The sequence below is a fragment of the Chryseobacterium pennipullorum genome, assembly GCF_003384725.1.
In the GTDB taxonomy this organism is placed as follows: domain Bacteria; phylum Bacteroidota; class Bacteroidia; order Flavobacteriales; family Weeksellaceae; genus Chryseobacterium; species Chryseobacterium pennipullorum.
The window spans coordinates 1-57,671 of the sequence record NZ_QNVV01000020.1 but is presented as its reverse complement, the minus strand read 5'-3'; the positions used below and the strand labels follow the sequence as shown (position 1 = coordinate 57,671).

At 38.2% G+C, this 57,671-nt stretch carries 57 protein-coding genes and 1 pseudogene (1 of these 58 running past the window's edge); 44 read left to right on the top strand and 14 right to left on the bottom strand.

Translation table 11 applies throughout. The features are described from left to right. From DRF67_RS17990 to DRF67_RS17950, 9 genes are all read left to right on the top strand, one after another. Positions 1-380, top strand: partial view of a type I polyketide synthase gene (locus DRF67_RS17990; RefSeq protein WP_115929687.1) — the final stretch only. The gene continues 3,886 nt to the left of window position 1, outside the view; only the last 380 of its 4,266 coding nucleotides appear in the window; the start codon falls outside the window, past its left edge; its stop codon occupies positions 378-380. Continuing rightward, positions 368-667 carry an acyl carrier protein gene (locus tag DRF67_RS17985; protein WP_002977699.1) on the top strand — a complete coding sequence of 100 codons (300 nt, stop codon included), beginning with the start codon at positions 368-370 and terminating at the stop codon, positions 665-667. The genes DRF67_RS17990 and DRF67_RS17985 overlap by 13 nt, the downstream gene beginning before the upstream one ends. After that, the gene (locus tag DRF67_RS17980) at positions 658-1,440 is read left to right on the top strand and encodes an alpha/beta fold hydrolase (protein ID WP_115929686.1); all 783 of its coding nucleotides are present in this window, start codon (positions 658-660) and stop codon (positions 1,438-1,440) included. The genes DRF67_RS17985 and DRF67_RS17980 overlap by 10 nt, the downstream gene beginning before the upstream one ends. After that, positions 1,433-3,835 carry a glycosyltransferase gene (locus DRF67_RS17975; protein WP_115929685.1) on the top strand — a complete coding sequence of 801 codons (2,403 nt, stop codon included), beginning with the start codon at positions 1,433-1,435 and terminating at the stop codon, positions 3,833-3,835. Before DRF67_RS17980 ends, DRF67_RS17975 begins: the two co-directional genes overlap by 8 nt. A gap of 3 nt (positions 3,836-3,838) precedes the next feature. After that, positions 3,839-5,110 (top strand): condensation domain-containing protein, encoded by a 1,272-nt coding sequence (locus DRF67_RS17970; protein ID WP_115929684.1) that lies wholly within the window; start codon positions 3,839-3,841, stop codon positions 5,108-5,110. After that, entirely contained in the window at positions 5,107-6,357 is a 1,251-nt protein-coding gene (locus DRF67_RS17965) for a condensation domain-containing protein (RefSeq protein ID WP_115929683.1), read from the top strand. Before DRF67_RS17970 ends, DRF67_RS17965 begins: the two co-directional genes overlap by 4 nt. After that, a complete protein-coding gene (locus DRF67_RS17960; RefSeq protein WP_115929682.1) occupies positions 6,354-6,902 on the top strand; it encodes a hypothetical protein in 549 nt (182 codons plus the stop codon). Before DRF67_RS17965 ends, DRF67_RS17960 begins: the two co-directional genes overlap by 4 nt. Before the next feature lie 130 nt (positions 6,903-7,032). Continuing rightward, positions 7,033-8,601, top strand: coding sequence for a type I restriction-modification system subunit M (locus DRF67_RS17955; protein ID WP_115929681.1), 1,569 nt, complete (start codon positions 7,033-7,035; stop codon positions 8,599-8,601). A gap of 55 nt (positions 8,602-8,656) precedes the next feature. Then, complete coding sequence (locus tag DRF67_RS17950) at positions 8,657-9,868, top strand: restriction endonuclease subunit S (RefSeq protein ID WP_228435844.1); 1,212 nt, start codon at positions 8,657-8,659, stop codon at positions 9,866-9,868. 58 nt (positions 9,869-9,926) lie between these two features. Here DRF67_RS17950 and DRF67_RS22020 read toward each other — a convergent pair. Next, positions 9,927-11,084, bottom strand: a pseudogene (locus DRF67_RS22020) (restriction endonuclease subunit S); the annotation flags it as partial. A 150-nt stretch (positions 11,085-11,234) separates the two neighbouring features. On the opposite strand from DRF67_RS22020, the gene DRF67_RS17940 reads away from it, so the two are divergent. Both DRF67_RS17940 and DRF67_RS17935 read left to right on the top strand, forming a co-directional pair. Further along, the gene (locus DRF67_RS17940; protein WP_115929679.1) at positions 11,235-12,161 is read left to right on the top strand and encodes a tyrosine-type recombinase/integrase; all 927 of its coding nucleotides are present in this window, start codon (positions 11,235-11,237) and stop codon (positions 12,159-12,161) included. Positions 12,162-12,263: 102 nt separating this feature from the next. After that, positions 12,264-15,128, top strand: coding sequence for a type I restriction endonuclease subunit R (locus DRF67_RS17935; RefSeq protein ID WP_115929678.1), 2,865 nt, complete (start codon positions 12,264-12,266; stop codon positions 15,126-15,128). Positions 15,129-15,174: 46 nt separating this feature from the next. Here the strand turns inward: DRF67_RS17935 and DRF67_RS17930 are convergent, their stop codons facing one another. Then, positions 15,175-15,540 carry a helix-turn-helix domain-containing protein gene (locus DRF67_RS17930; RefSeq protein ID WP_115929677.1) on the bottom strand — a complete coding sequence of 122 codons (366 nt, stop codon included), beginning with the start codon at positions 15,538-15,540 and terminating at the stop codon, positions 15,175-15,177. Positions 15,541-15,769: 229 nt separating this feature from the next. On the opposite strand from DRF67_RS17930, the gene DRF67_RS17925 reads away from it, so the two are divergent. From DRF67_RS17925 to DRF67_RS17890, 8 genes are all read left to right on the top strand, one after another. Next, positions 15,770-16,939, top strand: coding sequence for a PDDEXK-like family protein (locus DRF67_RS17925; RefSeq protein WP_115929676.1), 1,170 nt, complete (start codon positions 15,770-15,772; stop codon positions 16,937-16,939). A gap of 150 nt (positions 16,940-17,089) precedes the next feature. After that, complete coding sequence (locus DRF67_RS17920) at positions 17,090-17,938, top strand: GIY-YIG nuclease family protein (protein WP_115929675.1); 849 nt, start codon at positions 17,090-17,092, stop codon at positions 17,936-17,938. A 111-nt stretch (positions 17,939-18,049) separates the two neighbouring features. After that, on the top strand, positions 18,050-18,814 hold the full coding sequence (locus tag DRF67_RS17915) for a Rossmann-fold NAD(P)-binding domain-containing protein (RefSeq protein ID WP_115929674.1): 765 nt from the start codon (positions 18,050-18,052) through the stop codon (positions 18,812-18,814). Between the two features lie 116 nt (positions 18,815-18,930). Then, positions 18,931-20,064, top strand: coding sequence for a 1-acyl-sn-glycerol-3-phosphate acyltransferase (locus tag DRF67_RS17910; protein WP_115929673.1), 1,134 nt, complete (start codon positions 18,931-18,933; stop codon positions 20,062-20,064). A 599-nt stretch (positions 20,065-20,663) separates the two neighbouring features. Next, complete coding sequence (locus DRF67_RS17905; protein ID WP_115929672.1) at positions 20,664-21,692, top strand: hypothetical protein; 1,029 nt, start codon at positions 20,664-20,666, stop codon at positions 21,690-21,692. 3 nt (positions 21,693-21,695) lie between these two features. After that, the gene (locus DRF67_RS17900) at positions 21,696-22,622 is read left to right on the top strand and encodes a hypothetical protein (protein WP_115929671.1); all 927 of its coding nucleotides are present in this window, start codon (positions 21,696-21,698) and stop codon (positions 22,620-22,622) included. After that, on the top strand, positions 22,622-23,860 hold the full coding sequence (locus DRF67_RS17895; RefSeq protein ID WP_115929670.1) for a hypothetical protein: 1,239 nt from the start codon (positions 22,622-22,624) through the stop codon (positions 23,858-23,860). The genes DRF67_RS17900 and DRF67_RS17895 overlap by 1 nt, the downstream gene beginning before the upstream one ends. A 121-nt stretch (positions 23,861-23,981) precedes the next feature. After that, positions 23,982-24,527 (top strand): hypothetical protein, encoded by a 546-nt coding sequence (locus DRF67_RS17890; RefSeq protein ID WP_115929669.1) that lies wholly within the window; start codon positions 23,982-23,984, stop codon positions 24,525-24,527. Positions 24,528-24,620: 93 nt separating this feature from the next. Here the strand turns inward: DRF67_RS17890 and DRF67_RS17885 are convergent, their stop codons facing one another. Further along, positions 24,621-25,505 carry a GLPGLI family protein gene (locus tag DRF67_RS17885; protein ID WP_115929668.1) on the bottom strand — a complete coding sequence of 295 codons (885 nt, stop codon included), beginning with the start codon at positions 25,503-25,505 and terminating at the stop codon, positions 24,621-24,623. A gap of 59 nt (positions 25,506-25,564) precedes the next feature. On the opposite strand from DRF67_RS17885, the gene DRF67_RS17880 reads away from it, so the two are divergent. The 4 genes from DRF67_RS17880 (at position 25,565) to DRF67_RS17865 (ending at position 29,931) form a co-directional block, all read left to right on the top strand. Next, positions 25,565-25,756 (top strand): class I lanthipeptide, encoded by a 192-nt coding sequence (locus DRF67_RS17880; protein WP_123912775.1) that lies wholly within the window; start codon positions 25,565-25,567, stop codon positions 25,754-25,756. Between the two features lie 64 nt (positions 25,757-25,820). Next, positions 25,821-26,921 carry a lanthionine synthetase C family protein gene (locus DRF67_RS17875; protein WP_115929666.1) on the top strand — a complete coding sequence of 367 codons (1,101 nt, stop codon included), beginning with the start codon at positions 25,821-25,823 and terminating at the stop codon, positions 26,919-26,921. Continuing rightward, a complete protein-coding gene (locus DRF67_RS17870) occupies positions 26,918-29,050 on the top strand; it encodes a lantibiotic dehydratase family protein (RefSeq protein WP_165851829.1) in 2,133 nt (710 codons plus the stop codon). The genes DRF67_RS17875 and DRF67_RS17870 overlap by 4 nt, the downstream gene beginning before the upstream one ends. Beyond that, positions 29,047-29,931, top strand: coding sequence for a thiopeptide-type bacteriocin biosynthesis protein (locus DRF67_RS17865; protein WP_115929664.1), 885 nt, complete (start codon positions 29,047-29,049; stop codon positions 29,929-29,931). The genes DRF67_RS17870 and DRF67_RS17865 overlap by 4 nt, the downstream gene beginning before the upstream one ends. 188 nt (positions 29,932-30,119) lie before the next feature. Here the strand turns inward: DRF67_RS17865 and DRF67_RS17860 are convergent, their stop codons facing one another. Next, a complete protein-coding gene (locus DRF67_RS17860) occupies positions 30,120-31,610 on the bottom strand; it encodes a serine hydrolase domain-containing protein (protein WP_115929663.1) in 1,491 nt (496 codons plus the stop codon). An 87-nt stretch (positions 31,611-31,697) separates the two neighbouring features. Continuing rightward, positions 31,698-32,276 (bottom strand): helix-turn-helix domain-containing protein, encoded by a 579-nt coding sequence (locus DRF67_RS17855; RefSeq protein WP_115929662.1) that lies wholly within the window; start codon positions 32,274-32,276, stop codon positions 31,698-31,700. Between the two features lie 307 nt (positions 32,277-32,583). On the opposite strand from DRF67_RS17855, the gene DRF67_RS17850 reads away from it, so the two are divergent. The 11 genes from DRF67_RS17850 to DRF67_RS17800 all read left to right on the top strand — a co-directional run bounded on the left by DRF67_RS17850 (position 32,584) and on the right by DRF67_RS17800 (position 38,814). Continuing rightward, positions 32,584-33,498, top strand: coding sequence for a CPBP family intramembrane glutamic endopeptidase (locus DRF67_RS17850; RefSeq protein ID WP_115929661.1), 915 nt, complete (start codon positions 32,584-32,586; stop codon positions 33,496-33,498). A gap of 398 nt (positions 33,499-33,896) precedes the next feature. Then, positions 33,897-34,112 carry a RebB family R body protein gene (locus DRF67_RS17845; RefSeq protein ID WP_115929660.1) on the top strand — a complete coding sequence of 72 codons (216 nt, stop codon included), beginning with the start codon at positions 33,897-33,899 and terminating at the stop codon, positions 34,110-34,112. Between the two features lie 18 nt (positions 34,113-34,130). Further along, a complete protein-coding gene (locus DRF67_RS17840; RefSeq protein WP_115929659.1) occupies positions 34,131-34,760 on the top strand; it encodes a hypothetical protein in 630 nt (209 codons plus the stop codon). Beyond that, positions 34,757-35,569 (top strand): hypothetical protein, encoded by an 813-nt coding sequence (locus DRF67_RS17835; RefSeq protein WP_115929658.1) that lies wholly within the window; start codon positions 34,757-34,759, stop codon positions 35,567-35,569. The genes DRF67_RS17840 and DRF67_RS17835 overlap by 4 nt, the downstream gene beginning before the upstream one ends. 42 nt (positions 35,570-35,611) lie before the next feature. After that, positions 35,612-35,983 carry a hypothetical protein gene (locus DRF67_RS17830; RefSeq protein WP_123912774.1) on the top strand — a complete coding sequence of 124 codons (372 nt, stop codon included), beginning with the start codon at positions 35,612-35,614 and terminating at the stop codon, positions 35,981-35,983. Positions 35,984-36,011: 28 nt separating this feature from the next. Then, positions 36,012-36,263 carry a hypothetical protein gene (locus DRF67_RS17825; protein WP_115929656.1) on the top strand — a complete coding sequence of 84 codons (252 nt, stop codon included), beginning with the start codon at positions 36,012-36,014 and terminating at the stop codon, positions 36,261-36,263. Between the two features lie 263 nt (positions 36,264-36,526). Continuing rightward, on the top strand, positions 36,527-36,793 hold the full coding sequence (locus DRF67_RS17820; RefSeq protein WP_115929655.1) for a RebB family R body protein: 267 nt from the start codon (positions 36,527-36,529) through the stop codon (positions 36,791-36,793). A 73-nt stretch (positions 36,794-36,866) separates the two neighbouring features. After that, positions 36,867-37,133 carry a RebB family R body protein gene (locus DRF67_RS17815; protein ID WP_054509886.1) on the top strand — a complete coding sequence of 89 codons (267 nt, stop codon included), beginning with the start codon at positions 36,867-36,869 and terminating at the stop codon, positions 37,131-37,133. A 100-nt stretch (positions 37,134-37,233) separates the two neighbouring features. After that, the gene (locus tag DRF67_RS17810) at positions 37,234-37,500 is read left to right on the top strand and encodes a RebB family R body protein (protein ID WP_115929654.1); all 267 of its coding nucleotides are present in this window, start codon (positions 37,234-37,236) and stop codon (positions 37,498-37,500) included. A 90-nt stretch (positions 37,501-37,590) separates the two neighbouring features. Next, positions 37,591-37,857 (top strand): RebB family R body protein, encoded by a 267-nt coding sequence (locus tag DRF67_RS17805; protein ID WP_115929653.1) that lies wholly within the window; start codon positions 37,591-37,593, stop codon positions 37,855-37,857. Between the two features lie 96 nt (positions 37,858-37,953). Next, a complete protein-coding gene (locus tag DRF67_RS17800; protein ID WP_123912773.1) occupies positions 37,954-38,814 on the top strand; it encodes a hypothetical protein in 861 nt (286 codons plus the stop codon). Between the two features lies 1 nt (position 38,815). Here DRF67_RS17800 and DRF67_RS17795 read toward each other — a convergent pair whose 3' ends face one another. From DRF67_RS17795 to DRF67_RS17780, 4 genes are read right to left on the bottom strand one after another with little or no spacing between them, the layout of a single operon-like run. Then, a complete protein-coding gene (locus DRF67_RS17795) occupies positions 38,816-39,484 on the bottom strand; it encodes a response regulator transcription factor (protein ID WP_115929651.1) in 669 nt (222 codons plus the stop codon). Positions 39,485-39,495: 11 nt separating this feature from the next. Beyond that, positions 39,496-40,254, bottom strand: coding sequence for a sensor histidine kinase (locus tag DRF67_RS17790; protein WP_115929650.1), 759 nt, complete (start codon positions 40,252-40,254; stop codon positions 39,496-39,498). Further along, positions 40,224-40,889 carry a hypothetical protein gene (locus tag DRF67_RS17785; RefSeq protein WP_115929649.1) on the bottom strand — a complete coding sequence of 222 codons (666 nt, stop codon included), beginning with the start codon at positions 40,887-40,889 and terminating at the stop codon, positions 40,224-40,226. The genes DRF67_RS17790 and DRF67_RS17785 overlap by 31 nt, the downstream gene beginning before the upstream one ends. Next, positions 40,855-41,574, bottom strand: a complete 720-nt coding sequence (locus DRF67_RS17780) for a hypothetical protein (RefSeq protein ID WP_115929648.1) — start codon at positions 41,572-41,574, stop codon at positions 40,855-40,857. The genes DRF67_RS17785 and DRF67_RS17780 overlap by 35 nt, the downstream gene beginning before the upstream one ends. A 156-nt stretch (positions 41,575-41,730) precedes the next feature. Between DRF67_RS17780 and DRF67_RS17775 the strand changes: the two genes are divergently transcribed. The 3 genes from DRF67_RS17775 to DRF67_RS17765 all read left to right on the top strand — a co-directional run bounded on the left by DRF67_RS17775 (position 41,731) and on the right by DRF67_RS17765 (position 44,228). Beyond that, a complete protein-coding gene (locus DRF67_RS17775) occupies positions 41,731-42,366 on the top strand; it encodes a LysE family translocator (protein WP_115929647.1) in 636 nt (211 codons plus the stop codon). Positions 42,367-42,428: 62 nt separating this feature from the next. Beyond that, a complete protein-coding gene (locus DRF67_RS17770) occupies positions 42,429-43,295 on the top strand; it encodes a helix-turn-helix domain-containing protein (protein ID WP_115929646.1) in 867 nt (288 codons plus the stop codon). A gap of 210 nt (positions 43,296-43,505) precedes the next feature. After that, entirely contained in the window at positions 43,506-44,228 is a 723-nt protein-coding gene (locus DRF67_RS17765) for a siderophore-interacting protein (RefSeq protein WP_115929645.1), read from the top strand. A gap of 144 nt (positions 44,229-44,372) precedes the next feature. Here the strand turns inward: DRF67_RS17765 and DRF67_RS17760 are convergent, their stop codons facing one another. From DRF67_RS17760 to DRF67_RS17745, 4 genes are all read right to left on the bottom strand, one after another. Then, positions 44,373-44,951: an NAD(P)H-dependent oxidoreductase gene (locus DRF67_RS17760; RefSeq protein ID WP_115929644.1), complete on the bottom strand. Its 579-nt coding sequence runs from the start codon at positions 44,949-44,951 to the stop codon at positions 44,373-44,375. Continuing rightward, a complete protein-coding gene (locus tag DRF67_RS17755) occupies positions 44,948-45,970 on the bottom strand; it encodes a saccharopine dehydrogenase family protein (RefSeq protein ID WP_115929643.1) in 1,023 nt (340 codons plus the stop codon). The genes DRF67_RS17760 and DRF67_RS17755 overlap by 4 nt, the downstream gene beginning before the upstream one ends. A 53-nt stretch (positions 45,971-46,023) precedes the next feature. Further along, entirely contained in the window at positions 46,024-46,590 is a 567-nt protein-coding gene (locus DRF67_RS17750) for a Crp/Fnr family transcriptional regulator (protein WP_115929642.1), read from the bottom strand. Positions 46,591-46,900: 310 nt separating this feature from the next. Continuing rightward, positions 46,901-48,670 carry an aminopeptidase P family protein gene (locus DRF67_RS17745; RefSeq protein WP_115929717.1) on the bottom strand — a complete coding sequence of 590 codons (1,770 nt, stop codon included), beginning with the start codon at positions 48,668-48,670 and terminating at the stop codon, positions 46,901-46,903. 338 nt (positions 48,671-49,008) lie between these two features. Between DRF67_RS17745 and DRF67_RS17740 the strand changes: the two genes are divergently transcribed. The 6 genes from DRF67_RS17740 to DRF67_RS17715 all read left to right on the top strand — a co-directional run bounded on the left by DRF67_RS17740 (position 49,009) and on the right by DRF67_RS17715 (position 53,669). Next, positions 49,009-49,446, top strand: coding sequence for a DUF6526 family protein (locus DRF67_RS17740; RefSeq protein ID WP_115929641.1), 438 nt, complete (start codon positions 49,009-49,011; stop codon positions 49,444-49,446). A gap of 28 nt (positions 49,447-49,474) precedes the next feature. Then, positions 49,475-49,642, top strand: coding sequence for a phosphatidate cytidylyltransferase (locus tag DRF67_RS17735; protein WP_115929640.1), 168 nt, complete (start codon positions 49,475-49,477; stop codon positions 49,640-49,642). 9 nt (positions 49,643-49,651) lie between these two features. Continuing rightward, positions 49,652-50,758, top strand: a complete 1,107-nt coding sequence (locus tag DRF67_RS17730; RefSeq protein WP_115929639.1) for a DNA topoisomerase IB — start codon at positions 49,652-49,654, stop codon at positions 50,756-50,758. Between the two features lie 335 nt (positions 50,759-51,093). Continuing rightward, entirely contained in the window at positions 51,094-52,719 is a 1,626-nt protein-coding gene (pruA, locus tag DRF67_RS17725; protein WP_115929638.1) for an L-glutamate gamma-semialdehyde dehydrogenase, read from the top strand. 312 nt (positions 52,720-53,031) lie between these two features. Beyond that, entirely contained in the window at positions 53,032-53,253 is a 222-nt protein-coding gene (locus DRF67_RS17720) for a cytochrome C551 (protein WP_115929637.1), read from the top strand. 206 nt (positions 53,254-53,459) lie between these two features. Next, positions 53,460-53,669 carry a hypothetical protein gene (locus DRF67_RS17715; protein WP_115929716.1) on the top strand — a complete coding sequence of 70 codons (210 nt, stop codon included), beginning with the start codon at positions 53,460-53,462 and terminating at the stop codon, positions 53,667-53,669. Positions 53,670-54,091: 422 nt separating this feature from the next. On the opposite strand, the gene DRF67_RS17710 is transcribed toward DRF67_RS17715, so the two are convergent. Continuing rightward, positions 54,092-55,696: an AraC family transcriptional regulator gene (locus tag DRF67_RS17710; RefSeq protein WP_165851828.1), complete on the bottom strand. Its 1,605-nt coding sequence runs from the start codon at positions 55,694-55,696 to the stop codon at positions 54,092-54,094. Between the two features lie 299 nt (positions 55,697-55,995). Between DRF67_RS17710 and DRF67_RS17705 the strand changes: the two genes are divergently transcribed. Then, positions 55,996-57,156, top strand: coding sequence for a thioredoxin family protein (locus tag DRF67_RS17705; RefSeq protein ID WP_115929635.1), 1,161 nt, complete (start codon positions 55,996-55,998; stop codon positions 57,154-57,156). Positions 57,157-57,671 lie beyond the last annotated feature (515 nt).

Genomic DNA, 57,671 nt, shown 5'->3' with positions numbered 1-57,671 from the left:
GGAAACCTTACCTCATCAGTGATTTCACAGAAGACATTCATATTTCACTTGCTCACAAAGGAAAAGAAGCTGTGGGGATTGCGAGATATGGCAAATCTGTAGGAATCGATATGGAACTCATGGAAGAACGCAGTGAAGGATTCTATGACCTGGTATTTACAGACCATGAATTAGCCTTATTAAAAGGAAAAGACCAGGCAGAATGGACCACCCGTTTCTGGGTAGCCAAAGAAGCCTACGGAAAATTTTTAGGAACCGGATTGAAAGGAAATCCAAAAGCCTTCGAAGTCGAACTTATAAAAGATGATCACTTGTGGATCAACAACATTGAAATCAAAACTATTAAACATAAAAATTATATTATCGGATGGACACTGTAAACGCAACATTAAAAATGAACCACGAAGAACTTTTTACTTTATTAAAAGGTTTTATTACTGAAGTGATAGGTGCTGAATTTGTAGAGGAGATGGACATTACTCCGGAAAGTTCATTCACCAAAGATCTTGAAATGGACAGCATCGAGATTGTCTCTTTCTCTGAAAAGATCAAGGCGCATTTTGGCGATCAGATCGACTTTACAGGTTGGTTATCTTCTATGGATCTTGACCAGCTTATTAATCTTGACCTTAGTATGATCATCAATTATATCTACGAATGCCAATAATCACTGTCAATAATAAACAAGTTCATATACAGGAACTCAATAAGGGAGCCGAACAAACCGTGGTCTTAATCCACGGTATGTTCAGTAACCTGTCCATTTATTATTTTAATATTGCCCCTATTCTGGCAAAACATTTCCATGTGGTGATGTACGATCTGAAAAGTCACGGGATGAGTGAACGCTTTTTGGATGGGTACGACCTTGAAAACATGTCATCCGATCTGATTGGTTTAATAGATCACCTTCAACTGGAAAAAGTACATCTTACAGGCTATAGCTTCGGTGGTCTTATTGCTTTGAAAACAGCATTGAAATATCCTGAACGCGTTAATCAGCTGGTTGTGATGGAAGCTCCGGATCCTCAGGACGAAAAAGCCCGTAACATCATTGATGAGTACAGCAAGGAATTCCTTGAGCATTATGTAGCCAATTTTACAGATACTACCAAAGTGCAGATGGGCAAAAGACAAATGGAAAAGAACCATCGTATGTATGAGTTTCTGTTTAATCAAACCAGCATCAAAGCAGATATGATTAAGGAAAAACATTTCCTTGGTGAAGCCGATTTCAATCAATTGAAAGCTTCCACTTTATTGCTTTATGGTGCTGATTCCAACTGCAAACCTACAGGAGAGTGGCTGCAGTCTCAAATCGGTTCATCCGAACTTGAATTAATCTCCGGCGATCACAATATTCCAATTCAGGAACCTCAGCTCATCGCAGAGACGATCGCTCAGTTTTTATCTAATATTTTAACGAAGAACCATGGCTAAATTTGCATTTATAGTTCCACCCTTGACAGGACATATCAATCCTACCCTAAGCATCGGTGCTACTCTGTTGGAAAGAGGGCACGAAGTAGCCTGGATCAGCCTTGACCCGACTTTAGAGGCTAAACTTCCAGAGGGCGGAAAATTATTACTGATCCAATACGATCAGACCGACGCAGAAAAAAAAGAAAGCGAACAATATCTTGATATTATTTCCAAAAAAGTAGTGTACGGAATCGACAGCGTGAAGTTCCTTTACGAGGAAGTTCTTATTCCGCTGAACAGACATTGCTATAATGGAATTGTTGCTTTATTAAAGACATATCAACCCGATTTAATCATCGGTGACCATCAATTATTTGCTGCTCCGGTGGCAGCAAAAGCATTAGGAATTCCTTGTGCAACTTCCGTTACCGCTCCGGCTGCCATTAAAATCATGAATGAGCTGCCAAAAGTACACGAATGGGAAGTCAATCAGATCATTGATCTCCAGAAAGAATTAGGTTTCAATGAGGAACGTTCTCTGGCCACTTCAGATCTTTTAACCCTTGTTTTAACCTCGAATTATTTCTTTGGAGAAATGGAAGATCTGGAACCTCAATATCAATTCACGGGACCCGTTCTTACCGAACGTCGTATCTCTTGTGAATTCGATTGGGACCGATTAAAAAGTGCTACCAACAAAAAGATTTTAGTAAGTATCGGAACTACTTTCGATCACGATCATAAAAAAGCATTCTTCCAAAAGGTAGTGGATGCTTTTAAAGAGGAAGATTTAACCGTTGTTGTAGTTTCTGACCCACAGCTTTTCGAGCAATGGCCGGATAACTTTATGGTATATCAGCAGGTTCCTCAACTGGATCTGTTACCTCATCTTGATGGGGTGGTTTGTCATGGCGGTCACAATACCGTTTCCGAAACCTTATCCAACGGGATTCCTTTGGTCGTAATTCCTATTGCGTATGACCAGTCGCACGTTGCAGGACGTGTGGTGCGTACGGAAGCAGGTGAACGACTTAATTTTAACAGATTTAAAGCCAATCATCTGAGAGAGGCAGTACAACAAATATTAAATAACCCGGGCTACCGTGAGGCAGCTCAAAAAGTAGGACAATCTTTCATGGAAGCAGGAGGAGCATCTACAGCAGCTAATTTATTGGAAGGAGCCATCATAAAGGCTTCCAAACCAAAAAAACCATCTAAATTTTTATTCGTTGTTCCGCCGTTTTTCGGACATGTGAGCCCTACATTAAGTGTGGGAGCCAGTCTGATTGCCCGTGGCCATGAAGTAAAATGGTTCGGAATTACGCCTTTAGACAGCAAACATATTCCGGAAGGTGGTTCTTATTTCTATCCTGAAGAGGATCTTGTTCCGTATCAGGAAGAAATTGCCCGTATTTTAAAAAGACAGGATGACGGACCTGCATGTTCAGGACCTGAAGTGATGAAATTAGCACTGGAAGAAACGTATGTTCCTTTCGCCAAAATGATGATGCCGGGATTAACCCGATTAACAGAAAGCTGGATGCCTGATGTAATCGTGAACGACTGTATCACTTTCGGAGGTGCGCTTTTCGCTCACAAACATAATATTCCTTGCGTAACAACCACCCCTGTTCCACCGGACGTGATGGGAGATACTGAAAAAAGTGCTCCTAAAATCTGGGAGTGGCAGCAAAACCTCATCAAAGACCTGCAAAAAGAAGTAGGCATTCATGAGGAAGGTATTTACATCCATTCACATAAACTGAATATGGTATTTACATCACAAGCCTTTGCCGGTTTTGATACTGTACCCTCTCACATGAAATTTGTAGGCCCTGTAAAAGGCCGTCCGAACGATGCTCCATTTGACTGGGATAAATTAAATGCTTCTACCACGCCAAAGATCTTCGTATCATTGGGAACGTTGTTGGTAGACATCAGAAAGGCTTTCTTTGAAAAGATCATCGCTGCATTTAAAAATCAGCCGGTAACGGTGATTGCCGCTACTCCACCGGAAATTTTTGAAGAATGGCCGGAGAACTTTATCGTGAACAGCTTCGTGCCTCAATCTGCAGTGATGCAAAGGATGGATATGGTCATTTGCCACGGTGGTTTCAATACCGTAAATGATACTTTCCGTAATGGTTTACCGATGTTAATCACTCCTATTGCTTATGACCATTTTCATATTGCGAAATTAATTGAGCAGGCGGGCTGTGGAATCAGCATCCGATACAAGAGACTCCGTGTAGAAGCTCTTTGTGAAACCGTTTTTGAATTACTGGAAAATCCTAAATACAGAGCTGCTGCTCAGGAGGTTCAAAATACGTTTAATCTTGCCGGAGGTAATGATAAAGCGGTAGAATTGCTTGAAAACTTTGTACAGGAACATTCCACATTAGCTTCCGTATAATTTATGAAAAGAAGATTGTTATTTGGCGAACGAATGTTACTGGGAGACGGAACAGAACCGTTTAATGCGGTGATTCCTTTCAGACTCAGAGGTACCTTTGCATTAAAGGATATCCAGCAGGCTTTGGCTCAGATCCAGCAAAAACATCCGTGGTTAAGAGCGCTTATTGCTCACGATGATAAAAATATCCCCTGGTTTGATGTTCCTGAAAACCCGATCTCCATTCCGGTACGTATTATTGTCAGACAAGGAGAAGATCAGTGGCAGGAAGAATCCAGAAGGGAATGGAATACTTTATTCGATCCTAAAAAATTACCTCTTATCCGGTTTGTCTGGATCAAGGGGGAAGACGTTTCTGAGATGCTTTTTGCGTTCCACCATTGTTTATGCGATGGTGGTTCTGCAATGGCTTTTCTCTATGAGTTTTTAAAGGTTTTGGATAATCCAAAGGCTGATATCGGGATAGAAAGCCCCATTTTAGGTATTGAGGACGTGGTTCCGGCGAATATTTTAAACAGCAGAAAGCAAAAATTAAAGGCCAGATTCATCGGAAGATTAGCGGCTACAGCCATTAAGGTTATTCCTACCGGCAAAAAATCTATTGACCGCCAAAATGACTATTTAATCAGTTGGAAAATAGATGAAACCGTAAGCCAGCAGCTGATTTCCTATTGCAAAGCCAATGGGGCTACCGTGAACACGTTCTTAAGTGCTGCTTTGCTTCAGGCTTTCAAGAAAGTAAAAGGAACCGGAGCTTTCAATAAGGTCTCCTGCCCTGTAGATATCAGACGTTTTGCTACCCAGATCAAAAACGATCACATTTTTGCTTTTGGATTGATGATCGTAGTTTCTGCCAATGAAAAGCTGAGCTTTATAGAGAATTTACATGCGATGCAGGCTTCTGTAGAACGTAAAACTTCTAAGCTTGACCCTTATATTACCATGATGGTGATGGAATCCGGTCATGATGCGTTGAATAATTTCACCAAGCTTCTAAAGAACGGAAAATCCTCTAATGATTGTATGTTTTCCAATCTGGGACGCATTCAGATACCTCATGAGTATAAAGAATTTTCGGTAGATACTATTTTCAGTCCGTCCGTGATTGGTCCGCTGGGAAACACAACTACACTGGTAGTTTCTACGTACCGTGGAAAAATGGATTTTTCATTTGTAGGAAGTGAAGGCTATTTACCTTATACCGATGCTCTGGCTATCCGTGATGAAGTCATGAAAATCATTAAAACCCAACTGGAATATATTGCTGTATCATGATCAAAAGAAAACTAATGATGGTGGAAAGGATCATGTATGTAGATCCCGAAACGCCCGTAAACTGTGTATTTGCAGCCAAAATAAAAGGAGAAATTCCGGAGCAGAATTTTAAAACTGCTCTGGAAAAAATCCAGCAGAAACATGCATTACTAAGAGTGGTTATAGACTCTAAAACTGAGAAATATCCTTTTTTTATAGAAGAAAAAGAGATTGCTCCTATCCCACTCCGCATCGTAGAAAGAAAAACAGACCAGGACTGGCTGGCAGAATCCCAAAAAGAATGGAAAATCTTATTTGAGGAAGAAAAAACACCGCTTGCCCGTGTAGTATGGGTAAGAGGACAGGGTGTTTCTGAAGTATTTTGGGCCATCCCGCACTGCATTTCAGACGGGACCACCGGAGTGACCTTAATGAAGGAACTTCTTCAGCTTTTAGACAACCCAGCTTTAGAATTAGAACCTTACGAGCCTTTCACTTCCGTAGATGAATTTCTCCCTTCCAACTTTAACGTAAAAAGTAAAAAATTCAAAGCCAAACTTTATCTGACCTTTGCCAGGTTCTTCTTTATGCTACAACAGAAAAGCAAAAAGAGAAACCTTGGACAAGATTATGTTCTTCACCAAAAACTGGATCCGGCAACCACCACCCAAATCGCTGAAAAATGTAAAGCCAATGGAGTTTCTGTACATGCTTTGCTTTGTTCGGCCTTCATGCAGGCATTCCAGGAAGTGAAAGGGAAAGACGCCAAAGGAAAAGTAATCAGTCCGGTGGATGTTCGTCATTTTATTCCGGAAATCAAAGAAGATCATTTATTTGCTTTTGCTCCAACGGTTGACCTTGCGATTAAAAAAGGAAGTTCCGATCTGTTGAACAATGCCAAGCAGATTAAAGAAGACCTTGTTCAGAAAATAGGAAAAATGGAAGCCCGCGAACTACTGTGGATGGGTGAACAGATGCATCCGATTGTTGACCGTATGATTTCCATGCTAAAATCCAGCAACGGCGGTCATGATGTGACCTTATCCAATATGGGCAGAATCAACATACCGAATGATTATAAAAACTTCAGTGTAGAAACTATCTTTAGTCCAACCGTGGCATTTCCCTGGTTGAACTCAAACACTTTGGTGACAAGTACGTACAACCATCAGATGGATTTTATATTTTTGTCCAACGAAGACTTCCTTCCCAAAGCGGAAGCCGCCAAAATAAAAGAGAAAGCCATAGCGCTAATGACCACCTCATGAAATTGAAATTTAAGCCGAAGCCGCCTAAAAAGCTCAAAAAAACTACCCTTAAACGCTTTCTCATAAAGCGTACGATTTACTATGTCCTTCCGAATGTATTTTTCAATTTCATCATTGCCTATGCCAGCTTCAAAGAATTAGGCTACACCCATTTTTTCTCCGGTGAACAAAACCTCGCCCGCCTTACCTTACCTATGGCTCTATTTCTCCCCGTTGTCCTCACCATAGACATCATCAAAAGGGTAACAGATGCCGCTGAACAAGGAGCCATTGAGTTTACCGTAGATGAACAGTTGAATATTAAAAAATTGATGACCAAGCTGAGTATTCTGCATGGGGTTATTACCTGTTCTTTGGTGTTAGCTATGCTTTTTGTAGGACAGTATAATTTTTCTAAGGATTATAGGCTAGATGCTACAGCGATGGCTGTTGTTGTGGGGATATTGGCAGGAATATTGTCTGTGGTGTTTGTGTATTTGCCGGTGTGGAGGTTGAGGAGGTGGATGTGTAGGAGGAATCAGATAGTCATAGCAGAAGAATATTAAAACGTAACAACCATTCATTTATACTACAATACGTTACAGTTAAGACATCAATATTATATAAAATTTTCAGTTCTATCCTTTCTTTTTAATCTAAAATAAAATATCTTTAAATTTTTAAATTAAGGATAAAATGTCAGAAGAACAGAAACGTCAGTTGCAGCAGCAACTTTGGAATATAGCTAATACTTTACGTGGTAAAATGGATGCTGATGAATTCAGAGATTATATTTTAGGATTTATTTTTTATAAGTATCTTTCTGAGAAAATTCATTTTACAGCAAGCAAAATCTTATTAGACTCTGGAGAAGATATTGATTATAATGATGTTGATGAAAACTCTGAATCTGGAAAAGAAATTGTTGAAGCTATTTATGAAGAAGTTGTTGAGGATTTAGGTTATTTTCTAAAACCTTCTGAACTTTTTAGTAATATTGCTAAAAAAGGACATCAGAAGCAGGAAGGAAAATCTAATTTCATCTTAGCTGAACTTTCAAAAATCCTTAATAATATTGAGCAATCTACTCTGGGAACTAATAGTGAAGATGACTTTGAAGGATTGTTTGATGATTTAGATCTTACTTCAGCAAAATTAGGGAGAACAGAAGACGAAAAGAACACATTGATTTCAAAAGTCTTATATCATCTTGATGATATTGATTTCAATTTATCTGATACTAATGCAGATGTTCTGGGAGATGCCTATGAATATTTAATTGCACAGTTTGCCAGCGGTGCTGGAAAAAAAGCTGGTGAGTTCTATACCCCGCAACAAGTTTCTACTATTCTTGCAAGAATAGTTACCAGTAGAAAATCACAATTAAAATCTGTTTACGATCCTACCTGTGGTAGTGGATCCTTACTTTTACGTGTTGCTCGTGAGGCAAAAGTAAGTGACTTTTATGGTCAGGAAATGAACCGTACTACTTACAACCTTGCAAGAATGAATATGATTCTGCATGGTGTTAATTATAGCAACTTTGATATCAGACAGGAAGACACATTAGAAAAGCCTCAACATCTTGACAAAACCTTTGATGCTATTGTTGCTAACCCTCCTTTTTCTGCAAAATGGAGTGCGAATGAACTTCATCTTTTAGATGAAAGATTTTCACAATACGGAAAACTAGCACCATCTTCAAAAGCAGACTTTGCTTTTATACAACATATGATTCATCATTTGGATGAGAATGGAATTATGGCAGTTGTTATGCCTCATGGAGTTCTGTTCCGAGGAGCAGCAGAATTAGTTATCCGAAAATATCTGATTAAAGAAAAAAATTATTTAGATGCTGTTATTGGCCTACCTGCCAATATTTTCTTTGGCACAAGTATTCCAACTTGTATTTTAATCTTTAAGAAATGTCGTGAAGCTGACGAAGATATTCTGTTTATGGATGCCAGTAAAGAATTTGAAAAACAGAAAAATCAAAATGTACTCCTCAATGAACATATTGACAAAATTGTTCACACCTATCAAAATCGTACAGTAATTGAAAAATTCAGTCATAAAGCTACCTTACAAGAAGTTGCTGATAATGATTACAACTTGAATATTCCTCGCTATGTTGATACTTTCGAGGAAGAAGAGGAAATTGATATTCAAGCGGTAATGACTGAAATTAAACAGCTTGAAGCAAAACGTTCTCAATTGGATACCGAAATTGAAGTCTATTTAAAAGAATTAGGCTTAGTAAGCTAATTTTTATTTTTTATTAAATCCTTAATGTTTATAGCTATAACAATAGATGACTGAGATGACAAAAGAAAATAAAAGTGTGAAGAATTTTCCTACTAAGTTACCAAAACTGAGATTTCCGGGATTTAAGGAGAGTTGGGAGCTAAAAAAGTTGGGAGAATTATTGGAATTTAAAAATGGTATTAACGCTTCTAAAGAGCAATACGGTTCTGGTATTAAGTTTATTAATGTATTAGATATTTTATCTAATGACTTTATTACGTACGAAAATATAGTTGGCAAAGTAAATGTAGATGAGAAAACCATAGAGAAATTTTTAGTAAGTTATGGAGATGTACTTTTTCAAAGGAGTTCGGAAACTAGAGAAGAAGTTGGAACAGCTAATGTCTATTTAGATAAAAATAAGAATGCAACATTTGGAGGTTTTGTAATTAGAGGAAGAAAAATTGGAGATTATAATCCTATTTTTTTTAATAAGCTTCTCAAAACCAATTCAGCGAGAGAAAATATAACTTCTAAATCTGGAGGAAGTACAAGGTTTAATGTTGGCCAAGAAATACTTAGTTCAGTAAATTTATATTTTCCAAATCTTTTTGAACAAGATAAAATTGCTTCATTTTTATCAATTATAGATGAAAGAATCCAAACCCAAAAGAAAATAATTGAGGGTTTACAAGCCTTAATGAAAGGGAATCTTGAAAGAGTATTTTATCAAAAACTAAGATTTAAAAACAAACAAGGAAATTATTTTTCTGATTGGAAAACAATAAAATTAGATGAGATTTGTGACATAAAAAAAGGAGAACAATTAAATAAAGAGGATTTGACAGAGACTGGTAATTATCCCTGTTTAAATGGTGGAATGAGTTTTTCAGGATATACTGATAAGTTTAATTCTAATGAAAATACAATTACAATAAGTGAAGGAGGGAACTCCTGTGGTTTTGTAAGCTTTATGAAATCTAAGTTTTGGTTAGGTGGTCATTGTTATAAAATTATCTTAAAAAAAGATATATCTACAGATTTTTTCTTCTATTTGCTTAAGTTTTATGAACGAGAGATAATGAATTTAAGAGTGGGTTCAGGACTACCAAATATTCAACAAAAAGATTTAAAAAATCTACAATTATTAGTTTCACAGGATATTGAAGAACAAACCAAAATTGCCAATTTTTTATCTTCTATTCAAGAAAAAATAGAAATAGAAAAACAAATTTTAGAGAAATTAGAACTTCAGAAAAAGTTTCTTTTGTCTAATTTGTTTGTTTAAGGAGATAGCCTTGTCAAGGTTTAAAGCCTTGACAAGGCTGGATTGAAAAGCTAGTCTTTTAAACAAAAAGATTTTGCAATAAATACTTTTTTTGATTTTCGTATTGGGTTAGTAACTCGTTTTCTAAATTTATTTTTTCATCAAGAGATAACAAAAATTTATAAATCTTTTTTTGCTCTTCTTCATTCATCGGTAATAAAATACTTGTACCGTTCAAAAAAGTTTCGTTGTTAATATTCATTGTATTTTTTGCTCCTTTTTGAACCAATGGATTTAAATAATTAAAAGTATTTACTGATGAATTAAAATATTCGTGAAGTAGATATCCTAAAGCATAAGTTTTAGGAGTAAAAACACAATATAAAGGAGAAACTACACCTATTCTTCCTGTTCGATTTTGCTTAATAATTCCAAGAGGAAAATCAGAAGTAGGACTTTTAGTGTAAACTAAATCACCTGGATAAACTAATTTGTAATGTAAAATCTCTTTTGCTGAAAAGGCACGTCCCAAATGTTCAATCTGATTAATAACTCCTTTATGTTTTGCTACAGAAAATACTTCGTTATATTTATTATCAGGGTTTTTATGTAAATGTTCTTCTGATATTTCAGCTAATTTTTTTCGTTCCCAATTCTGCGTTTCATTATCAGTTTTAAACTTAATCTTATTTTCAAATAGCTTTTTAACTATCGAAATCTTTTGTAATGATAAACCCTCAATTATTTTCTTTTGGGTTTGGATTCTTTCTTCAATCCTTTCAAAGAATGAAGAAATTTTTTCTTGTTCAATTATAGGAGGAAGACATATTTTCTTTGATTTTATTTCTGAAGATGAAATTCCTTTAATAGAAGTTCCTTGCACTTCATTAGCTGCTTTTTTCATCACTTTAGAAAGCTGAAAAGCTAAATAAAGTTGATTACATTTAAGTTCAGATATATTTGTAAAATCCTGACTTGTACATACATCATTTAACGACAAAGCTACTTTTCCAACTCCAACTCTAGAGACAATTAATACGGAAGGTGCTTTACATAACTTTGTAGACGACTTTTCAATTGCATCCTGAGTAATAAATCTACTAACATTTATTTTAAGTATATTATCTTCTTCTAAATTAGAAGAAGATATCCAAGGAATGTTTCCATTCCAAAACTTCTCGTTAGATGAACTAGGAGTTCCTCCTCCTGAGAAAGTTCCCAAATTACTCAAAACTTCCTCTTCCCACTCTCCTTCAAACCCCGGAAATCGTAAATTAGGAAAATAAAAGTTCCTTTATGTAAAAGATTTGAAATTTTAAATCCTAAGTTACAAAGTAATTTTATCCTTAATGTTAACTTTCAGTTTAATTTAAAAATCAAAAAATTTATGACAAGAAAGAAAACATTAGCAGAAATCGCTGAACTTTGGAAGAATGATAAAAAGCTGTACGTAAAAAAATCAACCTTTTCGGCTTATGTATTGTTGCTGGAAAATCATCTACTCCCTGTATTTAAAGACTATTTTGAAATTGAAGATGAAGATGTACAAAAGTTTGTGTTTCAAAAACTGGAACAGGGACTAAGCCAGAAAAGTATTAAAGACATTCTCATTGTACTGAAAATGGTATTGAAATTTGGAGCAAAGAATAAATGGATTGAATTCATCAATTTTGATGTACAATACCCTACGGTTCGGGAAACGCATACAATAGAGGTATTGAGCAGAACACATCAGAAAAAAGTAATGAGTTATATTCAGGAGCATTTTACTTTTAGAAATTTAGGTGTTTACATCTGTCTTTGTTCTGGAATGCGAATTGGTGAAATATGTGCACTTACCTGGCAAGATATTGATACAGACAATGGGATTATTAATATCCGTAAAACCATCCAAAGGATTTATGTCATTGAAGAAGGAGAACGTAGGACTGAACTTCTTATTGATACCCCAAAAACAAAAAACTCAATTCGTGAAATTCCAATCACCAGAGATCTTTTGAGAATGCTAAAACCTTTTAAAAAAATTGTTAATCCTGCATTTTATGTTTTAACTAATGATTCTAAACCTACAGAGCCAAGAACCTACCGAAGCTACTATAAAAATCTGATGCGATATTTGGAAATTCCTGATATTAAATTTCACGGATTACGACATAGTTTCGCAACAAGGTGTATTGAAAGTAAGTGTGATTATAAAACAGTAAGTGTTTTGTTGGGGCATTCTAATATCAGTACTACATTGAATCTGTATGTTCATCCTAATCTGGAACAGAAGAAAAAAGCAATTGATCAGATGTTTAAAGCACTTAAATAATTTCAATTATCATACAATATTTCTTACATTTGGGAAAACTATTAACAGCCTTGTCAGAGTTTAAAGCTCTGACAAGGCTTTAACTAAACTCATAACCCCAAAATGTCAAGTCAGCCAGAATATATTTTAGAACAAAAATTAGTTGAACAACTACAGCAACTGGGTCACAAAAAAGTCAAAATCTGCAATGAGGTTGATCTAATTAAAAATCTAAAAACTCAACTCGAAATTCATAATAAAAAGACATTTTCTGATAAAGAGTTTGAAAAAATACTAAATCATCTTTCTAAAGGAAATGTTTTCGAGAAAGCAAAAATTCTTCGGGATAAATTTCACTTTACAAAGGATGACGGAAGTTCAGAATGGATTGAGTTTATCAGTCAGGACCACTGGTGCCAGAATCAGTTTCAGGTAACCAATCAAATTGCCCAGGAAGGAAATTATAAGAATAGATATGATGTAACAATTCTAATTAACGGGCTTCCTTTGGTTCAGGTTGAATTAAAACGGCGTGGTCTTGAATTAAAAGAAGCTTTTAATCAAATCAACCGTTATCATCATCAATCATTTAATTCTGGAAACGGACTGTTTAATTATGTTCAGCTATTCATTATCAGTAATGGAGTTAACACAAAATATTATTCTAATAATGCTAAACAGACTTTTAAACAAACCTTTTATTGGTCAGATGATCAAAACAACAATATAACACAGCTGGATCATTTTGCACCAGCATTTTTAGAGCCTTGTCACATTGCTAAAATGATTACCAAGTATATTGTTTTAAATGAAACCAACAAGATACTAATGGTTCTAAGGCCTTACCAATATTATGCAGTGGAAAAAATTGTTGACCGAGTAAGAAATACGGACAAGAATGGTTTTATTTGGCATACTACAGGTTCAGGAAAAACATTAACTTCTTTTAAAGCTAGTCAGATTCTGAAAGAAATTCCGAAAGTGGAAAAAGTAGTATTTGTAGTGGACAGAAAAGATCTGGATTATCAGACACAAAAAGAATTTGATGCTTTTGAAAAAGGAAGCGTTGATGCTACTGAAAATACGGCTCATTTAGTGAAACAACTTTCTGACAACACCAAACTCATTGTTACAACTTTACAAAAACTCAATACTGCTATTACCAAAGAAAAACATGGTAAAAAAATTGAAAAACTAAAAGACAAAAAAGTTGTTTTTATTTTTGATGAGTGCCACAGAAGTCAGTTTGGAGATACGCATCAGAATATCAAAAAGTACTTTAAGAATTCTCAAATGATTGGGTTTACAGGAACTCCGATTTCTGAAGTTAATTCAATTGGGAAAATAGACGGAGCTCCGGCAACCACTAATAGACTATTCGAAGATTGTCTGCATAAATATGTAATTACAGATGCAATTCGGGATGATAATGTTTTAAAGTTTTCTGTAGAATATGTTGGTAGATATAAGGAAAAAGAAGGGAGTAACACTTACATTGATACTGATGTTGAAGCAATAGATACTCAGGAGCTTCTTGAAAGCCCGAGACGGCTTGAAAAAATTGCAGATTATCTCATTGCAGAATACGGAAGAAAAACACATAGCAGTACTTTCAATGCTATGTTTTGTGTAAGTAGTATTGATGTTTTACAAAAGTATTATGACCTTTTCCAAAAGAAAAAAGAAGAAGGTAAACATCAATTGAAAATTGCAACAATTTTCAGCTATGGAACTAATGAAGAATCCAAAGATGCAAATGGAATCTATGAAGAACCTGATTTTGCAATGGTTGCAGAGCCTCAGGCTCAATATGGAGATTCTCATAGCAGAAACATATTGGAAAGATATATTGGTCATTATAATGAAATGTTTGATACAAATTTTTCTACAAAAGACTCCCAAACTTTTTACAATTATTATAATGATATCGCCAAAAGAGTTCGTAGCAAAGAGGTTGATTTAATTATTGTCGTTAATATGTTCTTAACGGGATTCGATAGCCCTCAACTAAATACTTTATTTGTCGATAAGAATTTAAAATATCATGGCTTAATCCAGGCATTTTCCCGAACCAATAGGCTTTTAGGTGATAAGAAATCGCAAGGAAATATAGTCTGCTTCCGTAATTTAAAATCTGCAACAGATGATGCAGTGACCTTATTTTCAAACAAAGAAGCTATCCAGGAAATTATTATTCAGCCCATCGAAAGTTACATTGAGCTTTTTAATTCTGCCTTAGAGACATTGAAGCTAGTTGCTCCAGAAATTGACAGTGTGAATGGTTATCAAACGGAACAGGAAAAATTTGAATTTATAACTTCTTTCCGTGAGGTAATGAGAATTCTAAACATTTTAAAATCATTTGCTGATTTTAACTTTGATAAACTTGAAATGAATGAAAGTGAGTTTAATGATTATAAAAGCAAATACCTTGATTTATGGACTGAAATTAAAGGGCATCGTGAAGGTGGAGAAGGAAAAGTAAGTATTCTAGATGACGTTGATTTTGAACTGGAATTAATCCATCGTGATGAAATAAATGTAAGCTATATTCTTTCATTATTAGCTAATCTTGCAGACTCAAATCTAAAAGGGGATAAATTAGAACAAAAGAAAAAAGAAATCAGAGATATTCTTTCCGGAGATGCTAAACTAAGAAGCAAAAAAAAATTAATAGAAAAATTTATAGAAGAGAATTTGCCTCATATTTCTGATGGGAATGATGTGAATGATGAATTTGAAAAATTTTGGAACAAAGAAAAAAATTCGGCATTTGACAAAATTGCTGATGAGGAATTTTTAAATAAAGATAGATTCAGATATGCCATTGATGATTTTCTTTTCACTTCCAAAACACCAAAAATTAGTGATACTTTAAAACTTCTTGAAGTAAAACCAAAACTTACAGAAAGAAATAATATAGGGAGAAGAATTATTCAAAAGGTTCAAAATTTTGTAGATGTTTTCATTGATGGGGTTAATGCCTAAATAGAAAAAGGTTCAGCATCTACTGAACCTTTTTCTATATCTTAAGTTATCCCTTCTCAATCAACCTCTCCAGCCTCACCATCATCTCATCCTTCTCCTTCAGCATCCTCTCATAAAGAGCAACCTTTTCATCATACAATTCTACAATTTTATCTATTGGATTAAATGTAGGATAATGATTATACATAAAACCTATAGCATTATCGCTGGCTGTAAACGTATTAGAAATAATATTCACCGCCTGCTCCTCATCAAAATTCTGAAACGCTTCCACCGGAATTTTCAATACTTCAGAAATTCTTTTCAGTAAAGGGTCTTCAATAATTTCTTTCTGTTCCAGCAGAGAAACTTTCTTCTGGTTCCAGTCGTCCCCAAGGTCAAGAGCCAATGCTTCCTGCTTGATGCCCAGCATTTCCCTGAAGCGTTTTACATTGTGGCCTGATCTATTTTATGTTACATGATAAATCAACATTTATAGAAAGCAAGATTCAAAACTGTAGAACATTATTTTTCCATAAAGAGTAGTTTTTAAATGGCTGAACTCTTGAAATAGAAGTAAAAGCTTTACATTTTATGTTCTCACGTAAACAAAAACTGGATATTTTCCTTATCATTGCTAAAATGAAATTTACTAATATACTATGAACGATTACATTTCTTTTTTCAGGGAGATTCAGGCACGTTCTAAGTTTGAGATTGAATATGAAAAAAGACATTCTAAAAAACTTGCTACTCAATTTAATGCAATGAAGTTCCTCCACTGGAACGAAAATAAAGTCTCTGAAATATTGGCATTTTTCCTAGATCCTAATGAAGATCATGGGCAGGGAGATATTTATTTGAAATTGTTTAAAGAAGAATTAGGACTCCATTTCCCTTATGATCATCCGACAAAAGTGCAGGTAATTTTAGAAGATCCCACTTTCGAAAACAGAAGAGTGGATATAGTTTTAAAAAATCAGGATCAGTCAAGTATCCTGGGAATTGAAAATAAAATTTATCCATGGACACGGGATCAGGAAAATCAGGTTCAGGATTATTTAAAATATTTACAATACATCAGTACCCGCCATTATCAACTTCTCTATTTAGCTCCAAAATCCAAAGAACTAACAGAATACAGCGCAGGTAAAGAAGTTGAAACTCTTATAAAAACAAGACTTTTACGTTTAATAAACTATGAGGATGATATTATTCCTCTTTTAAAAGAATTTATTAAAAATACAGAAAATGAAAGGGTGCGTTGTTTTCTGATGGACTTCGAAAGTCAACTTATTGAAAATTATATGGGAAAAGAAAATTTAGATCCAGGGTCGCTGAACCATTTTATTACTGAAACCGAAGATAATATAGAAACGGCTTTTCAGATATCCAATACTTTACATTCTATTAAGCAAGATATGAAAGACCTTGCTGACCAGCAAATGCTTCAACTTGCTGATGAATTATCAGAAGAATTGAACATGAATGTTATTTATGACGAGCAATATCATCAGTTTGGGATTTCCGTTTTAAAAAATGTATATATCAGGTTTAATTATGAAGAAGGTGGCGTTATTTATGGCCTGGTAAAAACACCTGCCTTTATGGATCGGTATAGGGAAAAAGTGTATTTTGATGATCTGCGAAATCATTTAGGAATCAAATTTCGGACATCCCATCTATGGCCTCTATATTTTTTACAGTATGGCAACATAGATCATAATGCAGAATTTTGGGTTGATATTAAAAACGGAAACTTCAAATTATTTATGAGAACATTTATTATGAAGGTTTTAGAAGCTCCTGAAGACATCATAAAAGACCTGTAATAAAATCTTCTTTTTAAAACCCATTTTATATATCAGTATACCACATAAATTTATACCTTTTCTTTAGAAAGATTAAAGATTTTTCTTATTATTGCCACCATTAAACAAACATTCTTGAGTCATTCATGATTCAAAATATTAAAACTAACTATGAATACCTTTGGAAAAACCATACGCCTATTCTTCGTAGATGGTACACCCAATAGTCTTACCACTGCAGAACTCAGCAACTGGACGGGAATAGGCATCAGAGTTCCCCGTATTAAAGTAAGAGAATTCAGCAATCGTACAGAATTTAGAAAACCTGGTGTCTATATCCTGATTGGTAAAGGAGACAATAATGAAGATGCTGCCTATATTGGCGAAGCAGAAGTCATTGCCGAACGCCTTGTGAGCCATATAGCTAATAAAGAATTTTGGAATGAAGTGTTATTCTTTGGAAGTAAGGATCAGTATTTGAACAAAGCGGGTGTTAAATACCTTGAAAATCGTTTGTATGAATTGGCTATGCATGCAGAACGCTACACTATTAATCAGAATATCCCTACCCGACCGGAACTTTCTGAAGCAGAGCAGGCAGAATTGGAAGAGTTTTTATCTAATGTCAAAATATTGACCGCCTCATTAGGACATAAAATATTTGAATCCCTGGAAGAAACTGTTGAACAGGACGAAACGAATCAACTGATCTTATACTGTAAAAACGGAGCTGGAGCTAATAGCAAAGGAAGTCCATCCACTGAAGGTTTCGTAGTATACAAAGATTCTCTTTTGATGGTAACTGAGCAGCCTTCATTAAATGAAGGTATTGTACTGGAACGAAATAAAATGCTTTCAGACGGAATATTACAACGGGACAATGGTTTCTATAAACTCACTAAAGATTATGTTTTCAACTCTTCCTCAAGAGCAGCATCAGCTATACTAGCAAGATCTGCAAGTGGACCTGTAGAATGGAAAACTGAAAGCGGAATTCAATTAAAATTTTTAGAAATTTAATTAATATTTTTGCTTTCGCAATTATTCTAAAATTATGTTAATAGCTGTGATCCATTATGATCATTGTTTTCAAAATTCCTATCTTGGTGCTACCAACAAATCACTGCCATTATGAAAAAAATAGGAATTATCGGATGCGGATGGCTGGGTTCCCGCATTGCGGAAAAGCTTTCCGGAGATTACCAGATTTATGCAACTACTACTTCGGAGGAGAAACGGGAAGACCTTGAGCGGAGAGGCTATCATCCTTTGGTGGTGGACTTTAATGATGAGACGTATGTAGAGCTCTTATCTCCATGGGATGTTATTGGAGAGCTTGACACCATTATTATTACGGTACCTTTTTCATCAAAGAAAGAAAATGAAGACGAAATCGTAAAAAGAGCAGAACGGGTGGCTTTATGGATGCAGGGCTTCCGGGGACAGGTATTTCTTATGAGCTCAACAGGAGTGTATCCTGACGATGCCAAAGATTTTTCTGAAAATGATCTGGCTGCCGAAGAAGTTGTAAAAGAAAAAATTATAAAAAAAGCATTTCCTCAAACTAATATTCTCAGGCTGGGTGGATTAATGGGAGATGACCGTTTTCTGAGCAAATATACGGTGTCGGATCCCGGAGCTCCCGCCAATCATATTCATTATGAAGATGTAGGTTCTGTGATAGAAAAGATGATTAAAGAGCAAACCCATTCGGAACTGTACAACCTGGTAGCGCCGTTGCATCCTTCAAAAAGAGAAGTGATCAGCATACAGAAAAAAAGTCCTTATATCCCTGAAGAAACAGTAAAAGGAAAGACAGTTTCATCAGAGAAATTAATCTCAGAACTGGATTTCAATTTTAAATTTCCTGACCCCAGATATTTTCATCCGGGTTGAAAGGAATACCATACAGACCAGGATTCATATGCACAAAATTCAAATCATGACCACATCATCAGGTATGCTCAATAAATTTTCGTTCTTTTGCAAAAAGTTTTAATTTTTACCATAGCATGTCAAAGTTTGATGAAATCCGGTATTTTCATGATCACGAAGTGAATGAAAGATTGCAGAGCATAGCCCGTGATCCGATGATGAAAGCACTGATGAACTTTACTTTTCCGGGTGTGGAAGAGCAGGTTTGGCTGGAGCAGTTTAAAGAGGTTTATTCCATTAGCGATTTCCAGCATCAGTTTGTGGCGTATGCTGTTCGTCAGATTCTTGCTAAAAGTTCGGAAGGTTTAACGACCTCGGGTTTCGATAAGCTTGATAAGAACACTTCCTATCTCTACATTTCTAACCACAGGGATATTGTCCTGGACACTTCCCTGCTTAACCTGGTTTTGCTGGAAAGTGGACTGATCATGACCGCTTCTGCGATTGGTGATAATTTGGTAAAAAGAAACTTCCTGAATGTACTGGCTAAACTGAACCGTAACTTTTTGGTTCAGAGAGGGCTTTCCATTCGTGATCAGCTTACCAGTTCACAAACCATGTCTGAGTATATAGACATGCTGTTACACGAAGAAAACCGCTCCGTATGGATTGCCCAGCGTGAGGGCCGTGCTAAAGACGGGAATGATGCGACTCAGCAAGGGGTTTTGAAAATGCTGGCTATGGCAGCGGGAGACCAATCTCTAATAGAGTACTTTAAGACACTAAAAATTGTTCCCATCTCCATTTCCTATGAATATGATCCTACCGATTCCTTAAAAATGCCTCAACTGCTGGCTCAGCACAGAGATGAAGCATATATTAAAGGAAAAAATGAAGATTTCAATACCATCCTCAGTGGAATTTTAGGTCAAAAGAAACGAATTCATCTGCATGCCGGCGATGTTATTGATACGGAACTGGATGAAATTGCCGCTACCATTGACAATAAAAACAAGCAGCTGCAGGCCATTGCACAACTCATTGACACATCGATCATTCAAAATTACAAACTCTGGCCTACCAAATATATCGCCTACGATCTGAAAAACAATACGGATACGTATGCTTCACAGTATACGGAACAGGAAAAACAGTTGTTTATCCGAAGACTGGAAATGCGTATTGATCCGGCTGATCCTGTTTCTAAGGAATATTTCCTGGCGATGTATGCCAATCCTTTGGTGAATAAATTAAAGGCGGAAGAAAAGTGATTTTTTTAACCACAGATTCCTCAGATTTACACGGATGTTATCTGATAATATTGTAAAGCTTTTTTCTAAATATCTTAGATTTTAAGGAAGCAACAAATAAGTCGATTAAAATTCTTTATTCTCATTAATCCCAAGATCAGGAAGACTCCACAGTTACGTATAAAAATCTGCGTCATCTGCAAAATCTGCGTGAGATAAAATTAATATAAACCTATCCATCTGCTTAGAAAAATCAATGCAATTGATTCCTTTTTTGCTGCTTTAAACGATAAAGCTGTAAATATAAATCTTGCGTCTAAAAACTCTTTATTTTCACTCATCCCAAGATCAGGGAGATTCCACAGTTACGAATAAAAATCTGCGTCATTTGCAAAATCTGCGTGAGATAAAATTATCATAAGCAATCATCTGCTTAGAAGACTCAATCCGCGTGAGTTACAAAATCTGCGTGAGCCACTTTTTCTAATCACCATCAGTCCCCCACAAGGAATGCTGCTGCTTACGGTTTTCCGTAATTTTTTTTTACGGGTTGTTTGTAGTTTCGAACATTATAAAACAAGGTGTTTTTATAACCTCATTCAACAAACAACGAAAACATTATGAATAGAAAAACGACTCCTGCAGATCTCTTTTTGGGAATTCTTGCATTGTTACTGATCAGCGTAAGCTTTTATCAGACCTGGCTTGGGCTGCAGCAGATCTTTGGACCGGCATCTTTTGTGATTGCCCTGGTGTTATCATTACTGCTCTTATTCCTGTGCTGGATGCTGAGAAATGCAAAACTGGAGGGCAAGCCTACGGGAAGCCTTGTGGGAATTTATATTTTCATTGCCTCGTTCTGCTTTATTGCCAACTTTAATGCACTGTATACAAGGTTTATGAAAACGGATATTTATACGGACGAACTCCGGGATATCAATAAAAACTTTACGACGCTTGAAAATGATGTGGAATCGAAATTAAGCTATAAGTACAATAAAGCAACCACTCAGAACATTGAGATCAAAAAGAAGCAGATGATGGAGCAGATCAAAGATCCCGGAAATAAAGGAATCGGAAGCCGCGCCCAGCTTTTGATAAAGGATATCGAAAGGTTAACGGGCCAGAAAGTGGACTTGCTGACACCTGTTGGCGAAGATTATGAAGACCTTGCTGAAAGAATGGGAAAACAGATTGACAATATTGTTTCGGATCTTTCCCCTGAAGAAAAAGCCTTAAAGACAGAGATCAACAATGCAGCTTTCAAATGGGATAAAAACATTCAGGACCTGCTCCTTTTATCCAAAAAGGAAAAAGACGGTTTGTCGCAGGGGCTTATTGATGAGTCTCTTTCAGATTATAATAAACTGGGAAGCCGCGCACAAACGGTTCTGGGAAATGATAAAATACATTTTGAGCCTGCAGTGTCGAAGACCCAGCAGGTAGGAAAAATCGGTTTTGCGTTTGAACATGCTATTAAAAATTTTGGCATGTACCAGTTTGTGGTTCTCGCCGGCTGTATTTTACTTGATTTCGTGATTGTCATCATTATTTTATTGGTAACAGATTCAGGAAACTACAATGGAAGCAATGGCAGAAGCGTGTTTACCAACAAAAGAAGCGGCAAAACCATCATCCCAAATAACTAAACCATGGAAACTAACGATCAATTAAAACCGTTGTCTTTTGAAACAGAAGAAGTGCTAAAGCCACTCTCTTTTGATTTTCAAAACGCTCCCCAAACAGATTTTGTTCCGATTGCCAAAACGATCTCCAATGACATCAGGAATAAGGACAGCAATTTTGTCTTTTTCTTTGGAACCGCAGAATCCGGAAAATCAGTAATCCTCTCCTCGATGCTGTATTATCTCAGATCATATGCCGGAGTGTTGAGACCCAAGCTGGGAACTCCCAACTCCAAAGAAGCCAATGTACTGCTTTCCGATTTTTTTGAAAACATCAGACAGGGTGTGCTTCCCAACAGAACCACCAGAGATCAGGTGACCCGTCTGGACCTCGTCTTTGAACCCAATAACCGATCAAAAAGAGTGGTTCCCGTAGACCTTACTTTTCTGGAAACTTCCGGCGAAAACCACAATGATATCCGAAGAGGTGGAAGCTATCACAGCAGCATAGAAACCTTTCTGAATGCCAATATTCCACTTACTTTCATTATTGTCACCAGCTATGAAACGGCCTATAAAGACGATTCTCTGATCAATGAATTTCTGGATGAGCTGGAACGAAAAGGTAAAAATTTAAAATCAGTGAATGCCATTCTGGTGATTTCCAAGTGGGACAAATCCGGGCGAATGGATGTGGAAAGTGCGGAAGCGCTTGATTCTTTTATCTCTGATCACCTTCCCATGACTTCACAACGAATTGACACGTATGGATTGAGCAAAACCTATTACACGATCGGAAGTATCCAGAATACGACGGGTAGTGAAAAGATTGACCTTCTGAACCTCTCTACCGCTGAAGTCCTTGCCAAATGGCTCTACAGAAGCATTGTTGGCTATGATCTGGATTATGAAGGAACATTTTGGGAACGTTTAAAATTTAGCTTTACCAATTGATGGACAATACTTATTTTTTCTCGGCATTCGGGACTTTTGGAAATCCCAATGGCTTCAGACAATCTTTTTTTTTAGGTGGAAATCATCATATTGCGAAGGAGATCAGGACTTTTGACCTTAAGACCGACGCGATCAAACTGTTTACTCAAAGCACTATTTACTCAATACGGAAAGACTATGCCGGCGGTTGTAACCTCATCTCCTATTCTGTTTATACGTTTGCAAAAGAGCAAAATTCAGACAGGGGCGGTACCTTTATCGGTTCCAGCTTACTTTTCGTTCATAAAATTGCTTCCGAAGGACTTATCATCAGTGCATTGAATGATTTTCAAAGAAGTCTTGAAAAAAACAATTTGTCAGAAGGAGTGATCACAGTCAATCATTCAGAACAGTTTTCCATTCAAAAACCCAGGGATTTTGATAAAATAGGGTTCAATGTCCGGGAAATCGACGAGTTGGATTTTACACGATCCAATCATAACTATCTTGTCGTGTACTGTAAAACCAGCGCTGAAGAGCTCCAGAACTTTTACAGCAAAGCGATTGACCTTTTGAACGTTTATGATACCATCTATTTTACCCAAAGCCATGAAATTGCCGAATTTGTAAAGCAAAAAGGAATCTTTAAAATTGTAAATGATGAGGGTTTTGATATGGAACTGCACAACCTTGAAGAAGAAAGGCGCAGGATTTTGCAATCTGCCATCACTGAGCTTAAACGAGAAAAAGAAGGCTTAAAAGATGAAAAAACAAAACTGCTTGAAGACCTCAACAGGCAGATCTCGCACAATGAAAAACGGCACCAGGACAATGAGTCCAAAATCAAGGAATCCAAAAACAGAATTGAAATCATCAGTAAAGAATACGATCAGTACTCAGAAAAAATTGAAGAACTCATCCGCAATCTTACCGCTGATGGAAAGATAGAAGCAGCTAAAAAGCTGCACCAGGAACATAAACGACTGTTGACCAATACGATTCATCAAAATAAAGGCATTGAATCCTTATCTTCTCTATCTTCATCGTCCAATGCAAGAGTACAGCCGGCAAGAGACGATCAGCCCTATTCTCATGGGCTTTCCGGTTTTCACAGCTCAGGAAGAAACCGGGAAAAAGAGTTCAGGGTGGACGGCTTTAAGGTGGCCACATTAATTTTATCATTGCTGTTGATCGGGGCTTTAGTGCTGTGCTGTCTGTGGATACCAAAAGAATATACAACATCATTCCATACTTTATAAAACAGCCCATCATTTGAAAAAGTCGTCTATTGATCAGTAACTCAATACAGGAAAAGAGAAAGGCATTACAATTTATCCCGATACTGATCTTAAAATCTTATCTTCGCAAAAAATTTGGCAAATGAAAAAAATAGTATTGCTGGCTTCAGTGGTTCTTGTTCTTAATTCATGTGTGGTAAGAACTGCAACAAAAGTAGTATCGGGAGCTGTAAATTTAGGGTATAAAGCCGTAAAAGGAACGGTAAACGGAATCAGCTGGGCAGTAAGCAAAGCGAAAGGAAAAATCGATGAGGACCGCATAGACGGAACCTGGAAAGTCGTAGGAGTTTACAAAGGGTCTTTTGAAGATTTCTCCAAAGACCAGAATCCGGAAAGTTCTTTTACTTCAGAATGTACCGACAGCTTTGAGCAGATTGTTTTTAAAGCTAAAAAATCTAAATTCAAACCGGTACATTGCAGCACAGGAGATGAAAGCTGGGTAAAATATAAAATGGAATTCGGGAAAAACCCGTTGACCAAAGAAAAGGAAAACTACATAGAATATAACTCCAACAATTATATTACAGTGATTGATGTCAACAGCAAAACAATGGTTCTGGAAGGGAATGTAATTCCTAAACTTGCATTTTCAGGAGCCAAATTATTCCTTCTGGAAAAAGTAAGGTAATAATCTGACATTCAACCCGAATACAAAAATAAAAATGCCTGTTTTCATAGCGATCACAGGCATTTTTCACTCATACAATGTTACCATCTAGGTTTATTTCTTAAGCATATCGATTTCAATAATGTTATTGTCATCCTGTATTGTTTTTTTCATCTGAAGCTCTCTTTCCCTTAGGTACGTACTTTTATCGATCATGGTTCCGTTGACATTGACTTTTTCCAGATCGTGAAGGGTCATCCTTAGTGACTTGGTAGGATCATTTCTGCTTTCTAAAAAGATCTGTCTGTATTTGGGAAAATCGATATCGACCTTATCTCCGAAATCAAAGACAAAACTTCCCGAAGGCGTCAGGTTCTCAATTTCCAGGTCCGAGAGTTTCCTGATTCCGGCTAAAGTAAAAGAATGACTGCCACCGGCATCCTCAATTTTCAGGATCATCCCGGGAAGCCCATGGAATTTATAAGGACCGTCCTGAACGGGAATATCGGCAGTGAACCATGCCGTCCACTTTCTACCCCCGAAGTCCGTTGTCGCTTTCTGTACGGCATAGCCTTTAATAACCTCTTTATCCGGATGTATAGACCATGACATTGTACGGCGATCGGATACATTATACTTTGATCTCCCCATTCTCGTCAGGAAAAATACGGTATGATCGGAGTAATTTTTTATGACGGTGTATCTTATCGTATTATTTTTGGAAGCAGCTGTCTGCGGGATCTGGTCTACTCTTCCTGTAGCTTTCATCTGCTTGTCTGTAATGGCTTTGGAAATAGAATCATTTTTAAAGGTCTCCCCACTGAAAAATCTGGAAAAACCGGGAGCTACATCGAGGTACATGATCTCCGTTCTCTTGTCCTGCATGCGGGTAGAATCCGGAATATACTGATAGTCGTACGTGAATCTCTGGTGCTGGGAAAAGAGACTCACAAATAGGAATAAAAAAACAATTCCAATTAATTTTTCTGAATATGCCATATTATTTAAAAAAAAATTATATTTTTAGCGGAGAATTAATACCAAATATAAGATTTCAAATGAGAACGAAAAAACTAACATTAAAGAAAAGTGTAGTCGCTAATCTGGACAAGAAAGCAATGGGACAGGTAAAAGGAGGATTAAAAAAACCTGATATGGGATTGACTCCTGAAACTTTCGGATGTGGAGAAACTTCTGCAGAAGACAAAGGATGTGGTTCAGACTTATGCCAGGAATTCGGGTTAGGATAGACCCATCACTTTTACAAAATCTAAGTTTCGTAATATTTATTTATTATGAAACTTTTTTAATTTTATGGAGAAGCACATCGTACATGAAATCGCACAAAGCATTCTAACCTCAGAAGAACCCAACAGCTACGGCCTTCTTACCGGCTATACAGGACCTATGATTTTCCTGTCCGAATACTCTAAAATACAACCTGAATATTCAAAAAAAGCACAGGATTATATCGACCGTTTTTATGCTGATATAGATCAGGGGATTGTTTCGGCGTCCTACGCAAGGGGAATTGCCGGAGCCTGCCTGGCAATCGGCTATCTTGATGAAGGTAAAAAGCCACTGTCATTCGTATCCAGAAGTATTGATGAATATCTGGCTTCAGAAGCTGAAGACTATCTGTCGGTTCAGAATTTTGATTTTCTGCATGGAGCAGTCGGGATCGGTTTTTATTTTATAGAAAGGGCAAAAGAAGGCAGCAAAATCGCCCACAAAGCCCTGGAGAGTATTCTGGATAGCCTGGATCAGAATAAAATGACTGGTGAGAATGATGAAGTTACCTTTCTAAACTTCAAAAAAGTATCAGACATCTCCCTCTCTCACGGCTTATCATCTATCCTCATATTCCTGACAAAGCTTATGGAGAACGGCTTTGTGTATAAAGATATCCCCAGGAACCTTTCGGTAAAGATCATCAGATATATTCTGTCGCAAAAGATAGACAGAGAGATTTCCGGATCCCAGTTCCCATATACTTCAAAAGAAAACAATAAGGGAAGCAGACTGGCGTGGTGCTATGGTGATCTGGGAATTTGCATAGCCTTGCTGAAAGCTTCTGAAGTCCTGAACGACCTGCCACTGAAAATGGAGGCCACAGAAATCCTGGTCTACAACACCACGCGAAAAGAGCTGACTAAAAACCTGGTCCGGGACAGTGAAATTTGTCACGGAACTTCAGGCATCAGCCTTATCTACCATATTCTGAATAAAAGGTATAAGATTCCTGAGTTTGGTGATTGCGAAAAGTACTGGACAGAGAAAACTATAGAATTATACCATCAAAAAGACAATCATAAGAATATAAGCCTGCTGGAAGGGCTTTCTGGAACCGGCCTTGTACTGCTGAATTCATTGTACCATACAGGAACCCGATGGAGCAATTTCTTTTTACTATGAAAAAAACGACCCAAGTAACCTATGAAGATTTCGGACACTTTATCATACGCTGTCCCGCGCTCCCCTATTCGGAGCATGATCACTTTTCGTATGAAACACTAAAAGAGAATGCTTTCTTTATGGAATCCTTATATATTTCATCCCCGGAATTCCACGATGAGATCGCCAAAGCAGCGGTGCTGACCGAAAAGCATAAAATAACCCTTCTGAAATACTGGAACCGGATAAGAACCCGCTCTACCCCTTTCGGAATGTTTTCAGGGATCTGTATCGGCAGCATTACTGAAGCGGAAAGCAAGATGCTTATTTCATCCAGATATCAAAAAGTATCCAGGCTGGACATGAGCTGCCTTTCCAATCTGGTGGGTTCCCTGCAAAACAGAAAAGAAGTAAGATCTGCCCTGAAGTATTTTGTCAATGATTCTTTGTACAAAGTGGGAAACAGCCACAGGTATTACTTTGTAAAAAAAGCGGACAACAATAAAGACTACAAGTTTGATGTAGTGGATATCGAGGTTTCCGGTTATTTAAATAAAATAATAGCAAAAGCACAAAGCGGAGCCACATTATCCGAACTCTGTTCTGTACTCGGTCCGGAGTTTTCTGAAGAGGAAATTTATGATTACCTCAATGAACTGATTGACTCTCAGATTATCATATGCGAGCTCTCTCTCCAGCTGACAGGAGTACCGCTGCTCAGTAAGATCACAAAATTATTAGACCGCACTGCATTGATGTCCGTCAATAAAAAGCTGAAAGAAACCGGCACACTCCTGGAGACTCAAAAAGAGCTGATCACCGTTTCCAAAAGCATTGAAAATACGATGAGAGAACTGAATATCGGTTACAACAAAAAAGAGCTGATACAGGTCGATCTGAAAAGAGAATTTCAACAGGCAAACCTCAATAAAGCGCTGATCGGGGATATCAAAGACGCCATCTCGTATCTGAATTCACTGGAAGATTTTGAAAGTGAAAATCCTAACCTAAAAAAGTTTACCACCACCTTTCAGCAGGTCTATGAAGAAGAGGAAATTCCTCTGTTGCAGGCCCTGGATGTAGATCTCGGGATCGGATATCCGATTGACCATTACGGAAACAATTATACCAACTCCCTCATCAGAGATTTTGAATTACCGGCCCTCGATGTAAAACCGAAAAAAGCCTCAGTCTTACAGGAAATCATTTCCCGGAAAAAAGAACACATCAAAGAAATACGGCTGGAACACGAAGAAGCAGAGCGTAAGAATACAGGTAACAATTTCCATCCGGTATTCTATACTTCTTTCGAACTTGTCAGTATTGACCAGCAGTCTCTTCCAAGGCTGAAATATGTGGGAGACCGGTCCGGAGTAAAGTTACTGACCAGGTTTTCACATATGGATCCCCGAATTGAAAATCTGATCTCCGATATTACCCGGAAGGAACAGGAATTAAGTAAAGAGATTTTAGCTGAAATCGTCCATCTTCCCGGACCCCGGCTTGGAAATATCTCCACCCGGCCCCACATCAGAAATTATGAAATAACCTGTCTTACTTTTTCAGACCGGGAAACTGAACACCAGATCCCGCTGAGCGACCTCATGATCTCAGTGAAAAATCACAAAGTGATCCTGCGTTCCAAAAAGCTGAATAAAGTGGTTAAACCTGTGTTATCAACTGCTCACAACTATACCGTATCCGAACTTTCGGTCTACCGGTTCCTGTGTGAGGTTCAGTTTCAGGATACAAAGATCATCAGCTTTCCTTTTGAATGGGATCTGCCCTATACACCACGAATCAGATATAAAAATGTACTGCTGTCTCTGGCTACCTGGATCATCCGTACGAAAGAGCTAGAAAAGCTTTTCAGCATAGAAGATGAAGATCTTTTACTCCGGGAAATGAAAGAATGGCTGAACAAAAAACATATTCCCGAACATTTTTTACTGTGCATTGGGGACAATGAACTTCTTATAGAATCAGGAAAAACGAATCATGTCAGAATGTTTTTAAAAGAGATCAAAAACAGGAAAACCGTAAAAATAGCTGAATTTTTATTTGACGATCAGCATTCTGTGGTCAGGGATCAGGAAGGAAATGCCTACCGCCAGGAGATTATTTTACCACTATACTGCAGTACACCATGAAAAAAATACAGAGACATTTCACCCTTGGAAGTGAGTGGATATATGTAAAAATATATACGGGCTATAAAACTGCAGATCAGTTGTTAATGAATGAATTAGCATCACTGACACGTTCTTTAACCCAACAAAACCTGATCCAGGAGTTTTTCTTCATCAGGTTCAGTGATCCTTTTTATCATATCAGACTAAGGCTGCACCTTACGGATATTTCCCATATCGGGACCGTGATTTCATTACTGAACAGGGCTTTACATTCCAAAATTCAAAACAGGCTGATTACCAAACTCCAGTTTGATACCTATAGCCGTGAACTTGAAAGATACCACAGCCTCCTGATTGAAAAAGCAGAAACGGTTTTCTGCATAGACAGCCGTTATATCCTTGCCATCATCAGAAACGTAATTAAAAATGAAGCTGAAGACAACCGATGGATCGCAGGAATTCTGCTGATTACTTCTTTTCTGGACAGTTCAGGCATGAGCACGGAAGAAAAGCTAAGGCTGATGGAAGGTCTTGCCGCCAGCTTTAAAAAAGAATTTGGTTTTGATCAATATAATTCAAAACAGTTTAATACAAAATACCGCGAACATAAGCAGACCATCGGAGATGCCATCAGCAGAACCTATTCGGCAGAAGGCTTTGACAAGATCTACCCGCTTATCGATAAAAGAAATAAAGAACTGGCACCTGTCATCAGCGAAATCAAAACGATAAGTAAAAAAAATAATCTCGAATACTCAAGATACGCCGGAAGTTATCTTCATATGACTATCAACAGGCTTTTTCCTGTTAAAAACAGGCTGCACGAATTGCTTTTGTATGATATGGTCAGCAGGTATTACAAAAGCCAGCTTGCCAGAAGCAGTATGAGCAGTAAGTAAACAGATGTTACGAATTTTTACAGGCTAACACCTCATTAATTTGATAAAACTTTAAAACAAAAGCTCCAGCAGCGGCTTCGCCGCTGCTGGAGCTTTTTCTGGATATGACATTCTGTTTCAAGAAAATTGGTATTGATTTTTTCATGCTGCTATTGCCACCAGACAGATCACCTATGATTTCCAGGCTATCACCTTCTGTTTTCTATTTCAGCTATTTTCCGGCCTTCATCGCCCAGATAATGGACCACCAGCTTCTCATAGACTTTATACCCGTCATCCACATTGGTAAAGATCAGAATGCCTTTCCCGGATTTGGGTAAAACGATAGCAATACACCGCGTCCCCAGGTCTGCACCGCCATGCGATAAAGCGTACTCACCCTTTCCAAGGTCTGCAATTTCAAAACCTAAACCAAAATACTTATCTTCTTTGATATTCACCTGTTTTTTTGTCATTTCCTGGAAGAGATCCGGAGTAAGCCCCTCTCCTTTCATGACCGCAACCATAAAATTTCCGTAATCGGCAATGGTGGTATGCAGATCATCCGCTGCGTTGGCCGTTTTGTTTTTTTCAGTGGGATATGATTTCCCTTCTGTGCTGTATCCTACTGCAAATCTGGATTCGTCCATATCATTATCCCATACATACTGAGTATCCTTCATATCGTAGGGCTGAAAGATCAGCTCACGGGCAAGTTCATCCAGCCGCTTACCGAATTTCTTTTCCAAAGCTTTCCTCAGGTATTCGAAACCCTCTCCTGAGTATTGATACTTTGTACCGGGATCAAACTGAAAATTCAGCTTTTTATCAGCATTTTGCCATCTCCAGTTAGGAAAACCTGTCTGGTGACTCAGAATAGATCTGGTGGTAAGCTTTTTATGTCTTGGATCACGGGCAATATCAGGATCTGTCCAATACCGGTCAAGAGATTCATCAATCTTCCATTTCCCCTGGCTGATCATGCGTAGTGCCACCATTGCGGTAACAGGTTTGGTAAGGGATGCTACATTAAAATAAGTATTGTATGGTGCCGGAACACCCTTCTTTATGGTTCCAAACACCTTTATCTGTTTGAGTTCATTGTCTTCAATAATTCCAAGGCCAAGCGTTGGAATACCATTTTCTTTCAGCCATATTTCCATTTCCTGATCGTTATCAAATACCGTTTCATGAGGAGGAGTTTGCTGGGCATGGTGGTTAAAACTTAGTGACCTGGTCAGTTTCCATTCACTGTGTTCTAATGTCCAGACATTGCTGAATTTGGCAAAACCTACTAATTTTTCGGGCAGGCTTCCTTCCTTTTCATAAAAAAGATGGTCTCCGTTCTGAATAACGGCATATATCTTTTCATCTTTATACATCGGATGGATTTCCATGCTTTTACCGATAAGCAGTCTTCTGTATTTAAAGCTTCCGGGAGCTTTACACAAGCCGTTCTTAAAATCGTCCATGAATTTTTTCTTATCGGAAATACCGTCTTTATCATGGTAAAATTCCAAATGGTCACTTAATACCCCATCCACCTGTTTCACATTACAGGTATTGAAGCCAACCGAAAAAAGAAGGCTGTCTTTTGCCATAATGATTTTGTAAAGTGGGTCTGTTGTTTTGATCTGTGCAGGAATAAAACTGGAAAGCAGCATACAAAAAGAAAGCATGCCCTGAATATATTTTGTCATCTTTAAACTTTTGACAAAGATTATATTTTCCGGCGTTTTTTATTTGAAAACGAACCCGACAAAAACCCGACAATATACTGACAACACTTATATCATATTGAAATTCAGTGAGAAATAAAGTTTCTTCTTCCGGTCTATTTCTGATGCGTTACGCAGGATAATGAATACATTAGACAGAACAATTAGAATGATCAGAACAAGGGTAAACTGTCGCCCCAGCTTTAAAAAGATCCCGATCATAAAAACAATAGGAGCCATTACCGTCCACAACATCTGTACAGAAATAATCTGTCTGCACAGATCGTTTCTCTGTTTCATCCTGAACATCAGCATAAGTGGTACAAGAATATTAAGCGGTGGCAGGAGAACAAACAGCAGCGATGAAAGGTTGATCATTTTGATGTAAGAATCATTAACAGGAATTTCCGCTTCTTTTACTTCTTCTTTGCCATCTGCCAGGGCTTCTTCCGGATCGGGAATTACAGAGGTATTCTGCAATAAAGATTCATCAATCTCCAACGCCTGCGCCAGTGCTCTCAACGTATGCCCTTTAGGCTCTGTACCGGATTCTATACGCTGAATGGTTCTGACCGAAATTTTTGATTGCTCCGAAAGTTCTTCCTGCGTAAGATTTTTCTGCTCTCTTATGGCTTTTAGCTTAGACATGACTGCGAAATTCTTGAAAATATTTTGTTAATTACCGGCCACTAATGTACATCTTTTTATACGATCACAAAAAGCAGTTTTTTAAAGAAGACCTTCCTGATAAAGCAGATCAGACGAGTTTATAGTCTTCAATAAAAAGGCATTCCACGATCATTCTTAGGAGCTTTATGTAATGCTCTGACTTTACCAACTGTCATATTATAAAAAACTAAGAATAATAAATGTAATTTTATCTGTCACAAAGCAATTGCAATACAACTGTATCATATTCAGTATCAAAACAGTAAACACCTAAACCAATCTATTTATGGAAAATACCTCAACCTCCAAAGCAGAGATCAGGAAGAATGTAGCCACGTATCTGATTCTGACGCTTCTTTTCTGCTTGCCAGTCTATTATATGTGCATCCGCACCGGAAAGCTGGGTGGCGGGATCATCTCTTATGCCACCATTGTGATGTGGTGTCCGGCTATTGCAGCACTCCTTACGTGTCGGCTGAGACATATTCCCATTTCTTCGCTGGGCTGGAAATGGGGACTTACGAAATACCAGATTCTTGCGTATTGTGTTCCCCTGCTTTACTCTTTCATTCCTTATCTGATCATTTGGATCAGTGGAGCAGGTGGTTTTTACAATCAGGAGTTTGTCGTTGAAATTTCCAATGGGATGGGCTGGGATCTTCCCGATGGGCTGGTCATTCCCCTTTATATTGTGCTTATGAGCAGTTTTGGGATGGTACGCTCTGTAGGTTCTGCATTGGGTGAGGAGATCGGCTGGCGCGGCTTTCTTACCCCCCAGCTTGCCAGGATGAATTCTTATACTTCAACCTCTCTGTGGATGGGAGCCATCTGGTCTCTCTATCATTATCCATTGCTACTCTTTTCCAATTATAACACCGGCGGCCCAAAATGGCTCGCCCTTATCTGTTTTACCGTCATGATATTTGCTTCCTGCTTTATCTTTACCTGGCTGCGGTTAAAATCCGGAAGCCTTTGGACAGCAGCCATTATGCACGCCAGCCACAACCTCTTTATCCAGTCTATTTTTACACCACTTACAGCAGATACGGGAAACACCAATTATTACATTGATGAATTCGGGGTTGCCCTGCCTATCGCTACTGTTATAGTTGCCTATTTTTTCTGGCGGAAAAGAAAGGAATTACCAGCACAAACTAGTGGATATGCATTAACTTCTGTGGCCGACCGTTCACCATCATAAACCTGCAGCTCCATGGGAGCAGCTCATACATAGCATTTAGTATCTACATCCGATTCCTGGATGTAGCTATTCCCTAATTTTCAGCTTCCAAAACCATACTTTTCTTCAACAACAGCCTTTATTTCAGCAAAACCCTGCAAAAAAATAAAAAACGCATACGTCATTCATTATTATGACCGCTTCCCCCTCAGTTCATGATTGGGAGAATTCCCCTATTTTTTAAAATTCAGTTTTTTCCCTTAGCGTTGATTTATTCAGATTCTTGAAATTTGTATCAGACAAAAGAGGAAACTCAGTCACATGTTCGGATTACCGGACCTTCTTAAAGAGCCGGTATGAGAAAAGCCTTTGAAAGGAGCATGAACATTAAAACAATAATAACCATTTAAACAAAGTATATGTCAGATAAAGTAAACAGTCAGACTACAGATGCGGTAACGCAGACGAATGTGACGGTGCTTGGAGAATCTCCCGCCCAGGCCATGAGTATGCTATATCAGATGGCAAGCCACGCCAGTGGAATTTCCATCCAGAATTCGGTAACCAATCAACAGAACCTGAACCAGTTAAATCCTGTCATTGTTGCTGATGCCATTAAAATATTAAAAGGATAATCCTAAAAATGAAAGAATATGGATACAGCCCAAAATACAGATGTGCAGGCCAGCACTCCGGCAGAGGAGTCGGTAGTTTTTGTCAACAGTGAAGTACTAGCACCACCGACGGCGACCCCTATGACCGGTGCCTCAAAGATCATGACAGACCAGGCCACCGGCATGATGATGCAGGATCTTCAATCTTTCCTGAAGGGTTTTGAGCAGCTGGGTTTAATTGCTGTGAGCAGATTGGCCAATAACATGCTGACCTATGGAAAATATCATCACGACCCCAATGCCACTGGCAAAGACCAATCCTCTGACGATGACGTTCAGGATGTCGGAAAAGGAAATGAAGTCATCAAAGATCTGTTTAAAATCATCAGTGATTATGCAGAAGTGAAAACAAAAATATCTTCCCTTATTCCACCACCGGCAACGGCAGTCATCAACAATACGGCATCTTCTGTTCCGGCAGCATCAACAGGTCTTCAAGAAGAAGATCCCACAAAAAAAAAATCCCTGACCCCGGAGCCTGAAGAGGATACAACCGAAGAATCGGCTGCCCATGAACCTGAATTGCCCACGGGAGAAAGTAAAGCTCCTGAAGCTAAGAAAAATCTGATCTCTAAACTATTTGATACACTTAAAATTAATACGATATGAATTATTCAAATGACAGCAAACCTGCTCAAATACTCAATTTACGAACTTTAGAAGAATTGAATGAATGTTTTTTTCTCAAAAGGGACAGTGACACCGCTTATTTCAGTTTAAAAAAACCGGAAAATAATGTCAACCGGGTGGTATTCAGCCTGCAAACATCTGATATTAATGTCACCCCGACAATACGGCTGGTAAATTGCGTCAACAAAAACAAAAAATACCCCTTATACCAGTCATTTGCAATAGAAACAAAAGATAAGTCTACAGGGATTGCCATTCTCATGCTCAAGCTGGATGATCAGAAAACATTCTACTGCAATGTGAGGATCCTTCCCCTCAACACCTTGGATGATGTTGCAGATAGGGAAGCTGACTCCCCTCTTCTTACTGTAAATCTTGAAAAAGCCAACTATCTTTTAAAAACAGATATCACGATCAATCCATCCAACACAGGAGAAGCTATGTATTCCACCCACGAGGTAGACGTGAATGCGATCTCAGATCTCATCTCGGCAGCAGAAATGACAGAATTGAAAAGAGAACTGGAATTTCAGGGTGCACAACTCATCGCCCACTATTGCCAGGAGATTCTTGAGATTATCATCAATGAAAATGCTGCCACCAGCAATACACTGCCGCTGCTATCTGAAGATTACGTCCTGCAGCTGCCGCTTGATTCACTGAAAGAACTGCTTTCCGCCAATGTTATTTCAGGAAACATTATGCTTGAAATCGTAGGGAGTAACGTGGTCCGCGATGTGAATAAAGACTGGACAGGAGCAAGTGCTTTTATCAGTTATCTTCTCTAGCAGATGCAAAACCATCCCACCCTCAACAATAAAAATAAAATCATGGATACAACCGATGAACAAAACCTTCCTGATACCGGGGAACCGACTTCTTCTTCCGATACGGATCAACAGAATGTAGCTCCTTTGTCCGATATTCTTTCCCGTGAGGATGAAATCATTCAATACATTAAGGATAAAGCCACCAAGGAGACGCTTAAATCTTTGGCTCCCCTGCTGGAAAAGCTGGAAGAAGCCGTAAAGCAGCAGCAACAGGAAAATCTCCCACAAAACCCAGCCATACCTGTTATCAACTATGACGAGCAGCTGAAAAACCTCCAGGAAATTTCCCAGGAAAAAATGAAAGCAAAAGAGATGAAAGTTGCCGAACGATTAGGCAAATTACAGGCAAAACTGGCCAACATTCGTAAATGATCACGATAACCTCAAAAACTCAATATTTATGGAAACCAATCAAAATGAAACCACCAGTACAGGTGTTGTCGCAATGTCATCCACAGTACCTTCCGCTATTTCTATGCAAGTGAATGCTCATTCTGTCGGCATCATGTATGAGCAGACCATACTGAATCAGCAAAAAGACTTTCAGATCAGCACAGGCAATGCCGTGGTCGGGCTGAAGAAGCTGGCAGAGAAAAAATTAAGATACAAAGAAACAGTCGCCCTGAGAAAAAGCAGGTTTGATATTTTATAATACAAAACGATCAGTACACTATACGGATGCGGTTCTACTCTGACCTTCAGGAACAGTCTTCATACACGGTTTTTTTAGTCACATTTTTTTCGCTTTTCCTCTTACGCCTGAAGAAATAGCCATCGAAAGCATTCATAAGCCTCACATAAATAATGCCGGTCTATTTCCGGTACAACCGCATCCTTTTTTTGAAATATACGATCATCAATACTTAACAAATTCATTTATTAACCGAGATCTGATCTCACCAAAAACTAAAAATTATGTCACAAACAGTCAACCAGCAAATCACCGATGCTGTAACACAATCTAACGTAAAGGTAGTAGGAGAAGCTCCGGCAATGGCCTTAGGAAATGTCTATCAGTCTGCTGCCCACTCCACAGGAATTATGTTTGAAAATGCAGTGAATGCACAAAACCAGCAGAACATCCTGGGTCAGGCAGCCACCACACAGGGAATCATGCAGATTTACAGCATGGATACCGTGTCAGATGCTATTTCTATCGCTAAAATGCTAAGCGCTTCTTAACAGAAATACATCCATCAACAAAATGACCGGAAGGTCCGGTCACCTATTCATCAAATCATAAAAAATTAAAATCATGGCACAAACAGTCAACGAACAAATCACAGATGCAGTGACCCAATCCAATGTAAAAGTTGTTGCAGAAGCTCCGGCAATCGCTTTAGGAAATGTCTATCAATCCGCAGCCCACTCCACAGGAATTATGTTTGAAAATGCAGTAAATGCACAAAATCAACAGAACATCCTGGGCCAGGCAGCCACTACACAGGGTGTGATGCAGATCTACAGCATCGATACGGTAGCAGACGCCATCTCCATTGCAAAAATGTTGAGCGCTTCTTAACAGATGTTACCACAGAACAAGATTACAGTCGGGTAATCATTACCCGATTGTTTTTTTAACCAATCAATGACCTTTAATACAAATAAAAAACTAAAAAATCATGGCACAAACAGTTAACGAACAAATTACGGATGCCGTAACCCAGTCTAATGTAAAAGTGGTGGGAGAAGCTCCGGCAATGGCTTTAGGAAATGTCTATCAATCTGCAGCTCATTCTACAGGAATTATGTTTGAAAATGCAGTGAATGCACAGAATCAGCAGAACATTTTAGGACAGGCAGCCACCACCCAGGGAATCATGCAGATCTATAGTATTGATACGATTGCTGACGCTATTTCTATTTCTAAAATGCTGGGAGCATCCTAATTCGAATCAGTGTTGTTTACTGAAAAATAAAAAGCAACACCTTATTCAATATAAGTACTAACGGGAACAATCTCAAAAAAAATTAAAATCATGGCACAAACAGTTAACCAACAAATCACAGATGCAGTGACACAAGCTAACGTAAAGGTAGTAGCGGAGTCACCGGCAATGGCTCTGGGGAATGTGTATCAATCCGCAGCCCATTCTACAGGAATTATGTTTGAAAATTCTGTCAACGCACAGAATCAGCAAAATATTTTAGGACAGGCAGCCACCACTCAGGGTGTGATGCAGATCTACAGCATCGATACGGTATCCGACGCGATCGCCATTGCCAAGATGCTTAGCGCTTCTTAATATTTTTTTACATTTTTTAAATAGGGAGAATGCATCTGGATTCTCCCTGTTTTTTCTGTCAGATTTACAAATTCTTTCATTTATAAAAAATACTATATGTTTCGTCAAATCGCTTCAAAAAATTCTGTCTTTATGACTTTGCAAAGAGTGACACCTAGATATGCCCCCATAATGAGAAGCTTTTCTACGGGAGACAAGCTACCTCAAAACAATGAGAAAAGCACTCAGCCTAATCGCTTTCCGGATCAGAATAATAAAAAGCTAATTGATTCCATTCCAAAGAAAGATCAGTTTTTCCTTCCCGAACCTAAGGCTTCTTACCTAAAAATTACGGATCAAACCCAATTGGAATATTCACAAAAAAAGCTATTCAACAGCCTGTTGCAAGATCTATTGCATATTATTTTACACTATATCATTCACGATAAGGAAGAAGAAAGAGGTTTCATAGTCGCCCGATGGATTCGCCATATATGGATGCTAATGGATTGTAAAATTGATGCTGAAGAACACTCATACGAATTTACTTTATTGGTAGGTAACGTAACAGAAATAATCACAGAAAAGAATGTTTTTGATTTTTTTACTAAAGAAGAAAGTGTAGGGGCTACTGTTCCATTAGCGCTCAAAGGAAAAGACAATGTATTTTTTGCAAGCAGGGAGCACGAGGGAATTGCCAATGCTTTTATACTGGGAAAGGTGAAAACAGAAAATTTTTCAGAATCGTTTACCATTGTCAATACCACCCAAAGCGGTCATCTATTGCATAATCCTTTTAACCCGGGTACCGTTACCATCACAATTTTCAGAAAAGATGATAAAATCTATGTTAAAGTCAAAGGAGAAGGAATAGGAAATTTTGCTACATTAAATAATATATTGGGAAAATTAGTTTTCCAACATTTAATAGAACATGGAATCAATAAATTTTTAAGAAAAAATAAGTTCTACAAATAACTTATTTATCAAACAAAACAATCTCAGCCGCATCCACAATACCATTCTGAACGGCATAAATAACCAGCCCGGCCATATTTTTCACACTGATTTTGATCATCAGATTTGTCTTGTGGGTTTCTACCGTTTTGGGAGATATGAAAAGGCTTTCCGCAATTTCTCTGGTGCTTTGCTGCTGACAGATCAGCCGTATGATATCCACTTCCCGCTCTGTAAGGTCATCTTTTGAATAGGCATGAAACTGAGGAAGCTTATTAGACAGCTGACCTCTCATCACATCAACCTGCTCATTGGAGAAGTAATGGCCCTTAAGATGAACAGCATGAATAACTTCAGACAATTCATCTAGTTCAATTTCTTTGGGTAAAAAGGCATGAACTCCCATTTTCAGCATATGCCCCATAAACGAACGTCTGTAAAAACTTGAAAGCACAATGACTTTAATCTCATTTTGAAGAGCGGATAAACCAGACAAAACCTCCAGTCCGTCTCCATCGCTCATTCTTAAATCCAGGATGAGGACATCCAGAGGGATACGAGCTTCCTGAAGATAAGCATTTCCGCTTTTTGCAGTGAGTACCACCTCATAGCGCGCATCATTTTCAAGATAGTTTTTTAAAAGCTGCACAAAGAGCAAATCATCGTCCACTATTCCGATCTTTATTTTCATAGAATTTGTTTTTATTTTTGTTTTAATATTAAAAAAACAACGCACCGGGTTCCATTACCGGGCTTGGTTTTAAATTTATATAGAGCATTGATCTTCCTGCTTCGCGACTGTATATTTTTCAGCCCGATTCCTTTATGATTTTTTCCGGAAGGAAAACCGCGGCCATTATCCTGCACAATAAGGCTGAGGTACTGTACGGAAACTCTCAGAAGCACGGTGATCTTCGTAGCAGAGGCATGTTTCAGAATATTGGTAATCAACTCCTGTACAATGCGGAAGAGGTTCAGCTTAATCGTACTGTTGACTGTAATGTTCTGCTCCGTATGATTGAAATAGAGCACCTCAACTTCTTTACTGATCTGGACCAGATAATCGGCAATAACGTCAGCCAGCTCTATTCCGTTAAGATCCGGAGGAGTAAGATTGTGAGAAAGCTCCCGGATCAGCTGCATTGATCTTTTTAAGTCAGAATTTAATTCCTTAACATTTCTGTCATTAATGTTTAAACGGATCATATTCAACTCAGAAATAATATTGTCATGGAGTTCTTCCGCAAGCCTCTCTCTGTCTTTTTCCTGTAAATAATGTATGTTTTCCCAACATTCAGTCTGCGTACTCCGAACCAGCTGTATCATTTTTCTTTTATTCTTCCTGACCTGCTCAAAATGATGAATCACCAATACAATAATAAAGGCTGTGCTTAAGAATAGGATGCCAATTCCTATCCATATCCATGATACTATCGTACTTTCATTGTCCGGGTATGCCATCCAAGATTAATAAAAGAAATGTAAAAAGAAAGCAGCAGAACTCCTCTGAAAAGCCAGATAGGGGCTACCCACTCCAGATAGTTATTGATCAGAAAATTAAACGTTGTAGAAATCAGGCATTCAACCGAAAAAAATAAAAATACCAGGATATTGGTGACAAACAATGTATTCCGGGTATTTCCTTTTTTTATCATATACAGGAAATAATAGGCCGCAAAGCTACTCACAATAATGCTGGTGATGATATTGGAATAAAAAGTAGCTGACTGAATGTTTTGCATATACACAATGTTGAATACCAGTGACAGAACGGCAAAAATACCAATAAGCACTTTTAATGATCTTCCTATTGAAAAAAAATACCGGTCATAGATCGCTGTGATCATGAGGATACCAAAAAACTGGCTGAGCGGGTAATTATAAATATTGATGGTATGCAGATCCAGAAGACGGTCTATATAATCGGATAATTCCAACAGCAGCTCTCCGAAAAGAAATACCAGCAGTACGATCTTTGATTTTGCATCGTTCATGACCAAGACAATCAGCCCGGTAAGCAGGGTTAGATTGATAACAAGTTGCAGATAAAATGACAGGGTGTTATAGGTAAGCATCACTTTTGAGTAAAAGTTCATATCCGCGGGGATAATTGGTAAATGGCGGTCTTGGTGTAGAATAATCTTCAGCAAACTGGCTCATCTGCCCTATCCCTAGATCTTTTACGGTGATCACCTCTATATGATAATCTGAGATAGGTGTATTTTGAAGCATGGTATTCGTCAGCCCCAAAAAGCAGACGCACGATTCTCCTTCCTTCAGACCCAATTTACTGTAATCACTAAACGGAATTCTCACCAGCTGAAAAAAGTTTCCTTTCTTTTGAGCATCAATCCAGTCACTGCAATACATATTGAACATGAAGTTCCTGCTGATTGCAGATTCTGAGCTGATAGGAGGATAGGAAGTGACAACCGGTGTTTTTTCTATCTCGGCGTCCGGAGACTGATGCGAAAATTCTTTTACAGAGATATGATCAAATTCCGAATGTTCATCGCTATATGAATCTATGAGAAAAAATTTCAGCTGATCTTCATCTATCCCTACATAGGCGTGGATAGCCTTGTCTTTATCATCTGTATGTTGCAGATGTTTCGTCCATTCTCTGATCTCGGACTCATCAACCGAAAAGTGAGTTCCCTGGTTCAGAAATTTCATGATTTCACTCTTACTTTCTCCATTTCCGTTCATGTAAGCATCAATCAAAGCTTTCCAGTTTCGAAGGGCACGGTAAATGTTTTCAATAGGCATGGCATTAGTCATAGGTAATAGTAAATGTTTTATTTGTTGAAATTTACAAAAAAAAGCCTTTACATTTGTTTTTATATCACGATTAGGTGGGTATTGAATATAATATGACAAGAACAATCCCAAGGATATTTTTTCGTAAACTTGTACCCTATCAATATTCTGTTACACATGATTCCATTTCATGAACTTTTATTTTTTATTCTTGCTGCCCTGATTCTGGTCGTGAGTCCTGGACCCAATATGATCTACCTGATCTCGAAATCCATAACGCAGGGGAAAAGATCCGGATTTGTTTCGCTGACAGGCGTGATCTGTGGTTTTTTGTTTCATATCGTGATGGTCTCTTTTGGCTTAACAGCTATATTACTGGCTGTTCCCTTTGCCTACACCGTTCTTAAAGTAACCGGAACTGTTTATCTCTTGTATCTGGCATACAAAGCCATTCGCCCTGCTGGCAAGACTATTTTTGAAGTGGATGGAGACAAGACTCACGACAGTCCGAAAAAGCTTTTCACTGTGGGTTTCCTTACCAATGTACTCAATCCGAAGGTTGCTGTTTTCTATGTCTCATTTTTCCCTCAGTTCATTAAACCTGAGTATGGATCCGTCCTCACTCAAAGCTTCCAATTAGGACTTATCCAGGTACTGATCAGCTTCAGCATCAATCTGGTGATTGTTTTGACAGCAGCAAAAGTAGCGGTATTCTTTTCGGACCATCCTATGTGGGTGAAAATACAGAAGTGGTTTATGGCAAGCGTGCTTACGTACCTGGCTTTAAAAATGGCTTTTTCAAAGGCAAAATAACAGAAAATCTTTACTTTGACATGGCAGATATGTTGTAGCTTTGTAGAACCGGTTTCAATACAATGAAGACAATTCCTACCTACGATTTGAGTGATATATCCAAGCATCGTTTCCATGTAAAGAAAATGGATACCCGTATCCGGAACACGGAAGATATGCTCATGGATAAAGGAATTCACCGTGATAATCACTACATTTTCACATGTATGGAAAGCGGCCATGTCAGGATGATGGTGGACTTCAACACTATTGAAGCACAGAACTCCGGTATTTTCTGCATTTTGCCGGGACAGGTACATCAGGGACTTCTGATGAAAGAGGTAAATGGATGGTTTGTAGCCGTAAAAGCTGATCTGGTACCGGAGACTGTCCGTTCGGTTTTTGAAGAATCTCTGGAGGAAATACGTCCGTTAGCAGTGGATAAAAGCTCTGTTGCAACCATCAACAAGGCAGCTGCCCTGCTCCACAAATCCTATACTGATGAGATGCTGGCCTCCAAAGAAGGGTTTCTGGTCGTTCAGTCTTTGCTACATGCTTTTATCGGAATGTTTGCTGTTTTATATTCTCAGGAAAATAATTCCCAGGCGGCCTATGACAGCCGTTCTGTACAGCTGGTCCGGGCATTCAGGATTATGGTAAGAAAAGAACACAAAACCATGAAAAGTCCATCAGAATATGCTGAAGCGCTTACGATTTCGAGGGGGTACCTTACAGAAGTCATCCGTGAAGTGACCGGCCAACCGGCCCAACACTGGATTCAACAGGAAATACTGATTGAAGCCAAACGGTTACTTGCGTTTACCCACCTTACCGTAAAAGAAATTGCTTATGTATTAGGATATAATGACCACGCCTACTTTAGCCGCTTATTCTCCAAACTGGAAGGCCAGTCTCCGTCTGAATTCAGAAACAGCAATAAAAGCATGTAATATAAGCACATATTTTCTAAAGAGTACAACATCAGATTCTTCAATTCACCTTAGACTTAAATGATACCAATATTGGAGGTACTCTGTTCCCCAAATTTTGATATCGCTACCTCTCTTCTGCATCTAAACCACGAATTGTCCAACCAATTCCTTGAAACAGCTATCGGTAAATTCCAATTTTGAAGCTTCCTTTGCAATAAAAAATAACATATGCCCAGCTTACCAAAATGGATCAATGATACTGTAGAAAATGTCTGGTCCTCAAAATTTAAAGACTGTACAGTCACCCATATACAACAGATTACGGATGATCTTCTTCTTATCCGCTTTGCCACAGACCTTTGGGATGTTCCGTATGAACCTGCCTATGCCATAGGAATAAGAATTAATGACCGGGATTTCCGGAATTATTCCCCATTTGATTTTAATAGGGAAGCCGGTACTTTTGATATTCTATTTCACCTGCATGATCCTGCAGCAGCAGGACATCATTTTACAACCGGTCTGTCCAAAGGAGATGTTGTAAAAATCCTGATGCCCAGAGGTAAACGATTCTTTGATCCCAACGCCAAAATCCATTTTTCCATAGGCGATGAGACCTCATTGGGCAGTTCCCTTTCCATTAAAACAGCGGTAGAGGAAATGAACCGTTCATTTATATGTCTTCATGAAATGGAAGATCCCTCAGCGTTGGAAAAACTGAACCTGTATGGCTATCATAGTCCTAAAAACAATACGATGAGAATTATAGAAGCTCTTAATGATTTTCTGGTAGAAGAAAAGCAAATGATATACAATGATGATGCTATCTTTTATCTTACAGGCAATGGTGACCGGATGTCCCTCCTAAGAAAATTTCTCAAATCCAAAGGAGTTTCACCCAGATGCATCAGATCACAGGCCTATTGGATAAAGGGGAAAAAAGGATTGTAAAAAAGTGAACGGACTAAAGTCCGTTCCTATTGAATATTGGAATTGCGAACAAGTAGAACTTTCAAATCCGGGCGATCCATTATCACTTTTTTGCTTCCGTCTAGTCTTCAAATTCAAAGGCAAAAAGTATAGACAGGAGCCCATCTATTTTTGTCTCTGTCCCAGTTTCTCTACCTTTTTGAGCCACTGCGAACGCTGCTTATCCTTTGAATTCCTGATCATCCCCAAATAAGTCACCTGTACCGGCTTCACACCACAGAATTCCAAGGTCGATTTCTTCAGCTGATTGACGCTGGGCCTTCCATACATAAGGCGGTAGTACCAGCCGGGCTGATCCAGAGTCGTGATAATATGTCCTGTTTTTCCTTTTAGCAATTTGTCCCACCACACAGAATTTTCACGGTATTTATATGCCATTCCCGGCAAAAACAACCGGTCTATAAAACCTTTCATCAGGGCAGGAATTCCACCCCACCATACCGGATGTACCCATACCAGATGGTCTGCCCACTGTATGATTTCCCAGGCTTTCAGCAGATCGGGCTCCAGCTCCATTCTTTTTTGATAGCCAAACTGCAGGTTGGGATTAAAAACCAGATCCCTTATTATGATTTCTCTTACTTCGGCTCCTGTTTCTTCGGCTCCGTTTCTGTAAACTTCGGCAACGCCGAAATTAAAAGAGTCTCTATGAGGATGACCGTTGATAATGGCTATTTTTTTCATGAGGTATGGATATTGATGGTTTCATAGGCACTGAGCTGCGCCAATAGTGACAGAGGATGATGCAGCTGATGGCTGAAATACACGGTATGTTCATGAGAATTCCTCAGGAGTTCTTCAGTGTGGAGAACGGCTGATAAAGCAGTAAGCTCTGCCTGCCCTTTACTGCTCCGCAGACTTAACTTTCTGAAGCCGGACTGGCCCTTTACCAAGATTTCAAAAACGGACTGATCACCGTTTCCACTGGAACCGAAAATCATTTTTCTTTCTTTAAGAGATAAAATATTAAAAATCCTTACATACTGAAAAGCACCCAGCAGCCAGGTAATAAATTTCGAATTGTAGGTCATTTTCACATTTACATTGGGAACTCTTTCAATCCGGTTGATAATATACAGATCCGGGACATCAAAATGATAGGCTCTCCTTTTGCCTATTCCAAAAGAAAAATCAAACGTTTCAGCGTTTAGAAAATGCCTGATGGGAACGGCCTGATTATTCTTATAATGATGAAAAGGAACGGCAACATTTTCTGCCATAAAATGGGCTGAACTCTCTCCTGCAAGATCTTTCACAGAATAATAGACAAACAGCCTAACGTCCTGAATATCATCGGTATTGTGCGCCACCGCATTCACCAACGCGGGTACAATTCCACCCATCCATCCGGAACTGAAGACAATTCTGCTGTTTATTTCAGATTGTACCGCAAAGTCATAAGCTTTTACCAGATCAGGAGTAGGTTTTGTAATATCCAGGTAGTCAATTCCATTCTCGATGGCAAACCGTAAAACATGGTCCGACTTATCATTTACAGAAAGAATGATGAATTGTATTTTTTTATCGGAAATAACCTGAAAAGTTGAGGGATCGGTAACATCAATCCTGAGATCGTTATCTGTTTTCCCACCCTTTCTTCCACCGGTAAAAACGGTAAGGTTCGGGTTTCTGGATTTTAGTATGCGGGTAATGGTTTTCCCCACCAATCCGTTTCCTCCAATAATCAAAATCGTATATTCCATATCTTTTTTTAGCAAAAATATGGCGCTCCTCTTCCAGAGAACAGGACAAATGTCTAAAAAGCAACTTCCTTTCGGATCCTGCTCAGATGCCGTTGGCTAATGCCGAGATAGGACGCTAAATACTGCAGGGAAATATTCTGGATATAGTCCGGATAGTGTTCAATAAGTGTCTTATATCTTTGGGAAGCGGTATCTCTCTGAAGCTGAAAAAATCTTCGCTCAAGTTCCAGATACTCCTGTTCGGCAATAATTTTCAGAAACCTGATCCAGTTGATATTGTTCTGTACCAGTTGATCTACTTTCTCTTTTTTAAGGACCATCAGTTCGGCATCGGTAATAGCCTGCATGCTTTCCTTACTGAGACATCCGGAGATAAATGATGAATAGGCAGCGATCATACTGTTTGGAAATCTGAAGCAAAAGGTTGTGTCTTTTCCGGTATCAGAGGTGTAAAAGGAACGGAAGATTCCGGATTTTATAAAGGCCACCTCCCTACAGCGCTCACCTTCCTGGATGAAATAATCGTTTTTATGTACTTTTCTGAATTCGAAAAGTTGCAGGAATTCTTCAATTTCACTTTCGGAAAACAGGTTAAAGCTCGAGAAATAATGATGTTCCATTCTACGTATAATTACAGCGATTCAGATTAATTCCACGAAAATAGATAAAAAAAATCATCTCAGGACGAGATGATCTACCGTTTTGAATTTACTAAGTTATATATGAAGATATGAATGATGTTTTTGTTGATACAAAGATAGGGCGGACAATCCGGGAATCCATCAGGGGAATCCCTAGAGTTTTATCCGTAAAAATACGGTTGTATACTTAGTATAAAAGGAAAAGCCCTGCGATACACTCACAGGACTTTAGCTTATCTAACAATACTTCGTTTAACGTTTAAGTTTACTCAGGGATAATCACCCTAGATTATATTGGACTGACTAACTGCAGGAACCATTCTTTAACTTCTCCTTCAAGATAAGGGGCCAGCTTTTCTTCACAGGTTTTATGATAGCTGTTCAGCCATGCAATTTCTTTTTCTGATAGAATTTCTTTAACAACAGTATCTGTAAAGAATGGGCAGAAAGTAAGGGTTTCAAATTCATAAAACGTTCCATGAATTGTTTTTTCTGCCTCTTTCACAGCAATCAGGTTCTCGTGACGGATTCCGTACTGGCCTTCAAGATAATATCCCGGCTCGTTCGAACATACCATTCCAGGAAGAAGATCCTGAGGGTTCAAATCTTTTCTTATACTATGCGGCCCTTCATGAACATTCATAAAACTTCCCACCCCGTGTCCTGTTCCATGGTTAAAATCTTTTCCTTCCATCCATAACGGAAGTCTGGCTATGGCATCAAGATGCACGCCTTTGGTCCCTTTCGGGAACTTTACCATCGACAGACGGATCAGCCCTTGCAATACCAGGGTAGAATTTCTTTTAAACTCTTCAGAAGCTGTCCCCAGTGCAAAAGTTCTTGTAATATCGGTAGTCCCTTCCAGATACTGACCTCCTGAATCTACCAGGATAGTGGCATCATTGGTTACCTCTTTACTTCCCTCTTTCTTTGCAGAGTAATGCATGATCGCTCCATTGTCCTTATATCCTATGATGGAACCGAAGCTTTCCCCGACAAAATTTTCACCTTCAGCCCGGAAGCCTCTCAGTTTTTCACCAATGGAATACTCATTCATCGTTTCTTTTCCAGCGTTGTGGGTCAGCCAGTATAGAAATTTCACCATCGCCACTCCATCTCTCACCATTACTTTTCTGAAACCTTCCAGCTCAGCCTCATTTTTTTGAGCTTTCATAAGATTTCCCGGCACCGGAGCTTTGATAAACTGGTTATCCGCTTTCAGAGTTTCGAAAATCTGCTGATTGCTGTTGGGAGAAACCAGTATTTTTTCATTTTTAAATGCTTTCAGGTAGTTATAAAATTCTTCGTAAGGCATCATTTTCACGAAAGAATCATCCATTTGTTTTCTTGCTTCTACTTCAAGTTTATCAAGACCGGTAAAAAGAACTGCATCATTTTTAGTAATGACTATATATCCAAGAAATACAGGATTGCTATCTACATCGCTTCCTCTCAGGTTGGTCGTCCATGCTACATCATCCAGACTGGAAATAATATGAACAGTCGCTTCCTGCTCTTCCATCTTCTGACGGATCGCTGCAATTTTATCTGCTACGGATTTGCCTGCTCTTTCTACAGGATGTACAAAAATAGGATTGGCCGAAGGCGTCCCTCTGTCTTTCCAAACTTCTTTTAAAAGTGGAAGATCAACAAGGCTTATATTTTTTGAATTGAATTTTTGAGAAAGCAGTTCCCAGTTAGCATTTGAGGCTGCTAAAGTATTTACAGCCACTCTCCCACCGGCAGGAATTTCCGAAACAATCCAATCAATATAATGGGGAGTTCCTTCCATTCCGTCTTTAAAGAGCTCGATACCGGAACCTTCAAGTTCAATGGCAGCCTGGGTAAAGTACCTTCCGTCTGTCCAGAGTCCTGCTTTATCTCTGGTAATTACCACGAACCCGGCAGAACCAAGGAAACCCGACAACCATGCTCTTTCCTGCCATTCTTCGGGAAGGTATTCACTCATATGGGGATCTGCAGAATATACGATAAATGCATCAACATTATTTTTCTGCATTTCTTCACGAAGTGCAGCAACTTTTTCCTTTGAGGTCATTCTTTTCATTTTTAAACACCGAAAGTTACGAAAAATTTAAAGCCAAAAGTTCAAATCAATGCCCTATTTTTATTACCAACAGCACAAATAAAAACACGAAGTGAATCTTACTCTCCAATTAAAGATCTCAGAAAACCGGAAAGCTCAATATTTTTTGCGTTTCTCTCGCAATGGATAAGGTATCATATTGTTCACAAATAAAATAATTCATACGAATAAGCATAGAAATATTAAAATATTAAGCATATTTAATAAAATCAATCATTTTTTAAGCCACAAAAGATACCATATTATTAAAATATTATTTTTTTGGAAAGATTATTGCTGTATTCAACAGTATGAAACAGCAGAACTACCATAATCACAGAAAATTTTATCCGCCACATCACTTCATCTACCTTCCTTTATTAATTCTATTAGAAATTTTTGGGATGTATAAGATTGGTGATGATCCGAAAAATAAGTTGGTCTGGATTCTGTTTTCTGTTGTGATCTTTCTGCTTTTCTATCTGGCCATTATGGTGAGGCAGCATTATGCTTTGGGGCTTCAGAACCGGATGGTGATTCTTGAGTTCAAGCAACGGTATTTTGAAATTTTCAATATGAGATCTGATGAAACGGCAGCTAAATTAAAATTTGATCAGATGGCAGCCCTTAGATTTGCTCATGATGATGAATTCAAGGATCTTCTGTATAAAGCGCTCCATGAAAATATTTCCGGAGACGAAATCAAAAGGTCGATTAAAAACTGGCGGGCAGACTGGCTCAGAATATAAACCGATACCAAATTAAAAATATATACCTATGAAAAAGTTAAGCTTTTACAGTATTACGATATTAATATTATCAACCTTAACAAGTTGTGAAGCAGTAGAAACAGTCTTTAAAGCCGGAATGTGGTGGGGAATTATCCTGGTCTGTGCAGTTGTAGTGATTCTTTTACTGATTTTTTCGAGGGGTAAAAACTCTTAACCATGTCTTATGGAGAAGAATACAGATCTAGAAATCATTTCCCATCTGAGGCCGTCAAAGATTGTTAAAATCATGAAGGACCCGGAAGCTTCTGCAAAGGCGGTACATCTTGTATATACCACCGATGCAGAAACGGCCGGAATCACCCGTAAGAAAACGGGAAAAAAGTATTCTTATTACAAAGATGGTGAGAAGATTGTGAATAAGGATGAGATCGCAAGAATTAACAAGCTGGTCATCCCTCCAGCCTGGGAAAATGTTTGGATCTGCGCCCTTGAAAACGGCCATCTTCAGGCCACAGGTCTGGATGCGAAAAGGAGAAAGCAGTACCGCTATCATCCCCTATGGAGTGCCCTGAGAAATCATACGAAGTTTTACAGGATGCTTCAGTTTGGATATGCCCTGCCGGATATCAGGCTTCAGGTAGAGCAGGATCTTGCGCTGAGAAACTTTGAAAAACGAAAAATACTTGCATTGATAGTCAGCCTGATGCAGAGAACCAATATCCGTATCGGAAATAATATCTATGAAAAATTGTATGGATCCTTCGGGCTTACTACTTTAAAAGATAAGCACGTGGAGGTAAAAGGACAGAAGATCATTTTTTCATTCAAAGGAAAAAAAGGCATCATGCACCATGTTGACCTCCGGAGCAAAAGACTGGCAAGGCTGGTTCAGAAATGCAAAGAAATTCCGGGAAAGGAACTTTTTCAATATTTGGATGATGAGGGAAACCGCCATTCGGTAGATTCCGGAATGGTGAATGAATATATTAAGGAAATAAGCGGTGATGATTTTACTGCTAAGGATTTCAGAACCTGGTCCGGGACCGTGAGTGCTCTTATTGCTTTTAAAGAAATAGGCTATGCGGAAAATAATTCCGAATACAAGAAGAAAGTAAAAGAAGCGCTCGATATGGTTGCAGAACATCTCGGAAATACATCGGCCGTCTGCAGAAAATACTACGTGCACCCATTGGTCATCAATCTTTACGAAAACAATACCATTAAAAAATACCTGGACGAGCTGGAAGTCATCGAAGAAAATGACGGAAAAGCAAGCCTTACCCAGGAAGAACGGCTTGTTCTGAAGATTCTCGAAAATGAGAAGATGTAGATTTTTCATTATCACATTAAAGGATTTTTACCGAAAATTAATATTCCCAAAAAACCTTTATTCACAGGACTTAAGCCCACTCTATTAATTGCAGTAGCTCTTCCACTATTCTTCTGGGTTATATTGCAAGACTCTCATGCAAATCGTTATCATTTTCAAAACATCAGATAAAAACATTTAAGATTTTACATTTTTGATGAAAAAAACTGGATTATTCCATGATTCATTGTACATAAAGTTTATTTCATAAAAAGACGCGGTATTTTTTCTTTCCTTATAAATATTGTAAATTTGTATAACATACTTATTTAATAAAAAAAATAATACAACGTAATATGTCAAAAGCAATTTCGCAAGTGCCCTTAGCGGTAAATGAGCCGGTAAATTCTTATGTACCGGGTTCTCCAGAAGTTAAAAGCCTTATTGCCACTTATAAAAAGATGTGGTCTGAAAAGGTGGAAATTCCAATGGTTATCAACGGAAAAGAAGTGAAAACTGATGAGAAAGTACAGCTTCAGTCTCCTCAGGATCATGCTCATGACTTCGGATTTTACTATAAAGGGGGTATGCAGCATGTGGATGACGCTATCAATGCGGCATTGGCAGCTAAAAAAGAATGGAATGAACTGGGCTGGGAACAACGTGCAGCTATCTTCTTAAAGGCAGCTGATCTTTTGGCAGGACCTTACAGAGATGTAATCAATGCAGCAACGATGATCGGACAGTCTAAAAATGTACACCAGGCTGAAATTGATTCCGCGTGTGAGTTCATCGACTTCTTAAGATTCAACGTAGAATTCATGACGGAAATGTATGCTGAGCAGCCGGTTTCTGATAATGGAATCTGGAACCGTGTTGAGTACAGACCGCTGGAAGGATTCTGCTTTGCAGTAACCCCGTTCAACTTTACGGCCATCTCAGGAAATCTTCCAACGTGTATGGCGATGCTGGGAAATGTAGTGGTTTGGAAACCTTCTGATAAGCAGGTATATTCTGCAAAAGTAATCATGGATGTATTAACGGAAGCGGGTCTTCCTGCAGGGGTGATCAACATGATCTTTACGGACGGAAAAGAAACTGCTGAAAAAGTATTGGCACACCGTGATTTTGCAGGACTTCACTTTACAGGTTCTACAAAAGTATTCCAGGGAATGTGGAAAATGATTGGTGACAATATCCACAACTACAGAACATACCCAAGAATCGTGGGTGAAACCGGTGGTAAAGATTTCGTTATCGCTCACCCGTCTGCCAATGTAGAAGCGGTAGCTACTGCTTTGGTAAGAGGAGCTTTCGAATATCAGGGACAAAAATGTTCTGCAGCTTCAAGAGCTTATGTGCCTAAATCTCTTTGGGCTGATGTGAAAAAAGTGATGGAAGCTCAGATGAGTACGATCAAAATCGGTTCTCCTGAAGATCCATCGAACTTCATCAATGCAGTAATCGACAAAAATTCTTTCGAAAAATGTAAAGGATATATCGAGAGAGCCAACGCTTCAGGTGAAGCTACAGTGGCGATCGGTGGTAAATGTGATGATGCTAAAGGATGGTTTGTACACCCAACTGTCATTGAAACGACCAACCCTCAGTACGAAAGTATGGTGGAAGAAATCTTCGGCCCTATCTTATCAGTATATGTTTATGAAGACAAGGATTGGAAAGAAACGCTTCAGTTAGTGGATTCATCTTCTCCTTATTCCCTTACCGGATCAGTGTTCTCACAAGACCGTTACGCTATTGATGAAGCTTATAAGGCTTTGGAAAACGCATCAGGAAACTTCTACATCAATGATAAACCAACAGGTGCCGTAGTAGGACAGCAGCCTTTCGGTGGTGGTAGAGCTTCAGGTACCAACGATAAAGCAGGTTCTAAAATGAATCTTCTGAGATGGACTTCTGTAAGAAGTATTAAGGAAACTTTCGTTTCTCCTAAAGACTACAAATATCCATACTTAGGATAATCAATAAGGTATAACAGGTAAAGATTGCCTGTTCTTACATACAGCCCCGGAATCGAAATTCCGGGGCTTTTTATTTTTAATAGAAGGATCAATCAGCATAGATACAAACGTATATATATTGGAAATTAGATGATGGACGATAAGGATAATGGACAGTTGATGCGTAAAAGGAATGTGCGGAACTATTTATTCCCCCTCCTATTTGATCACAACCTAACATATTTTAACAAAATTTACATTTACTTTAAAGATTATAAACTCAATTAGGAATAATTATTGATTTTTTACTAATACACCCCAAAATAAAATTGTATGAAAAAGTTTTTGATAGCAGCAATCGGTATAAGTTTATTTGCTGTGAGCTGTGGAAGCAAAGAATCGACAATGTCAACAAGTAATCGTGACTCGGTAAAAGTAGATGATACGCAAAGAAAAGTATCTCCTGCTGCCACTGATACAATGACGACGAAAATGACAAATCCTGATAGCATCAAGATGAAAATGGATTCGGCGACAACACCTCCTGTCAAATAGTATTTATTATACGTTTAATTTAAAAATGGAGAATCTGCAGGTGAAAATACTGCAGATTTTTTTGTTGGGTCATAGAAACAACCAAGAAGACAGAATGATCTTCATTGGTAAAGGTAGACCAGGGCAAATCAAACCTATTAAAATGATTCACTTTGTCTTTATAAAAATCACTATATTTGATCATGACCAACATTAAAATTAGTATTATGAAAAAATTATGGATAGGAGCATTCTTCGGCCTTCTCTTTCTGGGAAGCTGTGCTCAGAACAAGGAAAAAAGAGAAGAGTTTAAAGATTCTCACAACAAGGATTCTCTGAGAAATAAAATGGGAGATTCTGCTGTAGCCAATTCTGAACCTGTATCAGCAATTCCTGATTCTTCAAAAGCCAAAACCGACAGTACAACCACAAAATAAAGTCACAAATCCGCAGAAGTTCTGCGGATTTGCACTTAAAAAAACTTGACTGAAAAAAAACCGGGCAATCAACCCCGATTATACGGTATCATAAAAAGGTATGTTCTCATTTGACCGAAACACGGGTTCCGGAGGATAAAAAACAGGAACCGTGGCTATCTCAGGCAGCGAAATATACACGTGTTCCCTATCAGAAGTTTCATGGTTGATTTGATATCGTAGTATATCTTATTTCTGAAGAAATGACAGATCTTCATCAATAAAAGTGATAAACGTCTTGACGATGGTATTCATATCCCTTTAACTGAAGCAAAGATAGGCGAGCAGGAGCTTCACATAAAATAATAGGTTATCCATTTTCATGAAAACAGCAAGACAGAATGGGAAAAACGGCCTCCAGCTAATCATTTTCACGAAAATGGCTATTTTCTGTCAGAGGGCTTTTCAGTGTCCAGGTATTTAATATAGGCTGATGGCGAAAAATCGGTAACCGCTTTGAAGACTGCAGCGAATTTACTGTGGGAAGAAAAGCCGCATTCATCGGCCAAAATACTGATTTTATACTGCCTGTATTTTTCATCGTTGATGAGCTTATCTACAATATAATTAATCCTTAACCGGTTGATATACGTTTTGAAGTCAGCACTTTTATGCTGATTGATCACATACGAAAGATATTTTGTATTGGTATTGAGTTCTCCTGCCAGAAAAGACAGAGACATTCCCTTGTTATTAAAAAGCTCACCTTTTTCAAACTCTTCCAGAAGCTCAAGCAGCTTAGATTCTGTCTCCGAGGTCATCAGAGATTCATTTCTTTTTCTGTCTTTCTCACTGTCCTTTTCATCAATTTCTTCTACAGAGATGTTGGAGAATTCATAGTCTTCCGATGGAAGAGATACAATACTCCGGTTGCTGATCAGCCGCAGTTGGGTTCTTATAATATTTCGGAATTTTGAGCGCTGCTTTTTCTGTTTTAACCTGAAGAAAATAATCAATCCTATGAGTGATCCCATCAATACGATAATGGCTGTATTCTTCACCACATTCATCTGGCCACTTTTTTTACTGCTTTTATTTCCGGAATTGATAAAGGCTTTCCTGGTAAATTCCTGATCGCGGGCTGCAATACTGTCATAGGCACGTACATATTTCACCGCATATAAGGAAGCTTTAAAATTATCTCCTATCCCTTCATAATAATCGTTGATATTGGAGTATACTGCTTTTTTAAGGGTAAGACTCCGGGAAGTATCCGCTATTTTTTCGGCTTTCTTCAGATACAGCTCAGCGTCTTTCCAGTTCTTTTGTTTCAGGCGTATACCCCCCAGTCCATTATACACCAGCCCCAGCGTACAACTTCCTTTTTTAAGGAGTTCTTCTGCTCTTCTGTAATAGTTTTCCGACAGGGAATAATCATTAAGCTTAAAATAAACATCTCCCAGCACCTGATAAGAAGCGGCTGCCGTTTTGTTTTCGTTCAGGATGTCAATTTTTTCGAAATGCTTCAGAGAAAGTTCAATATACTTCACTGCATCGGCGTAATTTCCAAGTTCCATTTCGTAAAAAGCCATCTCCTGGTTCAGCAGACCCGCCGCTTCATTGCTTTTTTGGAAATCTGAAATCTGTGCTGAAGCATGCAGCCCTTTCATTGTATATTTTTTGGACCTTTCATAAAGCCCGACCTGCCTGTACTGTCTACCCAGCAGTTTGCTGACACGTGCCATCCACTCGGGGTCGTTAATCTGATTGATCAGCGAGTGTGCATTTTCGCTGTAGCATATCGCTTTTTTAAATTCCCCTGCATGGTGGTACAGTTCAGAAGAAAGCATCAGGCTCTTCACCTTATCTACAGGCTTTTGGGCCGACATATAAAGGGAATCAGCTGTCTTTATGGCTTTCGGTAAGTTCTGGTAGGCAGTAATAGAAGAGGCTCTTTCACAAGCCTGGTCAAAATTATTTTTTTCCTGAGCAGATAAGGGAACTGCTGCAGTCAGAAAAAACAAAAATTTCAGGAGATTTTTAGACATACGAAAACAAATTATTACTTTTATTTTATAATAATTCATCATTATTTTCACGGGTGTCTTTTTGTTTCGTACAAAACTACTAATATTTTATTTTTTATTAAAATATTCTATTGAAATTTAATCATTTAACCAAAATTAAGTTTTACATTAATTTTAATAATAAGTCTAAAATAATAAATGTTTAACTTTTCTAAAGATCTATTTCTGTCAGAAAAACAAAGTTCCTTCTCAAATATTTCCGATATGAACGGCTCAGATGTCATCATATTGTTTACATTTGCAGGGAATAAAAAGATTTTATGAAAAAATTAGCGATATTTTCTACTTTATGTATAAGTGCACTGGCCTGGGCACAGGGCATTAAATTTGAGGATGGCAATTTTGCCTCTATCCTTGCCAAGGCAAAAAAAGAAAACAAACTGATCTTTATTGATGCCTATGCGTCATGGTGCGGTCCATGTAAACTGATGGTAAAAAATATCTTTCCGTTGAAAACAGTGGGAGACTATTATAATTCTCACTTTATCAATGCTAAAATTGATATGGAAAAAGGGGAAGGTATTGATCTGGCTAAAAAATATAATGTAAAAGCATTTCCTACCTATCTGTTTATTGATGGAAACGGGGAAACCGTACACAGAACCCTGGGATATGTTGAAGAAAATGACTTTATTCAGTTTGCAAAAGATGCTGAAGATCCAAGTAAAAGGCTTACCGCACTAAAGCAAAAATTTGAAAACGGAGAAAAAGATCCTGAATTTTTAAAAAATCTTGCCGGCCTTACCCTCTACAACGATTCTGAATTTGCCGGTAAAGTACTCACCCGCTATTTTCAGCAGAAGCCAACACTGGATCAGGAAGACGTACAAATGCTAACTATCGGAACTCAAAATACGGAAAGTTCCCTGTATAAAATATTTCAGGATAAGAAGGCTGAAATTATAAAGCTTATTCCTGAAGAAAAGTATGAGCAGATCAACAAAAACATCAAGCTGAATACGGTAGCACAAAAAGCTTACAACGCAGATACGAAAACATGGAATGAAAGCCTTTTCATGGCAGACGCCCAAAAGTTTCTGAGCAAAGAGGAAGCTGAAAAAATATTCAAAAGAATGAAAGCCAACAGAGCTCTGAAGAATAAAGATATTCCGACGTATGAAAAATTGGTTCTTGAACTGTATAAAGATTATTCATCCGCCAGTTCCGGAGAATTGAATTCCCTGGCTTGGAATTTTTTCGAAAACGTAAGCAATAAGGCCTCTTTAGAAAAAGCTGTTGCCTGGGCTCAGGAGTCTGTAAAGAAGGATGAGAGTTTTGCCAATACAGATACTTTAGCTAACCTTTATAATAAGATCGGGGATAAAAAGAATGCTAAAATATGGGCTGAAAAGTCTATTGAACTGGCGAAAAGCTCCGGACAGGATTCTTCTGATACCGAAAAATTACTGAAGAGCCTTTAATGGATAATGATATGAAACAATAAGCCCGCAGCATAATTCTGCGGGCTTATTATTTTATAAGGACCTAAATGATTAATTTCGTGATACTTAAGAGCAACACATACCTTATGCCGATGAGAATAGAAAATCTTAAAAAAACCAATGATCCATTAAAAAATCCACAAAATTGGACTGCCCCCAAAAAGTTAGACACTTTTTAGGGGCATTTTTTATGTATAAAAAAGAAAAATTTAGCGTTGCGTTTAAACTAGAATGTATTAAACTTCACAAAAACTCTCATCGTTCGATTGGATCTATAGCAAAAGAAAGGGATTCAATGAGAGTAATCTGCGTAAGTGGATAGGTTTTTATAACAAGTACGGAATCTCAGGGCTACAAGCTAGAAAAAACAGGAATTATTCCTTGAAGTTTAAGGCTAAAGTTTTGAAAACTATCGCAACTGAATGTATATCACAAAGGGAAGCTTGTATTCGGTTCGATATCGCGGCGCAGTCTACCGTGTTGAGCTGGCAAAG

Excerpts from the sequence above, each read along its gene's own strand:
- DRF67_RS17985 (WP_002977699.1), top strand. The coding sequence starts at position 368 with ATGGACACTGTAAACGCAACATTAAAAATGAACCACGAAGAACTTTTT.
- DRF67_RS17980 (WP_115929686.1), top strand. The coding sequence starts at position 658 with ATGCCAATAATCACTGTCAATAATAAACAAGTTCATATACAGGAACTC.
- DRF67_RS17975 (WP_115929685.1), top strand. The coding sequence starts at position 1,433 with ATGGCTAAATTTGCATTTATAGTTCCACCCTTGACAGGACATATCAAT.
- DRF67_RS17970 (WP_115929684.1), top strand. The coding sequence starts at position 3,839 with ATGAAAAGAAGATTGTTATTTGGCGAACGAATGTTACTGGGAGACGGA.
- DRF67_RS17965 (WP_115929683.1), top strand. The coding sequence starts at position 5,107 with ATGATCAAAAGAAAACTAATGATGGTGGAAAGGATCATGTATGTAGAT.
- DRF67_RS17960 (WP_115929682.1), top strand. The coding sequence starts at position 6,354 with ATGAAATTGAAATTTAAGCCGAAGCCGCCTAAAAAGCTCAAAAAAACT.
- DRF67_RS17955 (WP_115929681.1), top strand. The coding sequence starts at position 7,033 with ATGTCAGAAGAACAGAAACGTCAGTTGCAGCAGCAACTTTGGAATATA.
- DRF67_RS17950 (WP_228435844.1), top strand. The coding sequence starts at position 8,657 with ATGACAAAAGAAAATAAAAGTGTGAAGAATTTTCCTACTAAGTTACCA.
- DRF67_RS17940 (WP_115929679.1), top strand. The coding sequence starts at position 11,235 with ATGACAAGAAAGAAAACATTAGCAGAAATCGCTGAACTTTGGAAGAAT.
- DRF67_RS17935 (WP_115929678.1), top strand. The coding sequence starts at position 12,264 with ATGTCAAGTCAGCCAGAATATATTTTAGAACAAAAATTAGTTGAACAA.
- DRF67_RS17930 (WP_115929677.1), bottom strand. The coding sequence starts at position 15,540 with ATGCTGGGCATCAAGCAGGAAGCATTGGCTCTTGACCTTGGGGACGAC.
- DRF67_RS17925 (WP_115929676.1), top strand. The coding sequence starts at position 15,770 with ATGAACGATTACATTTCTTTTTTCAGGGAGATTCAGGCACGTTCTAAG.
- DRF67_RS17920 (WP_115929675.1), top strand. The coding sequence starts at position 17,090 with ATGAATACCTTTGGAAAAACCATACGCCTATTCTTCGTAGATGGTACA.
- DRF67_RS17915 (WP_115929674.1), top strand. The coding sequence starts at position 18,050 with ATGAAAAAAATAGGAATTATCGGATGCGGATGGCTGGGTTCCCGCATT.
- DRF67_RS17910 (WP_115929673.1), top strand. The coding sequence starts at position 18,931 with ATGTCAAAGTTTGATGAAATCCGGTATTTTCATGATCACGAAGTGAAT.
- DRF67_RS17905 (WP_115929672.1), top strand. The coding sequence starts at position 20,664 with ATGAATAGAAAAACGACTCCTGCAGATCTCTTTTTGGGAATTCTTGCA.
- DRF67_RS17900 (WP_115929671.1), top strand. The coding sequence starts at position 21,696 with ATGGAAACTAACGATCAATTAAAACCGTTGTCTTTTGAAACAGAAGAA.
- DRF67_RS17895 (WP_115929670.1), top strand. The coding sequence starts at position 22,622 with ATGGACAATACTTATTTTTTCTCGGCATTCGGGACTTTTGGAAATCCC.
- DRF67_RS17890 (WP_115929669.1), top strand. The coding sequence starts at position 23,982 with ATGAAAAAAATAGTATTGCTGGCTTCAGTGGTTCTTGTTCTTAATTCA.
- DRF67_RS17885 (WP_115929668.1), bottom strand. The coding sequence starts at position 25,505 with ATGGCATATTCAGAAAAATTAATTGGAATTGTTTTTTTATTCCTATTT.
- DRF67_RS17880 (WP_123912775.1), top strand. The coding sequence starts at position 25,565 with ATGAGAACGAAAAAACTAACATTAAAGAAAAGTGTAGTCGCTAATCTG.
- DRF67_RS17875 (WP_115929666.1), top strand. The coding sequence starts at position 25,821 with ATGGAGAAGCACATCGTACATGAAATCGCACAAAGCATTCTAACCTCA.
- DRF67_RS17870 (WP_165851829.1), top strand. The coding sequence starts at position 26,918 with ATGAAAAAAACGACCCAAGTAACCTATGAAGATTTCGGACACTTTATC.
- DRF67_RS17865 (WP_115929664.1), top strand. The coding sequence starts at position 29,047 with ATGAAAAAAATACAGAGACATTTCACCCTTGGAAGTGAGTGGATATAT.
- DRF67_RS17860 (WP_115929663.1), bottom strand. The coding sequence starts at position 31,610 with ATGACAAAATATATTCAGGGCATGCTTTCTTTTTGTATGCTGCTTTCC.
- DRF67_RS17855 (WP_115929662.1), bottom strand. The coding sequence starts at position 32,276 with ATGTCTAAGCTAAAAGCCATAAGAGAGCAGAAAAATCTTACGCAGGAA.
- DRF67_RS17850 (WP_115929661.1), top strand. The coding sequence starts at position 32,584 with ATGGAAAATACCTCAACCTCCAAAGCAGAGATCAGGAAGAATGTAGCC.
- DRF67_RS17845 (WP_115929660.1), top strand. The coding sequence starts at position 33,897 with ATGTCAGATAAAGTAAACAGTCAGACTACAGATGCGGTAACGCAGACG.
- DRF67_RS17840 (WP_115929659.1), top strand. The coding sequence starts at position 34,131 with ATGGATACAGCCCAAAATACAGATGTGCAGGCCAGCACTCCGGCAGAG.
- DRF67_RS17835 (WP_115929658.1), top strand. The coding sequence starts at position 34,757 with ATGAATTATTCAAATGACAGCAAACCTGCTCAAATACTCAATTTACGA.
- DRF67_RS17830 (WP_123912774.1), top strand. The coding sequence starts at position 35,612 with ATGGATACAACCGATGAACAAAACCTTCCTGATACCGGGGAACCGACT.
- DRF67_RS17825 (WP_115929656.1), top strand. The coding sequence starts at position 36,012 with ATGGAAACCAATCAAAATGAAACCACCAGTACAGGTGTTGTCGCAATG.
- DRF67_RS17820 (WP_115929655.1), top strand. The coding sequence starts at position 36,527 with ATGTCACAAACAGTCAACCAGCAAATCACCGATGCTGTAACACAATCT.
- DRF67_RS17815 (WP_054509886.1), top strand. The coding sequence starts at position 36,867 with ATGGCACAAACAGTCAACGAACAAATCACAGATGCAGTGACCCAATCC.
- DRF67_RS17810 (WP_115929654.1), top strand. The coding sequence starts at position 37,234 with ATGGCACAAACAGTTAACGAACAAATTACGGATGCCGTAACCCAGTCT.
- DRF67_RS17805 (WP_115929653.1), top strand. The coding sequence starts at position 37,591 with ATGGCACAAACAGTTAACCAACAAATCACAGATGCAGTGACACAAGCT.
- DRF67_RS17800 (WP_123912773.1), top strand. The coding sequence starts at position 37,954 with ATGTTTCGTCAAATCGCTTCAAAAAATTCTGTCTTTATGACTTTGCAA.
- DRF67_RS17795 (WP_115929651.1), bottom strand. The coding sequence starts at position 39,484 with ATGAAAATAAAGATCGGAATAGTGGACGATGATTTGCTCTTTGTGCAG.
- DRF67_RS17790 (WP_115929650.1), bottom strand. The coding sequence starts at position 40,254 with ATGGCATACCCGGACAATGAAAGTACGATAGTATCATGGATATGGATA.
- DRF67_RS17785 (WP_115929649.1), bottom strand. The coding sequence starts at position 40,889 with ATGAACTTTTACTCAAAAGTGATGCTTACCTATAACACCCTGTCATTT.
- DRF67_RS17780 (WP_115929648.1), bottom strand. The coding sequence starts at position 41,574 with ATGACTAATGCCATGCCTATTGAAAACATTTACCGTGCCCTTCGAAAC.
- DRF67_RS17775 (WP_115929647.1), top strand. The coding sequence starts at position 41,731 with ATGATTCCATTTCATGAACTTTTATTTTTTATTCTTGCTGCCCTGATT.
- DRF67_RS17770 (WP_115929646.1), top strand. The coding sequence starts at position 42,429 with ATGAAGACAATTCCTACCTACGATTTGAGTGATATATCCAAGCATCGT.
- DRF67_RS17765 (WP_115929645.1), top strand. The coding sequence starts at position 43,506 with ATGCCCAGCTTACCAAAATGGATCAATGATACTGTAGAAAATGTCTGG.
- DRF67_RS17760 (WP_115929644.1), bottom strand. The coding sequence starts at position 44,951 with ATGAAAAAAATAGCCATTATCAACGGTCATCCTCATAGAGACTCTTTT.
- DRF67_RS17755 (WP_115929643.1), bottom strand. The coding sequence starts at position 45,970 with ATGGAATATACGATTTTGATTATTGGAGGAAACGGATTGGTGGGGAAA.
- DRF67_RS17750 (WP_115929642.1), bottom strand. The coding sequence starts at position 46,590 with ATGGAACATCATTATTTCTCGAGCTTTAACCTGTTTTCCGAAAGTGAA.
- DRF67_RS17745 (WP_115929717.1), bottom strand. The coding sequence starts at position 48,670 with ATGACCTCAAAGGAAAAAGTTGCTGCACTTCGTGAAGAAATGCAGAAA.
- DRF67_RS17740 (WP_115929641.1), top strand. The coding sequence starts at position 49,009 with ATGAAACAGCAGAACTACCATAATCACAGAAAATTTTATCCGCCACAT.
- DRF67_RS17735 (WP_115929640.1), top strand. The coding sequence starts at position 49,475 with ATGAAAAAGTTAAGCTTTTACAGTATTACGATATTAATATTATCAACC.
- DRF67_RS17730 (WP_115929639.1), top strand. The coding sequence starts at position 49,652 with ATGGAGAAGAATACAGATCTAGAAATCATTTCCCATCTGAGGCCGTCA.
- pruA (WP_115929638.1), top strand. The coding sequence starts at position 51,094 with ATGTCAAAAGCAATTTCGCAAGTGCCCTTAGCGGTAAATGAGCCGGTA.
- DRF67_RS17720 (WP_115929637.1), top strand. The coding sequence starts at position 53,032 with ATGAAAAAGTTTTTGATAGCAGCAATCGGTATAAGTTTATTTGCTGTG.
- DRF67_RS17715 (WP_115929716.1), top strand. The coding sequence starts at position 53,460 with ATGAAAAAATTATGGATAGGAGCATTCTTCGGCCTTCTCTTTCTGGGA.
- DRF67_RS17710 (WP_165851828.1), bottom strand. The coding sequence starts at position 55,696 with ATGTCTAAAAATCTCCTGAAATTTTTGTTTTTTCTGACTGCAGCAGTT.
- DRF67_RS17705 (WP_115929635.1), top strand. The coding sequence starts at position 55,996 with ATGAAAAAATTAGCGATATTTTCTACTTTATGTATAAGTGCACTGGCC.